Raw genomic sequence first — 40,992 nt, 5'->3', positions numbered from 1 at the left:
TTGCGCGCTGCATCGGCGAAGAGGTCGAACTTGATGGCGCTGCGGGCCTGGGGTGTGCTCATCGGGTGATTGTCGCGTTGGCTGGGGCGGGGTTGGTCAGGAGGCGGGGGTATTTAGAGGTTCCCGTTAGTACACAGGTGAGCGGTGCTCAGGGGGGCATGCTTACTGCCTGACAAACAACTGCATCGTGCCGCCTTTGAGCCGGCCCCTGGAAGCTGTATCACTTTACATTAAGTGTAAGAATCTCTGGGAGTGGCGAACGCTTGCCTCGGACGTGTCGGCGCAATGCGCCGCCCGGCTTTCGGGCTGCGCCCCGTGCCGCCTCTATGTCGTCACGGCCATGCGGCTTCAATCCCTTCCGCCTTCGCGCCTGCGGCGCTGCGCGCTTCGCTTGCCTCCAGGGGATCGGCGCAAGGCCCATCCCCGCCGCGCATGGCTTGGCGCCCTTGCAAGAGTGCCGAACCGGCTTGCGCCGGATCGGCCAAGCCAGCGCCCAGGCGCCCTACGATTCGTCGATTGTTTTCAACACCGCCTCCAACTCCTGCCGCACCTGCGCCAGAAGCCGGTCGGCTTGCTGCGGGTTCTTGCCCGCATAGGCCAATGCCAGCAGCGTGACGGGATGCACCTGCATGACCTCGCACAACTCGGCCAGCTTGTTCAGGGTCGGGCTTTTGAGATCGCGTTCCAGCGAACTCATGTACGTGCGGCTGGATACGTCGGAAAATGCTTCCTGGCTCAGACCACGCGCCTTGCGGACTGTTTTCAATGCTGTTGCTAATGAGTGTTTTGCCTCCACCTCAGGTTTCTCCCCAAAACCTAAGATGACATTCGATTGCGCCCTATAGGACTACAATCTATAGGGCTCGTTTTGTGCTTTTACGGAAATCAGTAAATCCGCATCTGTGTCTTCCGGCAGAACCGCAGAAGCACATTCGTGTTTTTCCTGACTTCCACGATGCGGTTTTGCGCCTTCACGCTTTGGCGGATTCGTGCATCGACGAAGGGATCGCCCGCCATGAACCCACTCATCACCGAGGACGAGCGCGTGCTACTACTGGCCAACGGCAAGGCCCGCGCTGCCGGTCAGGACGTTGACCCGTTGCCCGTGGTGCGCCTGTTCACGCCAGATGCTCACGCGACGTGGCTGCTGACCTCGCTCGATCCAGCGGACCGGGACACCGCCCATGGCTTGGTCGACTTGGGGCTGGGCATGCCCGAGCTCGGCCATATCAAGCTGTCCGACCTGGCCTCCATCGTCGGCCCGAACAAGTTGCCGGTCATGCGGGATCGGTATTTCCAGGCGGTGCGGCCGCTGTCGGAGTACCTGCGGCTGGCGCAGGAGAACGGCTCCATCTTGGATTGAGCCGCTCGCGCCCCGGCCAAGCCGGGCGCATTGAGACTATTTCCGTCTGCCTCAAGACCTGTTGGGTCTCAATCCGCATTGTTGCAGCGCACTGGTGTGACTCTGGCGAAAACGGTCACGATGACCGGCGCGGCTTGCGGCACGGTGGATATTGCAGGGCGCGGTCATTTCTATTTCGCCATCGTCGCATTCGGACGATTTGCGCAATGTACCGGATTCAAATCGTCTTGACACGAAAGTTACGACTTATCCAAGTTTTTCACGATTTGATGCTGATGCGGTAGCCCTTGTGCGTTGATGTCTGCGGCGGTGTTCCTGCAATTTCACAGGAGCTTGCGTCATGGCGGATCGAGGCACCGAGCCGTGGTATCCCACTGCGGCATATCTTTACGTGTTGCACTTGGACGGCCCCGCGCTGGCCTGGGAGTATCTTCGCCGCCATCCCGAATACCGGCTGGACTGGCTGCGTCGGGGGCGGCGGCCACAACCGGCACATCAAGCGGCGCATCGCTGGGGCTTGCGCCTGCTGGAAGACCCGGAACTGGATGCGCGTGACGCGCACCCAGCCTGGTTCCCCGACCATGATGGCGTGCTCCAGCTCTACCCGGACGCTGATCCGCCAATGGACGCCATCGTCTTCGCGTTCTGGAGTCTGCCCGGTAGCAAGTGCCTGAGCCATGACGGCAAGCGACTGATGCTGGTGCTGCGCTGGCCGGGCTACAGCCTGCGGCTGGCCATCGCGCCCGGCCTGGCCGATGGCATGGCCTTCGCCTATGCCATCCGGGCCTGCGCGCAGTTGCAGGGTCTGAACGCCATGCTGCAAAAGCTCGCGACCGCCGCTGATGCCACGCCTGCGGCGGCGGCATCGGTGCGGCCATCGCTGTCGGCATTGCAGGAACTGCACACCTTGCAGGCGCTCGATGCGGCCCTGGCGGGCGCCTCTTTGCGCGAGATCGCCGACGGTTTGTTTGGTGAGGACGCGGCGGCCGACTGGTACAGCGACGGCGGCCTGCGCTCCAAGGTGCGCCGCCTGGTGCAGCGCGGCGATGCGTTGATGCGCGGCGGCTATCGCCGCCTAGCACAACTTCCGCCGCTTGAGAAGGGTCGTTCTGCATCCAGCGCAGATCGACCCTGAGCAGAACAGCCGCGTTTTCTGAGACTACCTCCATCCGGTTGCGCTTTGTGGCCGGAACCTTTTAACCGATGGAGGTTTTCACCATGCGTCCTACTCCCTTGCGACCTGCTGCCACACCCTCGACGGCTGCTGCGCAGCCCCAACGCTATCTGACCAACGACGAAGCCGCAGATTACCTGCGCCTGTCGCCGCGCACGCTGGAGAAGCAGCGCGTGATCGGAGGCGGTCCGAAGTTTCGCAAGTTCGGGCGGCGCGTCATGTACGCCGTGGCCGACCTCGATGCCTGGGCCGCAGAGCGCAGCTTCGAGAGCACGTCCGATCCCGAGTACGCCGAGCAGCACTCGGCGGACAGCCGTGCGCGCTGACCGCTGGCGCGCGGGTGGCCTTCGCCATGTCCAGCCCATCGCTGCCATCGCGGCAGCGGCCGTCGCAGGAGCGCGAACAGCTCGACCTGTTCCGCGCCTTGCCGGGCGACATAGCGCCGCGCGACAGCCAGGACTTGATGGCGTTTCCGTTCTTCTCGCTGGCGAAGTCGAGGCGCACGGCGCCGATCGACTTCCGCACCAGTGGTGTGACGATCCGCGTGGAGGGCACGGCCGAGCACGGCATCGCTACGATCTGGGATGCGGACGTGCTGATCTGGGCGGCCAGCCAGATCGTGGAGGCACGCGATGCGGGCTTGCGTCCGTCGCGGCTGATGCAGGCCACGCCCTACGAGATCCTGCGCTTCATCGGGCGTGGTACGTCGCTGCGCGACTACCAGCGCCTCAAGGCCGCGCTGGATCGCTTGCAGTCCACGACGGTGGCTACGTCCATCCGGGAGACCACGGGAAGGCGGCTGCACCGCTTCTCGTGGATCAACGAGTGGAAGGAGCTGGCCGATGCCAGCGGCACGCCGCTGGGTATAGAACTGATCCTGCCGGACTGGTTCTATGCGGGCGTGCTGGATGCGGCACTGGTGCTGACCATCGACCCGGCGTATTTCCGGCTCACCGGGGGCATCGAGCGCTGGCTGTACCGGCTGGTGCGCAAGCACGGCGGGCACCAGCCCGGCGGCTGGCAGTTCGACTTCCAGCACCTGTACCGCAAGTCGGGCAGCGTGGCGCGGTACTACGACTTCGCTGCCGACCTGCGGGCACTGGTGGCGCGACAAGCCTTGCCGGGCTACCAGTTGGGCATCGAGCATGTCTGCGGCATTTCCTCGCCGCTGCTCACGTTCCGGCCCGTGCCGCAAACGGCACGGGGATAAACGGTGCGTGGCCTGTGGACGGGCTCGTGCTATCAGGCAACACAGGTATCGTGCTATCAGGCAACAGATCCTCGTGCTATCAGGCAACAAAATCGGCCGCAAAGCCAATAACGGCGCGGGTTTTGGCCTCTCTTAACTTCTCTAACTTAAATACTCTAACTTTTAGTAGAAGCGCCGCGCCCCGGTGGACAACCGCCAAAAGGCAAAAAACGCAGCAAGCCAGAAGCCCGAAACAACCCCGTTTTGCAAGGCGAGCGCAAGCCAGCTTTCCGGCTTGGAGGGCCGCGCCATGATCGTCGCTTTGCTCAACCAGAAAGGCGGCGTAGGCAAGACCACGCTCGCCACGCACATCGCCGGCGAACTCGCGCTGCGCGGCCAGCACGTCATCCTGCTGGATGCCGACCCGCAGGGTTCATCGCTGGACTGGACGCAGCGCAGAAGCCAGCAAGGTTTGCCAAGGCTGTTCAGCGCCGTGGGCCTGGCACGCGAAACCCTGCACCAAGAAGCGCCAGAACTCGCCCGGCGGGCCGATCACGTTGTCATTGATGGGCCGCCCAGGATCGCCGCCTTGGCGCGCTCCGCGCTGCTTGCGGCCGAGCGGGTGCTGATCCCGGTGCAGCCCAGCCCCTACGACCTTTGGGCTTCGGCGGAAATGGTGGCGCTGATCCGAGAGGCGCAGGTGTTCCGGCCTGCGCTGCTCGCAGCCTTTGTCATCAACCGGCGCGTCAGCACCACCGTGATCGGGCGTGAAGCACGCGGCGCACTGGCCGAGCAGCCACTTCCTGCACTGCGCTCGGAAGTGCGCCAGCGCATCGTCTTCGCCGACAGCGTGGCCGCGGGTCGGCTGGCGCGTGAGCTGGCTCCGGATGGCGCAGCCGCGCGCGAAATCACCGCACTGGTGGATGAACTGCTGCGGTGGCCGACATGACAGCGAAGCCGCCACCCAACAGCAAACGCACGGCCAAGCGCGTCGGCATCGGCGCGCGCCCGCCTGCGAATCCGCACGCCGAGGCGTGGATTCGCCAAGGTAGCGCCGAAGACCTCCAGAAAGGCGATCTCTATACCGCTCGCCTGACCCTCGACATCACGCCCGCCATGCGCTCGCGCATCAAGGTATCGGCCTTCACGCAGGGCGTGACGGTGGCCGACCTGCTGCGAGCACTGCTGGAGAGGGAGTTTCCAGAACACCGCAGGGAGAACACACCATGAACGCATCCGCTGCGCCTGCCGCTGACGCGGCCACGGCTGCACTGTCGCCGTCGCTCGCTGCGCTCACTGGTCGGCCTGCCGCAACGCCGCTGACGCGGGTTTCGCTGGCCTTCCTTGAGCACCGCTTCAAGCTCTATCTGCGCTTTGGCGAACCGGCGCGCACTCTTCGGTACGACCGCTGGCGGAGCGTCGCCGTATTCGTGCCCGACGCCATGTTCTGCCGCATCCGCTGGCAGTCCAACGATTACGGCACGATCCGCTGGCAACTCATGGTGATGCAGGCTTGTACGCCCTTGGATGCGGCGCAGCGCATTCCCGGCGTGCAGCCCGGCGCACGCCTGTTGCTGCACGCCGAGGGCGACAGCGCGGTGCGCGCCATGCTGGAGCGCATCGACGCCATCGAGGCGCTGAGCATCGCGCCCGCTGCCGCTTCGCCCGCGTACTGGCGCACGCTGGGCAACCGGCTCGCGGCACGCTTGCCGCTACCCGACTACAGCGCCGAGCGGCACGCCGCCTGGCTGGCCGGGAGGGCGTTGCCATGACGGCTCATTCCACCGCCGTACATTCCGCCGAAGCCGCGTCGCATCCTCGCTCGCGCCTGCGCGCTCGCCTGGTGCTGGCTGCGCTGTCCGCCTGCGGCCTCGCTGCGCTGGCCTGGGCGTCCTTTGGACTGCCGAAGCCGCGCCTGATCTACAACCCGTCCGACAGTGTTCCGGTCGGCTGGTATCGCGTCGATCCATCCAGCAACCGGACCGACTCGCTGCCACGTCCGTTGTCCGTAGGCAGCATCGTGCTGGTTCCGCTCCCGGCCGAGGCTGCCACTCTGGCTGCGCAGCGTGGCTACCTGCCGACGCGCGTTCCGCTGCTCAAGCGCGTGGGCGCGATCGCGCCGCAGGAGGTGTGCATCGCTGGCAGCAGCGTTCGCATCGACGGCGTGCCTTCGGCCGCCGTGCTGCGGGCCGACCGCCTGGGTCGGCCGCTGCCATCCTGGCGCCAATGCCGGCGGCTTCGTCCCGGCGAACTGTTCCTGCTCAGCAGGACCAATCCGGCGTCGTTCGACAGCCGCTATTTCGGCCCGGTCAGCGCATCCGCCGTGATCGGCATTGCGCGTCCGGTCTGGCTGGAGTCTCGCCCATGATGGCCGCCGATTCACTGCACGCAGACGTGCATTGCATCGTGCCATCAGGCGTGTCCATCCGGTGGCTGCTGCCGTGTCGTCGCGCGTGCAGTGCAAATGCGTTCGCATTGCACTTCGCGCTGCCTACGGCGCAGCCGTCCACTGTGCAGGCGTCTTGCCTTGAACGCGCCCGGCCTGCGGCCCTGGCCGGGTTCGCCGGTGGGCTGGCTGCCAGCAGCGCAGCGCCACCCGGCCGCCATTGCCGGGAGCGCAAGCGGGAGGCAAAGGCGGAAGGCAAGACAAAAGGGGGCGGCACCTGCCTGCCCTCAAAGCCAGTCTGCACGTGGGGGTTGGGCGGCACGGCGCGGCTTAGCCGCCGTGCCGCCTGTGGCGCGATGCCCGCGCCGATACGGGCATGTCCGCGTGCTTCGCACGACCGGACACGCCACGACTTCCCAGGGAGACAGCGATGAGCAACCGCCGCGATGACGATTTCCGCATCCGTCCCGGCGCCCCGAAAAACCGGGGCCAGGGTTTTATCTCCAAGGTGCTCAAGCAGGTTGGCAAGACCAGCGGCGGCAAGTCCTCGGTGCGCCGCCCGGCGTCGGCTGGCGGCACCGGAAAGCGCCCCGGCTCGCGCCTGGGGCGTGGGCATACAGCGGCGCGCTTCGCCGGTGCGAAACTCACGCAGCTGTCCCGGCGCGTCACCATCAAGACGCTGCTGGTCAACCAGCGCCAGGCCAGCCCGCAATCGCTTGCCAAGCACCTGCGCTACATCGAGCGCGACGGCGTAGGCCGCGATGGCGAACCAGGCCAGGCCTACGGGCCGCAGACCGACGAAGCCGATCTGGATGCGTTCAAGGAACGCAGCCAGGATGACCGGCACCATTTTCGCTTCATCGTCTCCCCGGAAGACGGGGCCGAGCTGGATAACCTGCGCACCTACACCCGGCACCTGATGAACCGGATGGAAGCCGACCTGGGTACGCGCCTGGACTGGGTGGCCGTCAACCACTGGAACACCGACAACCCTCACACGCACATCGTCGTGCGCGGGCGCGACGACACCGGCAAAGACCTCATCATCGCGGGCGACTACATCGCCGATGGCTTCCGCCATCGGGCCTCTGAACTGGCGACCGAGTGGCTGGGGCCGCGCACCGAGCTGGAGATCCAGCAGACCTTGCAGCGCGAGGTGGAACAGGAGCGGTGGACGAGCTTGGATCGCACTCTGCAACGCGAGGCGAGCGACGATGGCCGAGTGCAGATCGAACGCTTCAACGAACCCCGATTGCAACGCCAGCGGCTACTGCTGATCGGCCGCCTTCAGCGCTTGCAGCGCCTGGGCCTGGCCGACGAGATGCAGCCCGGCACCTGGGCCGTCCATGCCGACGCCGTAAAGACGCTGCGCGCTTTGGGCGAGCGTGGCGACATCATCCGAACCATGCAGCGGGCCATGCGCGACGAGCAGCGCGAGCTGGCGGTGTTCGAGCCGGGCGAGGATGGCCGCACGGTCGTTGGACGTGTCGCCGCGAAAGGACTGGCCGACGAACTGCACGACAGAGGTTATCTGCTCATCGACGGCGTAGACGGCAAGGCGCACTACGTTGCACTCAATGCCCGCGACGAGCTGGTGAACTATCCCGCGGGCGCAGTGGTGGAAGTAAAGGGCTCGGCTGACGTGCGCGCGGCCGACCGCAACATCGCTGCGCTGGCGAGCGATGGCCTGTATCGCACCGACCATCACCTCGCCATCGCGCAGGGCCAGGCCATGCCGGGCCGCGACCCGCAGGAAGTGGTGGCAGCCCACGTCCGGCGCCTGGAAGCTCTGCGCCGGGTGGGCATCGTGGAGCGCGTAGCCGAAGGTCTATGGAAAGTGCCCGCTGACCTGCCCGAGCAGGGCCGCCGCTATGACGCGCAGCGCCTGGGCGGCGTGGCGGTTGAACTGAAATCGCACCTACCCATCGAGCGGCAGGCCCGCATCATCGGCGCCACCTGGCTGGACCAGCAGTTGATCGGCGGCGGCAAGGGGCTGGGCGCCATAGGCTTTGGTGGCGAGGCGAAGCAGGCGATGCAGCAGCGCGCCGACTTCCTGGCCGAACAGGGCCTGGCCGAGCGGCGCGGGCAGCGCGTAATCCTGGCGCGCAACCTGCTGGGCACGCTGCGCAATCGGGAGCTGACCCAGGCCGCCAGGGACATTACCGCCGAAACGGGCCTGGAGCATCGCCCAGTAGCCGACGGGCAGCGCGTGGCCGGCATCTACCGTCGCTCCGTCATACTCGCCAGCGGGCGCTACGCCATGCTCGACGATGGCATGGGATTCAGTCTGGTGCCTTGGAAGCCGGTGATCGAACAGAGGTTGGGGCAGAAAATCGCCGCGACGGTTCGAGGCGGCGGTGTGTCGTGGGATGTGGTGCGGGGGCGTGGGATGTCGATCGGTTGAAACTCTCTCAAGAGAAATGTCATATCGACGTCTCAGTAGAAAATTACCGGGTAGCGCTGTCGACGAACTTCGTGACCGGTACAGCGTTCGCGCGCCCGACTCACGGGTTCAGCAAATCACCTGGATCGCCGGTGCCATCAATGGCTGCGCGCTGTGCGCGGTCGAGCAGCGCCGAGCGATTTCAACCGGTTACGGTCGCTGCTGCATCCACCGCATGCGCCCAGGTGCAGCGATTGGCGAACAGCATGCCGGGCACATTGAAGGTACCGCCGCGGCTGATGTAGCCGAGAGCGTGCGTCCTGGCGGGGCCGCTGTCGATGCGCCGCAGGATGCCGAGCATGGGCTCGGGGCGGGTGTGGGTGAGGATCACGCGCGGCAGGCCCGGCGGGAATAGCGTGTTGACAGTGGCGTCGTCATCGATGAATTCGGCTTCCATGGCGTCGCGCGGGATGCGCAGGCGGCCGGGCTCCAGGATGACGGTGACGCAGGCGCGCTTGCCCAGCTCGGCAAGGTGCTGCTGCGCCTTGATGGCCTCGTCGAGCTGGTAGGCGCCCAGTGCGATGAGCTGAACCTCAGCCTTTGCAGGCTCGCCGATCAGATGGGCTGCGCCGTCACGGATCAGGCGTTGCGCTGATTCGGCGTCGAAGCGGTTCTCGACGTCGCGCTTGGAAACGATCAGGCAGGCCAGTTGGCCGCGTCCGGCATAGACATCACGCAACGCGGCGACGGCGGTGTTGCCATCCACCGGGAACAGCACGCGCGAGGTGTCTGACATTTCGCCGAGCAGGGCTTCACCGATGGTCGGGTCTTGGTGCGACTGTTCGTTCTTGGCGTTTTCCCAGGTGTGCGAGGTGACGATGAGCGGCACCGACAGCCAACCGGCGGGCTGGCCGGCCTGGCGCTGGTGGCGAGCGAAGATGATTTCCTGCCGCATCAGGCCGAGCATCTTCACTGCGAAAGCTTCGTAGCTGACGATCAGGTTCAGTCCGCCCTTGTTGCCGAGTGCGGCGGCGGCCACGGCTTCTTCATTGAGCGCGGTGATGACGGCGCCGTGCAGATCCTCGGGCACGCCCGGTTCGGGCTCGTTGACGCGGTGCTTGAGCAGCGCCAAGGTGCCACCCATCTTGTTGCTGGCCAATTCGTCAGGGTTGCCGATGCGCATCCGCATCTCAGGATTGGCCTTGGAAAATTCGACGAACCACTGGTCCAGTGCCGTCATCGCACTGCCTTCGCTGCCCGGCGTTTCCCAGCACGGTTCGGGCAGCTTGGGCGCAGCGGGATGGCGGTGTGCCATCGGATGCGCGCTTTCCAGTGGACGTTGCTGGGCGGCGTGGGTCGCGAAGGCGGCGAGCGCGGCGTCGAGTTCAGCCGGCGCAACGAACAGCGCAGCCGCACTTTTGTTGAACAGTTCACGCATCGAAGCATCGGTGTGGGGGTTGCCGCCCAGCGGCAGGTTGTGCGCGGCGTTGCTGCCTGCGCCGGGAAAGCCGAAGCCCTTCTCGGTCTCGGCGATCACGTAGGGCAGAGGCGCCGGATAGCGCCGGCCCGGATCGGCGGCGAAGGCGCGCAGCGCGTCCTCGGCGTCGATGATCGCCCAGGCGATCGCGGCCGGGTCGCGACCATCGACGATCATCGGGTTGAAGCCGTTGTGGCGCACATCTTCGGCCAGCCATTGCGCACCGCCTTCCTGCATGATCTGGGTGCGTTGCTCGATGCGGCGGCCATTGAGGATCATCACCGGCACGGCGAAGCCGCTGTCCTGCGCGCGCCACCAGCGCGGCGCCCAGTCCGGGCCGCGCTGTTCCTCGAAGGCACCGTCGCTGAGGAAGGCAACCAGCGATTCGCCGGGCAGCGGCATGTGGATGTACTGCAGTTCGGCAAAGCCGAGGTAACCGCCTTCGGACACGGCGCCGGCGGTGTTGGGGCCGGCATGGCTGCCCAGCGGCACAGCCGGGAGGCCCTGCGCATCGATGGCATAGGAATAGAAATCAACACACAGGCGCGACAGGCCTTCCTCGCTGCGGTCGTAGTGGTCCCGCTGCGCGGACGAGGCGTCGCCGGTCAGCGCGTTGACGGCTTCGATGGCTGCCACGCAGTGACCTTGGCCCATGATCCAGCCGCGCGTGCTGCCGGTGAGCGTGTTGGCGAGCAGGTGCCCGACGAAGGCCTGCACCATGTTCAGCGAGCCGCCGGTATGGCCTTCGGGCGTTGGCTTGAAGTCCTCGGCTGACAGTGCCGCGCCCGAAAGATCGATGCGGCGCGCATAGCTCATGTGCGCGACCACGTTCATGGCCACGCAGCTCAGGCGGTCAGCGGCAGCAAGCAGGGTGTAGGCCGTCGCCTCGTCGGCAACGCGGCCTTTGGCGATCAAACGGGTCACCAGTGTTTCAACCCGTTCGACGGTCTCGTCGCGATGGGCGATGGGGCCGTGGCCGGCCAGCCAGCGCTGGCGGATGGTGGAAGCGGTGGTCATGTGATTTCCCCTCTTTGGTGCCGATGAATCCCTGCGTGGCTACAGAGTCCGTTGCGCTGAGCGTGCTCGGCTGTCCTGTTTGGTTTTGCAATTCGAATTGACGCCGAGCAAGCTCGTCCTGACTGGGACATCACGCGGGAGTCATTAATTCCTGCGTATAGCGTGCTGCGACCCATTCCTCGTTGGTGGGCTCCACCGCGACGCGCACGCGGCTGTCGGTGGTGGAGATGACGGGAGCATCAATGGCGTTGGCATCCACATTGAGCCTGATGCCGAGAAAGGCCAGGTCGCGGCAGACGCGCTCGCGCACGAAGGCGTTGTGCTCACCGACGCCGGCAGTGAACACGAGCAGATCCAGACCGCCAAGGACTGCGGTCAGCGCGCCGATCTCGCGCACGATGCGGCGCACATAGAGCGCCAGCGCGATGCGGGCGCGTTCGCCGGTTTCGCCGGGATCATTCTCGTGCTTCACCACCACGCGCGGTTCGGCCGAAATCCCGGAAACACCGAGCAGGCCGGATTGGTTGTAGAGCATGCAGCCCACTTCATCCAGCGAGAGTTTTTCGATCTCCATCAAGTAGAGCAAGGCGCCCGGATCGAGCGAGCCGGTGCGGGTGCCCATCATCAGGCCGTCGAGCGCGGAAAAGCCCATCGTGGTAGCGATGCTTTGCAGGTTCTTCATAGCGCACAGGCTGGCCCCGCTGCCGAGGTGCGCGACGATGGTGCGGCCACGTGCCAGATCGCCGTGGCGCTCGGGCAGAACGTGGCTCATGTAGTCGTACGAAAGGCCGTGGAAACCGTAGCGGCGCAGACCGCGTTGCCAGGCCGAATACGGTAGCGGCAGGATCTGCTCCACCTTCGGCAGGCTGTGGTGGAAGGCCGTGTCGAAACAGGCCACCTGCACGATGTCCGGGCGCTGCTCCAGCAAAAGGCCCATCGCCTTCAGCGGGAACGGTTGGTGCAGCGGTGCCAGCGGGATGTAGCTGCGCAGGTCGTCCAGTATCTGTGGGGTGACAAGGGTCGGGGCCGAATAGCGGTTGCCACCATGCACTACGCGATGCACCACGGCGGTTACGCGCCGGCCATCGAGGCGTTTAGTGATTCGCTCCTGAATCAACTGCAGGGCGGCGGTGTGCGGATGCTCGGCATCCAGTTCCACCGGAAACGGCTCCACGCCGGTTTCGCCGAAATCCGGTGCAGGCCCACCGATGCCCTGTACCTTGCCGTTCCAGAGCGGGGGGCGCGGCAGCGGGTCGACATCAGCAGGGAACACTGCGAACTTGATGCTTGAGGAGCCGCAATTGAGCACCAAGATGAGACTTGGCTGTGAAATGCTCATCGTGATGTTCCCGATCGTGATGCCTTCCACAATGGGGTCTGGGACAAATGCCGGTCAGCGACTCCCATAAAACTGCTCCACAAACGGTTGACGGAAGCTTTGGTGGCAGGCAAGGCAGCTTTGTTGCGTCTTGGAGAACGTGGCGATCACGGCCTGGCCGTCACCGCGCTTTGCGGCATCCCCCATGGCGGTCGCAGCGTCCTGGACCTGCCCATCGAAACCCCGAAACTTCTTGGCATCAGTGCCAAGCCAGGTAAGGATGCGCATCTTTTCCGCCAAAGGTGGTTCGGCATGCTTGGCAAGCTTTGGCGCCAACTCGGCGACCAGTGCCCATTCCTCCTTAGAAATCGCGCCAGTGACAGCTTGCATGTCACGGCCAAGTTTCTCCATGACGGTGCGAAGCGCCATCGGCTTTGCGGCCTCGACGGACTGCGCACCAAGCCCGGTGGCAGCGGTTGCCAAGGCCATCGATAAAGCAATTGTGAAAAACAGTCGGGGGTTCAAGAGCTGACTCACGAGATTCTCCATTGAGGTCGTTGATGAATGCTTTGCAGGCGAGCGGATGGTTTCGGGCACACTCAAAACTCCAGACTCAGTGCAATCGATCCGAAGGCGTGGTGGCCGATCTGCTGGTCGAACTCGCGGGTTCTCCAGACGCGCATCACGGCAAGCCGCACGCCATGCCCGGCGACAATCCATTGGCTGCTGATGCCGATGGCCGCCTGAGCGACCCCAGGCCGACGGCTGACGTGGTGGCTGTGCCGAAACAGGTTTCCATCGAGCGAGAAATCCCAGGCAACGGCTTTGGCCTCCAGGTTCAGGAATGCATGCGCCCCAGGCCTGGGCGCACGGGCCGATTGCGGCTTCGTCGTGCGCAGATCGGCAACGCCTGAGGGCGGACGGTTTTCCGCGCCGGACCGAATCGGATAGCTGCCGAAGTCGTTCGGAATGTTCCAGCCCGCACGCAATTCCACGCCGGTGCTGGCTGCGGTTTCAATGTTTCCGATCCGCAGGGCATAGCTGCCGATCACGTCGCCGCTCCATCCCGGCCGGACGGCACCCTCCATGTACGGTTTGAACTTGCGCTCCATGGCCATCTGGAACGCGGGTTCGTTGCGCAACTGGTTGTCCCAGCCGCGAAAGCGCTCGATGCCCCGCACCCGATGCACCAGATCCTGCGATTGCTCCGCGAGCGACCAGGGGCCAATCACGCCCAGAGTCAGTTCGCGCACATCAAGCATTTCATAGCTGGCGGCTTCTGGATGGGTACGGCGATTCCACGCCAAGCCCAGGTAGAGCAAACCGGCGTACGGTCGATCGTCGGAGATCAGATCGGTGCGCGTCTTGTCCTCGGGTGTGTACATGGACTGGCCGAAGCGCACGACGATGTTTTGCGACGCCGATCGGGCGCCAGAGTTGCGCCAGAACTCGGGGTCAGCCCAGCCGATGAAGCGCGCATACCAAGCAATTGGCTGGGGCAGACACTCCGGACGAAGTGCGCCTTGGAGGTCGCGCGAAACCACGGTCAACGCCACGCCGTTGGTGTAGTTGCGGTCGGTACCCGTGAACAAGTCGTTCTCCAGGCGCAGGGTGCCTCCTCTCCAATGCAGGGACTGTTCTGGCAGGCAGCGGGGAAAATCGGCTGAGGGTGTGAGTTCCGCGCTACGGGCGGCAGCCGGACCGAGCACCGCGCAGGCAACAAGCAGCGTGACACTGCACATCGGCCGCCGCGCTTTCGCGCTTGGCAGGCGTGCGTGAAGGCTGCCGATGCGCATCATGATGGTGCGCCGTCTGTTGCCTTATCGACGTAAAAGTGTTCAAGGGCGCCAATGATTTCCTCGGCTTCATCCACGCAGGTGAACAAGTCGAGATCGGATGGTGATACGTAGCCTTCGTCGAGCAGAAGGTCGAAATCAACGGCACGGCGCCAGAACGCACGACCGACCAGAACCACTGGAATCCGCTGCATCTTGCCGGTCTGGATCAGGGTCAGCACCTCGAACAGCTCGTCGAGCGTTCCATAGCCGCCCGGGAAGGTCACCAAACCTTTTGCGTGCAGCAAGAAATGCATCTTGCGCAGCGCGAAATAGTGGAACCGGAACGCCAGCTCCGGACACATATAGGGATTCGGGGCTTGTTCGTGTGGCAGTGTGATGTTGAGGCCAATCGAACGTGCACCGGCCTCGAAAGCCCCGCGGTTGGCGGCTTCCATGATGCCCGGCCCGCCGCCGGTAACGACGACGAAGTCACGGCGGTTCTGTTGCTGAAAACGCTCGGAAATCAGCTGGGCGAAGCGTCGTGCCTGTTCGTAGTGACGTGCTTGATCCACCCGGCGGCGGGCTCGGACGATCTCCTGCGCCAGCTTCGTATTCGACGGCGCGGTTCGCGTCTGCCGCTCCAGCGCATCAAGGCGGGCGGCTGCCGTCTCGGCGTCGCTGACGCGTGCGCTGCCGAAGACCACCACCGTCGAATGGATGCCTTGTTCGTGCAGGATGCGCTCCGGCTTGAGCAGTTCAAGCTGCAAGCGCAATGGCCGAAGTTCTTCCTGGCCAAGCAAATCGATGTCTTCGTACGCAAGGCGGTACGTGGGTGAATCGAGGATGGCGCGCACGCGCTGGTCAGGATCAGCGGATGGGGTCATCGTTCGACCGCCAGAAAATCCGGCCAAGGCACCACTTGGCCATGTTCAGGCACCGCGACCTGCCAGCCGAGCTGCTGTTGCAGAAGTTCCGCAAAAGCCTGTGCGGCGGACGCCTCTCCATGCACCACGAAGGTTTGTTCCGGCGCTTGCTTAAAGCCTCGGGCCCAAGCCATCAGGGCCGTTTGGTCGGCGTGCGCCGAGAGTCCATCGACACTGTGGATCGCCGCGCGCACCGGGACGTCATCGCCGAAGATGCGTACACGTTGAGCACCATCCACCAGGTGACGGCCAAGTGTTCCCTGTGCCTGGAAGCCGGAAAACAGAACACTGCATTCCTTGCGCGGTAAATTGTGGCGCAGGTGGTGCCGGATGCGCCCCGCATCGCACATGCCGCTGGCGGAAATAATGATGGCGCCAGAACGAATCTGGTTCAGCGCCATGGACTCCTCGGCACTTTCCGTGAAGTGCAGATACGGCAGGTTTTTGCCGCGTGCGTGCCATCCTGCCAGGCGCTTTGCCTGCTCGTCGAACAGCTCAAAATGCTCGCGCGTGATGCGCGTGGCTTCCGTGGCCATCGGCGAATCGACGAATACCATCGGTTGCCGCAGCCGCCCCTCACTGGTGAGGCGGTGCAGGTGGTAGAGGACTTCCTGGGTTCGACCGACCGCGAAGGCCGGCACGATGACGTTGCCACCGCGCTCGAACAAGGTTTTCTCGACGATGCCGATCATCTCCTCTTCGGTTGCCGAAAAATCCTTGTGCTGGCGGTTGCCGTAGGTGGACTCGATGACGAGGATGTCGGCGTCCTCGATAGGTGTCGGGTCGCGCAATATCGGACGTCCCGGCTGGCCAAGGTCGCCGCTGAATACCAGTTTCGTCGGGTAACCATACTCGGTGATCCAGACTTCGATGATGGCCGATCCGAGGATGTGTCCGGCATCGCGAAAGCGCGCGCGCACCCCGACACGGGGCGCGAACTCCCGATCGTATTCGATGCCTCGCACCTGTTGCAGGCATTCGCGTGCATCCTGCAGCGTATACAGCGGCGGTAGTGCGTCCTTTCCACGGAGCCGCTTGGCATGGCGTTTTGCATCGCTCTCCTGGATATGAGCACTGTCGGGCAGCATCACGCCCAGCAGATCCACCGTCGCGGGAGTGGCATAGATAGCCCCTTTGAACCCGGCGCGCGTGAGTTTGGGCAATAGCCCGCTATGGTCGATATGGGCATGGGTCAGGAGCACGAAGTCGATCGACGCCGGATCGAACGTGAACGGCTCGCGGTTGCGTGCTGCCGCCGCAGATCCCCCCTGAACCATGCCGCAATCCACCAGGAAGCGCAGATTGAGCGCCTCCACCAGAAAGCACGATCCGGTGACTTCGCGCGCAGCGCCCAGAAAATTCAGTTTCATGGGGTGCTCACTCAGGCTTTTTCTTTTGCATCGGGCAGGTGTTCAAACCGAGCAGGCGGTAGCCTGGACAGCGACCAGCCAGACTGGTGATCAGCGGCATGATTCCAACGAGCCCCAGCCAACGCCATGGCGAATCCAGCCACAACGGCAGGCTGAGCAGGATGAGGCCGATGACGAAGCGCGCAATGCGATCGAGGTTTCCTACGTTCGTTTGCATGGTGGAACTCCTTGGTTGTGTTAAATGAAAGGCGGGTGGCAAACGTACGCTGAGCGGCTACATCGCCGCGGAAAAAATGGCACGAATTTCTTCTTGTGAGACCAGCGGCCGAGTTTCTTTTTCGAACGCATCAGTGGGTGACCTGGGAAGGCTTTGGAACTGATCTGGGAACTGTGCTGGCCAGCCAGGAAAGCTGATATCCCCAGACAGCCTGTAAATGGCTGCCAAGCAGAGATCAGCCGGAGCATCGTCGGCCAACTGCGGCTTGCCAGATGGGTCAAGGCCCTCGTCATCCTTGATCGTTCGGCCATTGACAGCGACCAGTGCGATGCCCTTGGCGCAGTCGTGCGGCGAGCCGCCGCCGAGAGAAATGACGAAGTCGCAAGCGTTGTCTCGCAGCAGGCTCAGACCGTCGGTCACGTTCTGCGCCATTGGGTTGGGCTGCAAGTCATCGAAGACCACGGCCTCCACGCCGTGTGCGGCAAGCAGGTCGCAGACCTTCTTGACGATGCCCAAGCGCACCAAGGATGGGGCGGTAACGACCAGGGCTTTCCTGAAGCCACAGGAATGGATGGCTTTGGCAGCATCGCCAAGGCAGCCCGCACCCATCAGGTTCACGGGCGGAATCAAGAAGGCGGTGGTGGTCATGGCTTGGCTCCTTCGATGCGACCGCTTACTGATGAAATGGGTGACGCTTTAGCGTGCTGTGCTGTCGCTTGCGAATCGCTCAGTCACGGTGTCGCTTGGGGGTATGTCCGAGCGACTCGCAAGAGGCGTGGGGGCGACGGCACCTCGGGGCGGATTGACGGTGGTTGGCGTCGTGCTGGATACATCCCAGCCACCCCCGAGCGCCTTGTACAGCGCCACCAATTGCACTGCGGCGCTGGCATGCGCGCGTGCGGCCGTGGTCTCGGCTTCGTGCAAGCTGCGCTGGGCGGCCAGCAGTTCCACCAGTGCGACATCACCTGCGGCGTAGCGTGCCTTGGCGTAGCCGTAGCTGGTTCGTGCCGCCTTCAAGGCCATTGCACGACGCTCCAGCGTGTCCAGCCCGCCGTGATAGTCGCCAAGCGCACGCTCGGCGTCGCCGAGGGCCGTCAGCACCGCTTGTTCGTAGGCGAGCGCAGCCTGCTGCTCGGCTGCCTCGCGTGCCCGGATTTCAGCACGCACGCGGCCACCGTCGAACAGGCGCCAGGAAATCAGCGGCAGGATGGAAAACCGCGAGCTGGATGCATCGAACCAGTCACCCGTACTGAGCGCTTGAAACCCGCCGCCCACACCGATGGAGAGCTTGGGGAACAATTCGGCCGTGGCCACGCCGATGTCGGCCGAACTCGCCGCCAGGCGCCGCTCCGCCGCCAGTACATCAGGGCGTCGGCGCAATAGGTCGGCGCGCTCACCCACCGGCAACGCCCGCAGCGTGCATGGTGTCAATGGGCCGTCGAGCAATGCCAGTTCACGCTCCGGCGGAGCGCCCAAAAGCACGCCCAGGCCAAGCACCGCGGCACGCTGGCGTGCCTGGATGTCCGGAATGAGCGCGTTGACCGCTGCCCATTGGGCGTACGCCGCCTCCACGTCGGCGGCCGACGCATCGCCCAGCGCATGCCGTAGGCGCACCAGCGCCAGGGTCTGCTGCAACGTGGACAGCGTGGCTTGTTGCGCATGCAGCTCGTATCCGGCGCCAACCGCTGTGAACCAGGTGCGCGCGACCTCGGTCACGATGCGCATGCGCACACCCTGTGCTTCGACTTCGGTCGCCTGCAGGCGGGCGCTCGCGCCTTCCAGGGCGCGCCGCTTGGCGCCGAATAGATCGACTTCCCAAGCCGCGTCGAAGCCTGCGTCGTAAATGGTCTGCGTGGCGTCAAGGCCGGGGATGGTGCCAATGGGCAAGGGGCCATTCTCGCTTTGACGGCGCCGGTTGACACTGGCTCCAGCGCCGACGGTAGGAAAACTATCCCCGGCCACGCGATCGCGCAGGGCGCGTGCCTCGTCGATGCGTGCGGCTGCCTGACGCAGGTTCAGGTTCTGTGCCAACGCCGAAGCCATCAGGCGATCGAGTACCGGATCGCCCAACGCGGACCACCATTGGGTCAGATCCGCAGACTGCGACTCAGTTGCCAAAGGCAAAGTCCAACCGCTGCCAGTATCGACCGGCGGCGGTTCGCGGTAGTCCGGCCCGACGGCCGCACAGGCTGTCAACAAGACACAGGACAAGGCCAGCGCAAGCGGGCGCGAACGCCAAGCGGCTGGTGTTATTGCTGCTACGCGAGAGAAAGGAGTGTGAGTCTTTGGTTTCATTGCAGGCGTCCTCGGACAAATACAGTGGCCATCGTCAGCGTGGCCAGGGCAATGACCGCCAGCGGCCATAGGCTGGAAAGAATGTCGCTGGGTGGCATGGCCTTCAGAAAGCTGCCCTCGACGATGATCAGGAAGTGGGTCAGCGGAATGGCCTGAGCCAGCCATTGCAGGACCAGCGGCATGTTCTCTACCGGTGTGGCAAAGCCGGACATCAACACCGCCGGCACGCCAATGGCAAAGGCGCCCAGAATGGCTTGCTGCTGCGTCATGCTGACCGCGGAAATCATCAGGCCGATGCCGACCACCGACAGGATGAACAGCACCAGGCTGGCGAACAAAAGCGCGAACGAACCGGTGAAGGGAATGCCGAACAGGAACACGCCTGCGCTGATCATGAACAAGCCCAGCAACGTTCCGATCGCCAACGCGGGCAATGACTTGGAAATGATGATTTCCGGCGTCGAGGTGGGCGACACCAGCAATTGGTCGAACGTGCCCAGCTCGCGTTCTCGCGCAATCGACAGTGAGGTGATGAGCAGCGAACTGAACAGCGCCAGGATGCCGGTGAGGCCGGGCACGATGAACCAGCGGTAGACCAGGTTCGGGTTGAACCAGTGGCGCACGACTACCGGAGTCGGCGCCTGCACGTCTGGCGCGACCTCTGCACCGACCTCTGCGGCGAGGGTGGACAGATAGGCCACGGTGATCTGGCCCGAGTTGCTGCGCCGACCATCGACCAGCACCTGCGCGCGGCCGCTGCCGCCGGCGGCAATCGTGCGTGAAAAGTCCACCGGGATGGCGAGCGCGGCGATCACCTCTCCCCGGTCGATCAGCTCGTGCAAATGCCGCTGGCTGTCCACGTGCCGGACGTGGGTGATGAAGCGGGCGCTGTCTAGGCGCTGCACCAGTTCGTGCGACCAGCGCCCCGCGTCCTGGTTGTAGACGGCGATGTCGACGTTGCGCACCTCAAGCGTTGCGGCAAAGGCGAATACCAGCAGTTGCAGAATGGGCGGCACGAACACCACCATGCGACTGCGCGGATCGCGCAGGACGCTGAGCACTTCCTTGATGAACTGGGCGCGCAGGCGGGTGAACGAGAATGCGGAGGTCAACATCGCGTTACTCCAGGTTCTTGCGCGTGGCGCGCTTGGCGATCATGAAGAACACCGCCCCGATCGCCGCCATGGCCGCCAGGTTGGGCAGGAACACGGCCCAGATGTCGCCGGCCAGAAACACCGTCTTCAGCGAGTCGACGAAGTAGCGCGCCGGAACCAGGTGTGTGATGACCCGGATCGGGGTCGGCATGGCATCGATCTCGTACAGGAAGCCCGACAGCATGAAAGCCGGCAGAAAGCCCGTGAACAGCGCGATCTGCGCCGCCAGGAACTGGTTGCGTGCCAGTGACGAGATCAGCAGGCCCTGGCCCAGCGCCGGCACCATGAACACCGCCGACAAGAGCAGCAGGGCCGCCAGCGAGCCACGCATCGGGACGCCGAAAACGAACACGGCCAGCGCCGCCGCGCCAAGTGTGGAAAGCATGCCAAGCACGAAGTACGGCAGCAGCTTGCCGATCAGGATTTCGGCCACCGAGGCGGGCGTGGACAGCACCGCCTCCATGGTGCCGCGCTCCCATTCGCGCGCCACCACCAGCGCGGTCAGCATGGTGCCGATGATGGTCATGACGATGGCGATGGCGCCGGGGATCAGCGCGCGGCGGCTCTCCAGCTCGGGGTTGAACCAATAGCGCGGTTCCAGCACGACGGCCTGCGCTGGTGCTGCGACATCCAGCCCGGCGCGCCAGGATTGCACCACGCCACGGGCGTAGTTTTCGACGTAGTTGGCGGTGTTGGGGTAGGAGCCATCGGTGACGATCTGCACCAGCGGCTCACTGCCGCGCTGGGCCAGGCGCTGCTCGAAGTCCTGCGGGATGACGACGTAGCCGCGCAGGGCACCGGAGACGAGCTGGTCGGCCACTTCGCGGCGGTCATGGGCGAAGTGCGTATTCAGGAAACGGGTACCTGAAAAGGCGGCGGCCAGCGACTGTGCTGATGCACCGGGCGACTCCAGCACCACGCCGACACGAACCTCCTTGGCATCCAGCGATACCGCATAGGCAAACAGCAACAGCAATACCACCGGTAGCACGAACGCGATCAAGAGCGTCGATGGGTCGCGCAGCGCCTGGTAACTTTCCTTGGTGACCAAGGCCACCAGGCGCCCTAGATCAAAACGGCGCAAGTCGCCTTGCATCGGGCCGGTGCCATCCTTGTGTTTTGCAGCGGCGTTCATGCAGCGGCCTCCATCTCACGCTCGGCAGACTCCACCAGGTGAATGAAGGCGTCCTCCATGGTCGGGTCGGGGCGCTCGGAATTGGCGGCAATTCGCTTGAGCGCGTCGGGCGTGTCGAGCGCGATCAGGCGCGCACGCGAGAGCATGGCGACCCGGTCGCAGTATTCGGCCTCGTCCATGAAGTGCGTGGTGACCATGATGGTCACGCCCTTGCGCGCCAGGCCGTTGATGTGGGTCCAGAATTCGCGCCGGGTGATCGGGTCCACACCCGAAGTGGGTTCATCCAGGAACAGCACGGGTGGCCGATGCATAAGCGAGCAGGCCAGCGCCAGGCGCTGCTTGTGTCCCAGCGGCAGGGAGTCGGGCGTCGCGGACAACCAGTCGCCGAGATCGAAGGTTGCGATCATTTCGTCGATTCGCTCGCGTCGGACGTTGCCTTCCAGCCCGTAGACGCCGGCCGAAAACTCCAGGTTTTGCCGCACCGAAAGCAGGCCATAGAGCGAGAACTTCTGCGCCATATAGCCGAGCTGGCTCTTGGCTGCGCCGGTGGCGTGGCGCAGATCGTGACCCACCACATGCGCTTCACCAGCCGTAGGTTTCAGTAGGCCGCACAGCATCTTGAAGGTGGTGGACTTGCCGGCGCCGTTGGGGCCGAGCAGACCGAAGATTTCACCTTTCTGCACCTCAAAACTGACCTGGTCGGTGGCGGTGAATTCGCCGAAGCGCTTGGTGAGGTTGCGGCAGGACACAGCAACGTCGGAACCCAGTTCGACCGGTGGCAGGCGCTCGGCGAGGGTCGATGTACCGCCGGGTCCGCCGCCGAGCAAATCGATGAAGGCGTCTTCGAAGCGCGCGGGCACCGGCGCCAGCTGCACTTGGGCTCGATCGGCCAGCGCCTGGATTTGCTGCGCTGGCGCACCCTCGCGCAGTACCACGCGCACCCCGGCGCCTTGGATCACGCCATCGCTCACGCTGGGCAGATCGAGTGCCTCGGTCAGAACCGCCCGGCGCTCGGCGCCGACGTTTTCCAGGCGGAAGCTGCGGCCTTCGAGGTGCGCGGTCAGCTCTTGCGGCGGACCATCAAACAAAAGCCGCCCCTGGTTCAGCAACAGCACGCTCTCGCAGCGCTCGGCCTCGTCGAGGTAGGCGGTGGACCAGACCACCGCCATGCCTTCATCGGTCAGCGCTTGCACCATGCGCCATAAATCCTGGCGGCTGACGGGATCGACGCCCACTCCAGGCTCGTCTAGCAGCAGGACCTTGGGCCGCGCCATGAGCGCACAGGCCAGGCCCAGCTTCTGCTTCATGCCGCCGGAGAGCTTGCCGGCGAGGCGCTTGGTGAAGGGTCCGAGCCGCGTGAAGTCCAGCAGCTCGGCAAACAGATCGGCGTTGCGGTCCGCATCCATGCCGCGCAACTGCGCATACAGGCGCATGTTCTCCATCACCGACAGGTCTTCGTACAGGCCGAAGCGCTGCGGCATGTAGCCACTGGCGACGTGAATGGCGTCGTTGTCTTTGACCACGTCATAGCCGGCCAGGGTGACGCGGCCGGCGTTCGGCACCAGGAGGCCGGTCAGAATCCGCATCAGCGTCGTCTTGCCGGCGCCGTCGGGGCCGACCAGACCCGTCAACCGCCCGTAGTGGATGCGTGCGCTCAAGTTCCGTAAGGCCTGCACCTTGCCGAAATGCTTGTCCACGCCTTCGATGACGGCGGCAGCGGCATCAGCGTTCGGGCTTTCAGCAGTGACGGGAAAGACGGTATTCGCTTGCATCTCAACCTTCCCCGACACGCGCGCTGATGCCTGGTTGGGCATCAACCTCGATCGTCACCGGCATGCCTTGACGCAAGGCGGCATCGCCGTCGGCTTCGTCAATGACGATGCGCAAGCGATACACCAGATCCGTGCGCAAATCCGTCGTCTCCACCGTCTTGGGGGTGAATTCAGCGCGCGGAGAGATGAAGCCGATCTGGCCGCGATACTCCTTTTCCACGGAATCGCTTTTGACACGCACCTTGGTGCCGGGAGCGATGCGCCCCAGATCCTGCTCACCTACGTAGGCCCGCACGTAAACCGGCTTGTCCAGGCTCAGGCTGTAGACCGTGCTCTGGCTCGCAACCATGCTGCCGGGTTCACGCACCCGCGCGATGACGGTCCCGTCGCTCGGTGCGACCAATTCGGTGTCGGCAAGAGACGTGGCCGCTTGCGCTGCGGCCGCTTGCGCTGCGGCCAGGCGCGCCTCTGCCGCCGCGATGTCTTCCTTGCGAAAGCCTTCGGACGCTTGCGACAGGACGGCCTTGGCTGCCTCGACGCCCGCGGCAGCCTGATCCCTTGCGGTGCGGGTGCCATCGACCGTGCGCTGGCTGCTGGCACCCGATGACAGCAGGCTGCTCTGGCGCTGGAAGTTGCGCTCGGCCTCGGTGGCAAGCGCCTGTGCCTGCCTGAGCGCCTCGCGCGCCTGGGTGATTTCCTGCGGCCGCAAACCGCGGCGCAGCTTGGCCAGCTCCGCTTGCGCCACCTGCACCTGGGCTTGTGCTACAGCCAGGGCTTCTCGATACGGCTGCGCGTCAAGCGCGGCCAGGCGCGCACCGGCGCTGACGGCATCGCCCTCATCGAAAGCCATTTGCGTGACGCGCCCAGGCTGCCGAAAAGCCAGTTGAACTTCGCGGATGTCGACGTTGCCGTAGAGGCGCAATGAATCTTGATTTTTATGGTCACGCAATAGCCAGAACGCCAGTGCACCGCCAAGGACGAGTATGGCGACGGTGATCACGATCCAACGAGTTTTTCTGGTGGAGAGGTTCGGAGTTGTCATCGATGGCTTTCCGCTTAAAAGAGATATTCAGTGCTCGCGTGCGACCGGCGCATTCGTCGCCGATCGGTGCCAAGCTATGGTCGCGATGCCAGCCCACACCAGCGTGCGCAGAGTCATGGCGATCACTGTGCGCCGCTCCCACGCGCCACCTAGATACACATGCACTCCGAAGGCCAAGAACACGAGCGCAGTCGCAACCGTGATGACAATCGCCACCCACGCGGCCCAGCGCCTGCGTATCCACAGCCCGATGCCAGCAACGATGTAGACGAACCCGGCCAGAAAATTGAACCAGAGCACGAACGGCACATAGCTTCCGGCCGCGGCACGCGCTGCGCCGTCATAAAACAGGACTGCGCCGCCTTCCCTGATGGTCAGTAGGCCAAAACCGATGGCAATCAGGGAGATCACACGCATCCAGATACCGCGCCCGCTGTGTGCTGTCATGCTCATTGCTCCCGGTTTTTCGAAAGGTTTGCGGATCGTCGTGGCACCTGCGGAGCAGACAGGTGTTTCATGTGCCGCTTTCGATGCCACGGCGATAGATGGCAAACACGGCTGGCGCATCACGGCGGATCCGACTGACGTTGCCTGCCAACAGAGACTGCATGACCAATCCCTGGATCGTGCCGATGAACAGCACGGCGGCGGCATCCACGTCCAGTTCCGCGTCCAGCTCGCCCTGCGTCTTGCCCGCTTCCATCAGGCGGCGCAGGCGCTGTTCGTACTGGCGGATCAGGGTCTGCACCATCCGCTTAACGAGCGTCTCGCCGGAGCGCTGCAACTCTCCGAACAACATGCGTGGCACGCCAGGATGCTTGGCCACGAAGTCGATATGCGTCATGAACATGGCCTCGAGCGCTACGGCAGGGGATGCGGCGCCCTCGGCTGCCTTGTCCACGATGATCAGAAGGCGTTCGCCGACCCAGGACATCGTCGCTTCAAGGATCGCTTCCTTGGAGGGGAAGTGGCGAAACAGTGCGCCCTGCGTCAAACCCATTCGATCGGCAATGGCCGTGGTCGTGATCTCGGCTGGGTTTTGCTCCGCAGCCAAATCGACGACGGCTTGCACTGTGGCTGCGCGTCGATCTTCGGCGGACAGGTACTGGGGGCGTTGATTCACTGTTCAGACTCCATTTAGTAAGCGACTTATTACTATCTTATCACGCAAAATAACCATGATGCAAGATCAGAAATTTTGTCGGATGACACAGGACTGGTGACCTCTTCCCATGGGAAGCGAGTAGGTCAATTTGATGCAGATCAAGAAGCAGGTGCGCCTTATAAATGGACGGAAAGGTGCTCGATCGTTGAGTCTGCAACTTCAGAAAAAGGAGTTGCAGCGTTCGCGGGAGGATGGAAATTTTTGCCGCCTTGAGCAAGGGTTGCGTTTTTTCCTATAAGCAATAAGATAGTAATATGTCACTATCTAAATGAGGGAGTCAGAGATGAGCACAGTCGCAATACATGGCGAGGTCGATCCGACACAGTCCGAAGTCTGCCGCCCTGATACCCTGGATACGCTTGCGAACGCCTGGCGGGCGCGCGGCACTGGCGGGTTGTCACCGGCGGTCGGCCTGTTGGCTTGGTACGACTGGGCGTTGCACCTGAGCCTTTCTCCGGGCAAGCAACGAAGCCTGCTCGAAAAGAGTCTGCAAAAGCAGCAACGCTTCGCGCGTTACGCCATGCGGGCCGCAAGCGCACGCGATTGCCCAGCTTGCATTGAACCGCTGGAACAGGATCGGCGCTTTGCCGACCCGGCCTGGCAACAGTGGCCCTTCAACGTGATTCACCAGGGCTTTCTGCTGCAGCAGCAGTGGTGGCATAACGCCACTACCGGCGTGCGCGGCGTATCGCGCCACCACGAGAACATGGTCACGTTCGCAGGGCGGCAGTGGCTGGACATGTGGTCGCCGGCCAATTTCATCTGGACCAATCCCGAGGTGCTGGATGCCATCAAGGCCAGTGGCGGCGCCAATTTGTGGCGCGGTACCATGAACTTTCTCGACGATGCGCGGCGTCTTGCGCTTGATGATGCTCCCGCCGGGGCCGAAGGGTTCGAGGTCGGCAAGGACGTGGCAGTCACCCCAGGAAAGGTGGTGTTTCGTAACCACCTGATCGAGCTGATCCAGTACACGCCCACGACGCCCGATGTGCATGCCGAGCCGGTACTGATCGTGCCGTCCTGGATCATGAAGTACTACATCCTTGACCTGTCACCGCAGAACTCGATGGTGAAGTATCTGGTCGATCAAGGGCATACGGTGTTCATCCTTTCATGGAAGAACCCCACCGCGGCCGATCGCGACCTCGGCCTGGAGGATTACCGCCGGCTCGGCGTCATGGATGCGCTGGACACCGTCACCACCATCGTGCCCGGGCGCAAGGTGCAGGCGGTCGGCTATTGCCTGGGCGGCACCTTGTTGACGATCGCCGCTGCTGCGATGGCGCGCGATGGCGACGAGCGTCTGCAAAGTTTGACGCTGCTAGCGTCGGAGACCGACTTTCGTGAGTCGGGCGAGATCGCGCTTTTCATCGACGAGAGTCAACTGGCCTGGCTCGAAGCCAGCATGTGGGACAAGGGCTATCTCGACGGCAAGCAGATGGCTGGGGCGTTCCAGATGCTCAACTCGCGCGACCTGATCTGGTCGCGGCGAGTGCGCGAATACCTGTTGGGTGAGCGGCAGACACTCAATGATCTGATGGCATGGAATGCCGACGTGACCCGCATGCCGTATCGCATGCACAGTGAGTACCTGCGGCGTTTATATCTGGGCAACGATCTGGCAGAGGGGCGCTACCGCGTCGGCGGGCGGCCGGTGGCGCTCGCCGACATCGAGGTGCCGATGTTCATCGTCGGCACGGTGCGCGACCACGTCGCCCCCTGGCCATCGGTGTACAAGATGCACCTGCTCACCGATGCGGAGCTGACCTTCGTGCTCACCAGCGGCGGACACAACGCTGGCGTGGTCAGCGAGCCGGGGCATCCTCGGCGCACTTTCCAGATAGGCACCCGCGCCGCCGGCGATCGCTACGTCGATCCGCAACTGTGGCATGCCGAAACCCCTCTGAACGACGGTTCCTGGTGGCCAGCATGGCAGCAATGGCTGGGGCTGCGTTCGACCGGACGCGTCACGCCGCCTGCCATGGGCGGGACGCAAGCACCGCTAGGTGATGCGCCGGGGACCTATGTGGCAATGCGATGACATGACGCCCCGAGGCTGCGACCCAGCCACCCGACTTCGACCGGGACACTCCTCAGGAATGGCCCATACCCGCCCCCATGGGGGCACCTCATGACAGTGGAGTACTCAATGAACAATGAACTGCCCATCCAACTCTACAAGGCCAATGCCGAGTTACAGCTTCAGATCACCCGCTTGCTGCAAGAAAGCGGCCATCACTGGCTAGAAGCCATGCAGCAGCTCAGCGCTGGCAGCATGCTGGAGACCACCTCGCGCATCCAGAACCTCCAGCAAGCGGCCGACTGGCAGGCGCTTGCGACCTTGCCGTCCGAGGTGTTCTGGCGCCTGTGCCAGGGCCGCATGGGCGATACCCAAGCGGTCGGCCAAGCTGCAGCCAAGAGTCAGGCCGCCTTTGCCGATGGCTTGCGCCAATCGCTCTCGGTCTGGCAGGCGTCTGTTTCCGAGGCATTCGGCGCCAGTGGTGACACAGCCTCTTTCGCCCAGCTCTGTCAGCAATGGGCCCAGCCCTGGACCGCGCCATCCGCTGCGCCCCAGAGCAAAACCAAGAAGTGAGGAGGTCGCCATGAGCACCCTTCAACGAACGGCCTTGGTGACCGGAGGCAACCGGGGACTGGGCGCTGCGATCGCCCGCTCCCTGCACGATGCCGGCCACCGCGTGATTGTCACGCATACGCCAGGCAATTCCACGATTGACCAGTGGCAGCAAGCGCAAGCTGCACAAGGCTGCACATTTGCGGCCTACGGTGTGGACGTGTCCGACTACGAATCGGCGCAGGAGCTGGCGCGACGCATCCACACCGATGGCCATCGGATCGACATCCTGGTGAACAACGCCGGTATCACCCGCGACGCGACCTTGCGCAAGATGGACAAATCTGGCTGGGACGCCGTGCTGCGTACTAACCTGGACTCCATGTTCAATGTCACCAAACCGCTCATTGAACCGATGGTGGAGCGCGGCTGGGGGCGTGTCATCAACATCTCGTCAATCAACGGCAGCAAGGGTCAGTTTGGCCAGACCAATTACTCGGCGGCCAAGGCCGGCGTGCACGGATTCACCAAGGCGCTCGCGCAGGAGGTGGCGCGCAAGGGCGTGACGGTCAACACCGTCTCGCCGGGCTACCTGGCCACCGAGATGGTGATGGCGGTACGCGAGGACGTGCGCCAGAAGATCATCGATGCGATTCCGGTTGGCCGCCTCGGCCAGCCGGATGAGATCGCGGCACTGGTGGCCTTCATCGCCAGTGAGGCCGCTGCCTTCATGACTGGCAGCAACGTGGCGATGAACGGCGGCCAGCACATGTCATGAGTCGGAGGAGCCCGCGGCGCCAGCGGGTGGTTTCCGACGCGGCAATCCCCAGTTCCCGGAGGAGTTCCATGTATTCCCGATTTCTGGTGCCGCTGGACGGCAGTCCCACATCTCTCCTGGCTCTCGATTACGCGGCAGACTTGGCGCGCCTGAGCGGCGCCACCGTGATCTTGCTGCATGTCATCGAACCGACCCGGCACAGCACGGGTTTCGAGCGCCCCGAGGTCTACATCAAGGATGTCCGCCCGCGCTTCCTCGCAGCCGGGCAGGCCTTGCTGGATGAGGCCGCAAACCGGTTGCGTCAGGACGGAATTGCCGTAGAGACAGTGCTGCTTGAAAGCGGCACCGAACGCGTGTCGGAACAGATCACCAGGCAGGTCGAGACGAGCGCGTGCGATTTGGTCATCTTGGGCACCCACGGGCGCCGCGGCGTGGACCGACTGCTGCTGGGCAGCGACGCGGAGCAGGTGGCGCGTATCGCGACAGTTCCCGTGATGCTGGTGCGCCAGCCGCGCCGCGATGTTGGCCCAGCGCGTTCAGCGGCGGCCGTGTGAAAACAACAGCGCGGCGCACCAGCGCCGGTACGCAACTCCCAGTCGTGAAGCACGTGCTCCTTGTATTCTTCTGGCGTTGGTTGAGCATGATCGCTGCCGCGTTTGCGCTTGGCGGTTGCGCGGTCGTCAGTGAATTCAGACCTTCTGTCGCTGTACGCGCAATGACGTCGGATGAATACGTCGCCCTACGGCGCGGCGATTTTCTCGGCACGGGCAAACTCAGCGCACTGACCTTGCAGACCATCCGCGTCACCGGACTCGATGAACGTGCATGCGCAACAAGCACCTCGCTCGCTTGTATCGAGGCGCTAGCCATGGTCAAGGACTTAGACGACGAAACCAGGTTATCGGCACTGGCTGAACTCTGGGTGCAGCATGCCGTGTCTATCTCGACGGCAGTCCCCTACAGTGACACCGCTTCTGCTTCCGCTTGGATCGAGACGGCTCGGCACACTTATGCCTATCTTTTTTTCACCAGGCGTTCCCCCGGCGAGCGCGCGTTTGAGGAGCGGCAGACGCAGGTGCGCGATTGGTACAACTATGCGGTGCAAAAAACGGTCACGCAATTGTTTGGCCTACAGCACCGGGCATCGCGTGCGCATGCTGGCGAAGCCAAAGCTGCACTCCGCTTGGGTGACTGGACTTTGCGAGTTGACCTGAACGCTCGGCTGCCCAACGATGCGACCATGCCGCGCGAGTTACTGCCTGCGAACGCTCTGGCATTCCAAGGTCTGCGCGGCATCTATCGCAGGGATGGTCTGGGCGCCGAATTGGTGGCCGTAACGGATGGAGAGTCGAAATCACTGGACGACTCATACGGATCCCCCACCGGTAACGAGCATCCGAGAACGTTTCTCGCCTGGAGCGAAATGCCCACGCCCAACGTGACGGTAGTGCTTCGCTTTGAAGCGCCCACAGTGGATGAGCTGCTTGCCTCGCGTGAACTCGTCGTCGGTGTGTATGACCCGTTGATCCAGGACTATCTGCAGCTCCATGGTCAACGCGTGCCACTGGCTGGTAACTTTACGGCTGGCTACGGCCTGTAGTTGGCACGTTCGGGATTCAACCAGCAATCGCTGCGAGGGCTGTTTGGACGTGAGCGTGGAATCGATCAACCGCATCTGTATCTGATGCAGCCCTTCGACCCGCGGCGGCGCATCATCGTGATGTTGCATGGACTGGCGAGCAGCCCCAAGGCCTGGGTCAACGTCGCTAATGAGCTTCTGGCCGATGAAGAACTGCGATGCGAATTCCAAGTCTGGCAAGTTTATTACCCCACGAATTTGCCTGTGCCAGCCAGTCATGCAGCAATCCGCCAAGTTCTGGCGGCCGCATTGCATCATTTCGATCCTGATGAGGAAACCTTGGCTTCGGATGGGCTGGTGTTGATTGGACACAGCATGGGAGGAATGCTAGCGCGACTGATGGTCTCCACGGCTGATCAGCAACTGTGGAAATGGGCCGTATCGGACCCCAGGATCGATCTGGATCATCTTGGCAGCACCCGCTCCCAACTTGACCCTCTTCTGCACTTTCAGCCATTTCCAGGTGCTGAGCGTGTGATATTCATTGCCACGCCGCACCGTGGAACCGTGGTTGCCGGCCAGGGACTTGGGCGTTGGGTGGCCGGATTGATCCGCTTGCCGCTGACGCTGCTGACAACCCTCGGCGACGCCTTCCCGGCTCGCGCCGACACCACGGCCATGGCACAGGCCACGATCCTGGAGAACATCCCCAACAGCATCGATCAACTCGACGAAAACGACCCCTTCGTCAAAGCTACGAGCGAGCTTCCGATCTCGGGTCAGGTGTCTTATCACTCGATCATTGCCACGCAGCATGCTAGCGGCCCTCTTGCGGACTCGGACGATGGCCTGGTCCCCTATCGAAGTGCCCATCTGGATGGTGCCATGTCGGAAAAAATTATCGTGTCCGGACACAGCGCGCAGGAAGCCGCTGCGTCAATCGTCGAAATCAGGCGAATCTTGCGTCAAGACATTTCCAAACATCGGTTGACAACCGCGGGTTCCTCTCCCGCCGGGAGGGGGAACTGCCCAGCTGATTAATTAACTTAACCATTGTTTTTTACTTAATTAGCAAGTAACATATCACTCACTAACTAAGTTTAGATTGGGTCGCTTACATCGAACCCTGGACATTTTCGGTTCGGAAGGACAGCGTCCTTGGTTTCTCATATGAATGAAGTACAGGCTGCGTCCCACAGAACGTGGACGATCTGACACGCTAGTAAGGGCATAAGTGGAATTACGCCACCTTCGATGTTTTATCGCTGTCGCGGAGGAGCTTCATTTCGCTCGGGCCGCTGAACGGCTGCACATTGACCAATCGCCACTGTCCCGCACCATCAAGGAACTGGAGGAAGAACTCGGCGCCCGCCTTTTTATTCGCACCACCCGCAGCACGCAACTGACCCGCGCGGGGCGGTTGTTCCTGGAGCACATTCCACGTGTCTTCGCAGCATTGGATCAGGCCCGCGATAGCGTCAAGTCCGCCGCCAACGGCTTTCACGGCCAGTTGCGCATTGCCTTGTCCGACGGCATCACGCCATCGCGCCTGCCGGCACTGCTGGCGCGTAGCCGCGAAGAAGACCCCGAGGTGGAAATCAGACTATTCGAGGTGCCATTGGATCAGCAGATCAAAGGGCTTCATAGCGACTTGTATGACGCAGGCTTCTCGATGGCCGAAGACGCAGATGATGGCATCGTGCTCACTCCCGCGTGGGAGGATGAATTGATGGTGGCGGTGCCAACCCGTCATCCCGTGCTTGCCTTCAAGCAGGTTCCGCTGAAGGAAGTGCTGCGTTATCCCCTGGCCCTGGGCGACCCGGCCATCTGCGAGGGCCATGCGCGCCAGGTCGATCGTTTCCTTCGCACGTGCGAGCAAGAACCGCTGATCGCGCAACGCGTGGCGACCTTCGACGTGATGATGACCCTTGTTTCCGCCGGGCTGGCCTTGGGCCTGGCGGGCGAGGCGCACATCACCTCCAGCCGCGAGTCGGGCGTCGTGGCCCGGCGCTTGGCGGGCAAGCCGCTCATGCTCACGACCTATCTGCTGCGCCGTGATGCAGAGCCTTCTGAGATGCTGGCCCGATTCATCGAACGAGTGGCCTTCATTGATTCAGCGGATGACCTTAGCACCGCCGAAGACTCCTGACCCACCCGATGAAAGGATTGAATCATGAACAAAGTGATGCTGCTGACGCTGGCCGCCGCGCTGACTGCATGCGGCCCCTCCTCTCAACCTTCGGAAACCGTGGACTCGCTGGTGGCGAATCCCGAACGCATCAAAGAGATTCAACGGCAATGCAAGGAAGATCGCGCGAAGATCGGCGACGAACTCTGTGTGCGTGCCGCCGAGGCCGCCAAACGGCGTTTCTTCGGTGATCAGCCAGAGAAGAAATCCAATTAGCCTCTTCGCAGTCGCTTCGCAGCGACAAAGTTCTCGCTGTTACCTCACTACGCCGCAACGCGCTCGCGTCTGCGGCGTTTTTATTGTCTTCGCCACTGCAAGAAGTCTGGCTTTTTCGGCCTGAATCCCCGCCATAACGGCCTTTGACTGACCTGTGCGCTTGCCTTGATCCTGATTGCCTGCGGCACGTCTCTGTGCCGTGATCGGAGGCTGGGAGATGCAAGGAACGAACGTGCTGTTCGGTCAGATCGCTGTGGTATTCGGCATCGTGATCGCCGGAGTGTGGAGCGCCACACAATGGACAGCAGCGGCCCTAGGCTATCAGCTACGCCTGGGTTCGCCGTGGTTCGATTTCCTCGGCACGCCGGTCTATCACCCTTGGCGGCTGTTCGAGTGGTGGTTCTTCTTTGACGCCTACGCGCCGCGCGTCTTCGACATCGGTGGCGCGATTGCCGGGGGCAGCGGCCTCGTCGCTGTGCTGGTCGCCATCGGCATGTCTATCTGGCGCTCGCGCCAGTCGCGCCTGGTTACGACCTACGGTTCGGCACGCTGGGCCGACGCCAGCGACATTCGCAAGGCAGGGCTGACCCAGCCCGCTGGTGTGTTCCTCGGTCGGCATGGTGATGAGTACCTGCGCCACGAAGGTCCGGAACACGTCCTGACCTTCGCGCCCACACGCTCGGGCAAGGGCGTTGGCCTGGTGGTGCCCACACTGCTGTCCTGGCCCGCATCCGCCGTCATCCATGACATCAAGGGCGAGAACTGGAGCATCACCGCCGGCTGGCGCGCGCGCTTTTCGCACTGCCTGCTGTTCAACCCGACTGATGCGAAGTCGGCCGCCTACAACCCACTGCTGGAAGTTCGGCGCGGCGCACATGAAGTGCGCGACGTGCAGAACATTGCAGACATCCTGGTCGATCCTGAAGGCGCGCTGGAGAAGCGAAACCACTGGGAGAAGACTTCGCACGCGCTGCTGGTCGGCGCCATCCTGCATGTGCTCTATGCGGGAGAAGACAAGACGCTGCGGGGCGTTGCCAACTTCCTCAGTGATCCGGCGTGTCCGTTCGAGCTGACGCTGCACCGGATGATGAGCACGCGGCATCTGGGCAACGACCCGCATCCGGTCGTTGCCTCCGCTGCCCGCGAAGTGCTCAACAAGAGCGACAACGAACGCTCCGGCGTTCTCTCCACGGCCATGTCGTTCCTCGGCCTGTACCGTGACCCCACGGTGGCCGAAGTCACCTCGCGCTGCGACTGGCGCATTGCGGACCTGATTTCCGCCGAGCATCCGGTATCGCTGTACCTCGTGGTGCCGCCCTCGGACATCAGTCGCACCAAGCCGCTGATCCGCTTGATCCTCAACCAGATCGGTCGGCGGCTCACGGAATCACTAGACGGCAGCGACGGCATCCCACGTCGCCATAAGCTGCTGCTGATGCTCGATGAATTCCCCGCGCTGGGGCGCCTGGACTTCTTCGAGACGGCCCTGGCCTTCATGGCGGGCTATGGCATCCGCAGCTTCCTGATTGCGCAGTCGCTCAACCAGATCGACAAGGCGTATGGGCAGAACCATTCGATCTTGGACAACTGCCATGTGCGCGTGACGTTCGCCACCAACGACGAGCGCACCGCCAAGCGGATTTCTGAAACTCTGGGCACAGCCACCGAACTGCGCTCGCAGCGCAACTATGCGGGCCACCGGCTCGCGCCGTGGCTGGGTCACCTGATGGTGTCTCGCCAGGAAACGGCCCGCCCGCTGTTGACACCGGGCGAAGTCATGCAGCTTCCGCCCGATGAGGCGGTGGTGATGGTCTCCAGCCTGGCGCCGATCAAAGCCAAGAAGTTGCGCTACTACGCGGACGCCAATTTCAAGCGGCGCGTGCTGCCGCCGCCGGCGCTCGCTGGTGGGCGCTATGCCGACGTTCCGCCGGCCCGCGCCGATGAGTGGACTGGCTGGGCGATTTCTGACGTTCCAGCGGCACCGGCCATCGAAGCTGTCGATGACATCGGTAGTGCCGACGACGGCGGCCCGCGCCGCCAGCCCGAGTTTTCCGAAGTCACCGAGTACCGACCCGAACAAGCATTCGCAGCCAACGACCTCGCGCTGCTGGATGACGACGACGCGCCGCTTCCCCTCCCGCGCCAGCTTGACCCGGCGCTGCAGCGCACGGCCCGGCTGGCATCCCTCGACCCTGACGACGGAATCCAGCTATGACGCAATACCGATTGAACCTGTTCATCCAGCCCGAGCATGCCAAGCGGCTCGACGAGTTGGCCGCCAAGAAAGGCGTGTCCAAGTCCAGCATCGTCGCCGCTGCTCTGGCGTCCTGGCTGTCGCCCGACGCCGCCGACCAGCGCGAGGCGGCCATCGCAAAGCGGCTCGATCGCCTGTCGCGCCAGGCCGAGCGCATGGAGCGCGACCAGAACATCCAGATCGAGACGCTGGCGCTGTTCATCCGCTATTTTCTGACCGTGAGCACTCCCGTGCCCGAGGCCCATCAGGACGCAGCCCGCGCGCAGGGCAAGGTGCGCTTCGAGCAGTTTGTGGAGCAGTTGGGCCGCCACCTGTTGCGCGGGCGCAGCCTGGTGCGCGACGTGGTGGAGGAACTGCATCCAGACCCCACGCGCATGGATGAAGCACCGGAGCGTGCGTCATGAGTGTCGTTCCTTCCTTCACCGCCACCTCACTGGATCGCCGCATCCAGATGCTGCGTACTGCGATGGGGCCGCTGATCGCCGCCGCGCTTGAAGACCCTGACGTGGTGGAGATCATGCTCAACCCGGATCGCACCTTGTGGATCGACCGGCTTTCATCGGGGCGCGCGCCGATGGGCGCGGAGCTGTCCGAAGCGGATAGCGAACGCATCATCCGGCTGGTGGCCGCCCACGTCGGCGCGGAAGTCCATCGCGGCCAGCCGCTGCTGTCGGCCGAGCTGCCCGAAACCGGAGAACGTTTCGAGGGCATCCTGCCGCCGGCAGCGCCGGGGCCGGCCTTCGCACTGCGCAAGCGCGCCATCGGCGTGATTCCGCTGGAGCGGTACGTCATCGACGGAATGATGACCAGCGACCAGGCGGACTTTCTCATCCGCGCGGTGCACGAGCGGCAGAACCTCCTGATCGCGGGGGCCACGAGCAGCGGCAAGACGACGCTGGCCAATGCGTTGCTGGCGGAGATCGCCGCCACGGGCGACCGCGTGCTGGTGCTCGAAGACACGGTGGAGCTGCAATGCGCGGCCCGCGACCACGTGCCGCTGCGCACGCGCCAAGGCGTGGTGTCCATGCAGGAGCTGGTGCGCTCTTCCATGCGCCTGCGGCCTGACCGCGTGGTGGTCGGCGAGGTGCGCGGCGCCGAGGCGCTGGATCTCATCAAGGTCTGGGGCACAGGCCATCCGGGCGGCATTGCCACCATCCATGCTGGCTCTGCCTTGGGCGCGCTGCTGCGCCTGGAGCAACTGATCCTCGAAGTGGCTGTGAATCCGCCCCGCGCGCTGATCGCGGAGGCGGTCAACGTGGTTATCTACATCGCCGGGCGCGGACGCAAGCGCCGCATCGAGAGCATCGCCCGCGTCGTCGGCTTCGATGGCGTGGGCTATGGCTTGGCGGACGCGCTGGAGGCGCCGTTTCCCGAGCTGCAGCCGCAGTCCGACCTTTCCTCCCTGTCCCCTACCACTTTGGAGAACTGCCATGACGCACGTTGATGCTTTCCGTATTTCCGCAAATCCGTTTTCTCGCCGTTCCAGCCCTCCGCGGTTGGATGGCCTGGCGCGTCCGGCGATACAGGGCCTGCTGCTCGCCGCCTTCATGCTGTTGCTCGCGGGCACTGCACAGGCCGCTGGCTCCAGCATGCCCTGGGAAGGCCCGCTGCAATCCATCCTCGAATCCATCCAGGGGCCGGTAGCGCGCATCGTGGCGGTCATCATCATCATCGCCACGGGCCTGGCGCTGGCCTTTGGCGACACGTCGGGGGGCTTTCGCAAGCTGATCCAGATCGTTTTCGGTCTGTCCATCGCCTTCGCCGCGTCCTCGTTCTTCCTGTCGTTCTTTAGCTTCTCGGGCGGGGCCGTCGTATGAGTGCCCCGGACACCTTCGCGGTCGGGTTCGAGGTGCCGCTGCATCGCTCGCTCACCGAGCCGATCTTGCTGGGCGGTGCGCCACGTACCGTGGCCATCGCCAACGGCACGCTGGCCGCCGCCGTCGGGCTAGGCCTGCAACTGTGGATTTCCGGCGTGGTGCTGTGGATCGCCGGCCACTCGCTGGCCGTCTGGGGTGCCCGCGTCGATCCGCAGTTCATGGCCGTGTTCGCTCGGCACATCAAGCACAAGCCGCTGCTGGACGTGTGAGGGGAATGCCATGCTGAACCTTGCCGAATACCGTCAGCGGCCCGCGCTGCTCGCCGACTGGCTGCCTTGGGCCGGGCTGGTGGCACCGGGTGTGGTGCTGAACAAGGATGGTTCGTTCCAGCGCACGGCGCGCTTTCGTGGGCCTGACCTCGACAGCGCCACGCAGGGCGAGCTGATCGCCACGTCGGCGCGGCTGAACAACGCGCTGCGCCGGCTGGGTTCGGGCTGGGCGCTGTTCGTGGAAGCCGAGCGCCGTCCAGCGGCGGACTACCCACACTCCGAGTTTCCCGAGCCGTTGTCGTGGCTGGTGGACGAGGAACGCCGCGCTGCCTTCGAGGAATCGGGCAGCCACTTCGAGAGTGGTTACCACCTGACGCTGGTGTACCTGCCGCCCGAGGAATCACGCGCACGCGCAGTGGGGATGCTGTACGAGAACCGTCCCACCGAAGGCGTGGACTGGCGCGAGCGGCTGCAATCCTTCATCTCAGAAACGAATCGCATCTTCGATCTGCTGGATGGCGTGATGCCGGAGATTGCCTGGCTGGATGACGGCCAGACGCTGACTTACCTGCACTCAACCATCTCCACGCGGCGCTATTCGCTGGCGGTGCCCGAGGTGCCATTCCACCTCGATGCGTTGCTGCCCGATTCCGCACTGGTCGGCGGCCTGGCTCCGATGCTGGGCGACCAGCACCTGCGCGTGGCGACGGTGCGAGGTTTTCCGACCTCGACCTGGCCGGGGATTCTGGACGACCTCAACCGCCTCGGATTTGCGTATCGCTGGAGTACGCGTTTTCTCTGCCTGGACAAATCCGAGGCGGAACGGGAATTGGGGCGCCTGCGCCGCCAGTGGTTCGCCAAGCGCAAGAACGTCATCGCGCTACTGCGCGAAACCATCTTCCAGCAGGAAAGCCCGCTGGTGGATACAGATGCCAGCAACAAATCGGCCGATGCGGATGCTGCCTTGCAGGAGCTGGGCAGCGATCAGGTGGCCTTTGGCTATGTCACCGCCACGGTGACGGTGCTCGATGCCGATCCCGCCGTGGCCGATGAAAAGCTGCGCATGGTGGAGCGGGTAATTCAGGGCCGGGGCTTCGTGACGATCCTCGAGACCTTGAACGCAGTGGATGCCTGGCTGTCATCCATCCCAGGGCACGCCTACGCGAACGTGCGCCAGCCCATCGTCTCGACGTTGAACCTGGCGCACCTGATGCCCGTGTCCGCTGTCTGGGCTGGCCCTGAGCGCAATGCCCACCTGGACGGCCCGCCGCTGATCGTGACCCGCACCGAAGGGGCGACGCCGTTCCGGCTGGTCACGCACATCGGCGATGTGGGGCACACACTGGTGGCCGGGCCGACTGGCATGGGCAAGTCCGTTCTGCTCGCCACGCTGGTGATGCAGTTCCGCCGTTATCCCGGCTCGCGCATTCTCGCTTTCGACATGGGGCGCTCAATGCGCGCCACCATCCTGGGCCTGGGCGGCGAGCATTACGACCTGGGCATGGATGGCGAGATCGCGTTCCAGCCCTTGGCCCGCATCGACCGCGAGGGCTACCGCACCTGGGCCGCCGAATGGATCGAAGGCCGGTTGCTGCACGAAGGGGTAGCCGTTGGCCCCGACGAGAAGGCGGCCATCTGGTCGGCGCTGGGAAGCCTCGCCGGTGCGCCCGTGGAGCAGCGCACCATGACCGGCCTGTCAGTGCTACTGCAATCCAATGCGCTGCGCCAGGCGCTCGCGCCCTATGTGCTGGGTGGCGCGCACGGCAAGCTGCTGGACGCGGATTCGGATCGCCTGGGCTCCGGCTCCGTGCAGTGCTTCGAAATGGAGGAGCTGATGCACAGCAAGGCCGCCGTCATGGCCGTGCTGCACTACCTCTTTGCGCGCTTCGATGAGCGCTTTGACGGCGCCCCCACGCTATTGATCCTCGATGAAGCCTGGTTGTTCTTGGATGACCCAGTGTTCGCGGCCCGCATCCGCCAATGGCTCAAGACGCTGCGCAAGAAAAACGTCGCGGTGATCTTCGCCACGCAGAGCTTGGCAGACATCAAGGATTCGAGCATCGCGCCCGCAATCATCGAGAGCTGCGCCAGCCGCATCTTCCTGCCCAACCCGCAGGCGACGGAGCCGCAGATCAAGACGATCTACCAGGGCTTCGGCCTCAACAACCGGCAGATCGAGATCGTCGCCACTGCGCAGCCCAAGCGCGACTACTACTACCAATCCCGTCTCGGCAACCGCCTGTTCGACCTCGACCTGGGGCCAGCCACCCTGGCCTTCGCGGGTGCATCGACGCCGCAGGACCAGCGCGACATGGACGCGGTGCTCGCTGCGGCTTCATCCGCTTCCACCCCATTCGCAGCCACGTGGCTGCGCCATCGCGGCCTGCAGTGGGCCGCAGACCTGCTGTCTTCGTTCCCGCCCATCCACCCACAGGAGAACCCATCATGAATAAGCGTCTTCTCGCCGCCGCCGTCGCGGCCATGCTTTGCACGGTGCCCACCGTGCAGGCGCAATGGGTCGTGATCGACCCCACGAACCTCGTGCAGAACACGCTGACCGCGATCCGCACGCTGGAGCAGATCAACAACCAGATCCAGCAGCTCCAGAACGAAGCTCAGATGCTGATGAACCAGGCGCGCAACCTGGCGAGCCTGCCGTCCAGCGTGGTCGGCCAGTTGCGCGCCAACCTGGCGACGACCGAGCGGCTGATCGCCCAGGCCCGGGGCTTGGCCTACGACGTGACGAACCTGGATCAGGAGTTCGCGCGCCTGTACCCCGAGCAGTACGCCGCCACCGTCAGCGGCGACCAGATGTACCGCGACGCCCAGGAACGTTGGAAGAACACGCTCAACGGCTTGCAGACCACCATGCGGATGCAGGCCCAGGTGTCGCAGAACCTGGGCGAAGACGAAAGCGTGCTGGCCGACCTCGTAGGCAAGAGCCAATCGGCCCAGGGCGCGCTGCAAGCGATGCAGGCCATGAACCAGTTGCTGGCCCTGCAGGCCAAGCAGTCCATCCAGTCGCAGCGCCTGCAGATCACGCAGGACCGGGCCGCCTCGCTGGAACTGGCGCGGCAGGCTGCGGCCACAGAGCGCGGGCGCGAAGTAACGCGCCGCTTCCTGGGCGAAGGCACGCCGTACACGCCGCAGTCCGTCAATTTCTACAACCGCTGACGGAGGCTGCTATGCCACACACGCCGGTCCTGTTCGCCCTCGCGATTCATGCGTTTCTGCTGGCCGACCTGCCGCCGATTCCGTCCAGCTTTGATGAACCCGCCGATGGCAATGCGCCTGCGCAGGAGGACTCGCCATGAATGACGTCACCGTGATTGACCGCTTCCTCGATACCTTTTCGCGCTACATCGACTCGGGCTTTGGGCTGCTGCAAGGCGAAGTGGCATTCCTGACCGCCACGCTGATCGTCATCGACATGACGCTCGCCGGATTGTTCTGGGCGATGGGCCATGCCACCGGCCAGGGCGAAGACGTGATCGCCAAGCTGATCCGAAAGGTGCTGTACGTCGGTGCCTTCGCCTACATCATCGGCAACTTCAACATGCTGGCGGGCGTCCTGTTCCGTTCCTTCGCTGGCCTGGGCCTGACGGCCAGCGGCTCGACCTTGAGCATGGAGAACTTCCTGCAACCGGGTCGGTTGGCAAAGGTCGGCATCGACGCCGGCGGGCCGATCCTTGAGCAGATCGGCAACATGGCGGGGTTTCCCGAGGTGTTCGTGAACATCACGCCCATCGTCGTGATGTTCCTGGCGTGGCTGATCGTCATCCTGTGCTTCTTCGTGCTGGCGATCCAGCTTTTCATCACGTTAATCGAGTTCAAGCTGACCACGCTCGCGGGCTTCGTGTTGGTGCCGTTCGCTCTTTGGAACAAGACCGCATTCCTCGCCGAGAAGGTGCTGGGCAACGTGGTGTCCTCGGGCATCAAGGTACTGGTGCTGGCGGTGATCGTGGGCATCGGCTCGGGCCTGTTCGCCGAGTTTCAGGTGCATCCCGCCGAGCCATCCATCGACCACGCGTTGGTCATCATGCTGGCCTCGCTGACCCTGCTGGCGCTGGGCATCTTCGGCCCCGGCATCGCAACCGGGCTGGTCTCCGGCGGGCCGCAGCTCGGTGCGGGCGCGATGGCGGGTGCAGCGCTGGGTGCGGC

The 40,992-nt window shown here is 63.9% G+C and carries 42 protein-coding genes and 1 pseudogene; 26 read left to right on the top strand and 17 right to left on the bottom strand.

The window, feature by feature from the left end:
- Positions 1 to 502 precede the first annotated feature (502 nt).
- A complete protein-coding gene (locus WBB14_RS12570) occupies positions 503 to 796 on the bottom strand; it encodes a helix-turn-helix domain-containing protein (protein ID WP_424240112.1) in 294 nt (97 codons plus the stop codon).
- Positions 797 to 885: 89 nt separating this feature from the next.
- Entirely contained in the window at positions 886 to 1,017 is a 132-nt protein-coding gene (locus WBB14_RS12565) for a hypothetical protein (RefSeq protein WP_424240111.1), read from the bottom strand.
- Between WBB14_RS12565 and WBB14_RS12560 the strand changes: the two genes are divergently transcribed.
- The 9 genes from WBB14_RS12560 (at position 1,016) to WBB14_RS12520 (ending at position 8,516) form a co-directional block, all read left to right on the top strand.
- A complete protein-coding gene (locus tag WBB14_RS12560) occupies positions 1,016 to 1,363 on the top strand; it encodes a DUF2958 domain-containing protein (RefSeq protein WP_424240110.1) in 348 nt (115 codons plus the stop codon). The two genes, WBB14_RS12565 and WBB14_RS12560, sit on opposite strands and share 2 nt — an antisense overlap.
- Before the next feature lie 340 nt (positions 1,364 to 1,703).
- Entirely contained in the window at positions 1,704 to 2,498 is a 795-nt protein-coding gene (locus WBB14_RS12555) for a DUF2285 domain-containing protein (RefSeq protein ID WP_424240109.1), read from the top strand.
- An 83-nt stretch (positions 2,499 to 2,581) separates the two neighbouring features.
- The gene (locus WBB14_RS12550) at positions 2,582 to 2,863 is read left to right on the top strand and encodes a helix-turn-helix transcriptional regulator (protein WP_406558643.1); all 282 of its coding nucleotides are present in this window, start codon (positions 2,582 to 2,584) and stop codon (positions 2,861 to 2,863) included.
- A gap of 26 nt (positions 2,864 to 2,889) precedes the next feature.
- Complete coding sequence (locus WBB14_RS12545) at positions 2,890 to 3,747, top strand: replication initiator protein A (RefSeq protein WP_424240108.1); 858 nt, start codon at positions 2,890 to 2,892, stop codon at positions 3,745 to 3,747.
- Positions 3,748 to 4,036: 289 nt separating this feature from the next.
- Positions 4,037 to 4,675, top strand: a complete 639-nt coding sequence (parA, locus tag WBB14_RS12540; RefSeq protein WP_424240114.1) for a ParA family partition ATPase — start codon at positions 4,037 to 4,039, stop codon at positions 4,673 to 4,675.
- Positions 4,672 to 4,956 (top strand): chromosome partitioning protein ParB, encoded by a 285-nt coding sequence (locus WBB14_RS12535; RefSeq protein WP_424240107.1) that lies wholly within the window; start codon positions 4,672 to 4,674, stop codon positions 4,954 to 4,956. Before parA ends, WBB14_RS12535 begins: the two co-directional genes overlap by 4 nt.
- Complete coding sequence (locus WBB14_RS12530; RefSeq protein ID WP_424240106.1) at positions 4,953 to 5,498, top strand: DUF2840 domain-containing protein; 546 nt, start codon at positions 4,953 to 4,955, stop codon at positions 5,496 to 5,498. The genes WBB14_RS12535 and WBB14_RS12530 overlap by 4 nt, the downstream gene beginning before the upstream one ends.
- Positions 5,495 to 6,094: a S26 family signal peptidase gene (locus WBB14_RS12525; protein WP_305335371.1), complete on the top strand. Its 600-nt coding sequence runs from the start codon at positions 5,495 to 5,497 to the stop codon at positions 6,092 to 6,094. Before WBB14_RS12530 ends, WBB14_RS12525 begins: the two co-directional genes overlap by 4 nt.
- Positions 6,095 to 6,542: 448 nt before the next feature.
- Positions 6,543 to 8,516, top strand: coding sequence for a relaxase/mobilization nuclease domain-containing protein (locus WBB14_RS12520; protein ID WP_424240105.1), 1,974 nt, complete (start codon positions 6,543 to 6,545; stop codon positions 8,514 to 8,516).
- A gap of 184 nt (positions 8,517 to 8,700) precedes the next feature.
- Here the strand turns inward: WBB14_RS12520 and WBB14_RS12515 are convergent.
- From WBB14_RS12515 to WBB14_RS12445, 15 genes and pseudogenes are all read right to left on the bottom strand, one after another.
- Positions 8,701 to 10,989, bottom strand: a pseudogene (locus tag WBB14_RS12515) (xylulose 5-phosphate 3-epimerase); the annotation flags it as partial.
- Between the two features lie 130 nt (positions 10,990 to 11,119).
- Positions 11,120 to 12,328 carry an acetate/propionate family kinase gene (locus tag WBB14_RS12510; RefSeq protein WP_424240104.1) on the bottom strand — a complete coding sequence of 403 codons (1,209 nt, stop codon included), beginning with the start codon at positions 12,326 to 12,328 and terminating at the stop codon, positions 11,120 to 11,122.
- A gap of 54 nt (positions 12,329 to 12,382) precedes the next feature.
- The gene (locus WBB14_RS12505; protein ID WP_424240113.1) at positions 12,383 to 12,856 is read right to left on the bottom strand and encodes a cytochrome c; all 474 of its coding nucleotides are present in this window, start codon (positions 12,854 to 12,856) and stop codon (positions 12,383 to 12,385) included.
- A 50-nt stretch (positions 12,857 to 12,906) separates the two neighbouring features.
- Positions 12,907 to 14,106, bottom strand: coding sequence for a lipid A deacylase LpxR family protein (locus WBB14_RS12500; RefSeq protein ID WP_424240103.1), 1,200 nt, complete (start codon positions 14,104 to 14,106; stop codon positions 12,907 to 12,909).
- Positions 14,103 to 14,969 (bottom strand): TIGR00730 family Rossman fold protein, encoded by an 867-nt coding sequence (locus WBB14_RS12495; RefSeq protein WP_424240102.1) that lies wholly within the window; start codon positions 14,967 to 14,969, stop codon positions 14,103 to 14,105. The genes WBB14_RS12500 and WBB14_RS12495 overlap by 4 nt, the downstream gene beginning before the upstream one ends.
- Complete coding sequence (locus tag WBB14_RS12490; protein ID WP_424240101.1) at positions 14,966 to 16,378, bottom strand: MBL fold metallo-hydrolase RNA specificity domain-containing protein; 1,413 nt, start codon at positions 16,376 to 16,378, stop codon at positions 14,966 to 14,968. The genes WBB14_RS12495 and WBB14_RS12490 overlap by 4 nt, the downstream gene beginning before the upstream one ends.
- 7 nt (positions 16,379 to 16,385) lie before the next feature.
- Positions 16,386 to 16,595 carry a YgaP family membrane protein gene (locus tag WBB14_RS12485; RefSeq protein ID WP_424240100.1) on the bottom strand — a complete coding sequence of 70 codons (210 nt, stop codon included), beginning with the start codon at positions 16,593 to 16,595 and terminating at the stop codon, positions 16,386 to 16,388.
- 57 nt (positions 16,596 to 16,652) lie between these two features.
- Positions 16,653 to 17,243 (bottom strand): iron-containing alcohol dehydrogenase, encoded by a 591-nt coding sequence (locus WBB14_RS12480; RefSeq protein WP_424240099.1) that lies wholly within the window; start codon positions 17,241 to 17,243, stop codon positions 16,653 to 16,655.
- 48 nt (positions 17,244 to 17,291) lie between these two features.
- Entirely contained in the window at positions 17,292 to 18,890 is a 1,599-nt protein-coding gene (locus WBB14_RS12475; RefSeq protein WP_424240098.1) for an efflux transporter outer membrane subunit, read from the bottom strand.
- Positions 18,887 to 20,005, bottom strand: a complete 1,119-nt coding sequence (locus tag WBB14_RS12470; protein WP_424240097.1) for an ABC transporter permease — start codon at positions 20,003 to 20,005, stop codon at positions 18,887 to 18,889. Before WBB14_RS12470 ends, WBB14_RS12475 begins: the two co-directional genes overlap by 4 nt.
- A 4-nt stretch (positions 20,006 to 20,009) precedes the next feature.
- Positions 20,010 to 21,179: an ABC transporter permease gene (locus WBB14_RS12465; RefSeq protein WP_424240096.1), complete on the bottom strand. Its 1,170-nt coding sequence runs from the start codon at positions 21,177 to 21,179 to the stop codon at positions 20,010 to 20,012.
- A complete protein-coding gene (locus WBB14_RS12460) occupies positions 21,176 to 22,951 on the bottom strand; it encodes an ATP-binding cassette domain-containing protein (RefSeq protein WP_424240095.1) in 1,776 nt (591 codons plus the stop codon). The genes WBB14_RS12465 and WBB14_RS12460 overlap by 4 nt, the downstream gene beginning before the upstream one ends.
- 1 nt (position 22,952) lies before the next feature.
- Positions 22,953 to 23,993, bottom strand: a complete 1,041-nt coding sequence (hlyD, locus tag WBB14_RS12455; protein WP_424240094.1) for a secretion protein HlyD — start codon at positions 23,991 to 23,993, stop codon at positions 22,953 to 22,955.
- A 27-nt stretch (positions 23,994 to 24,020) separates the two neighbouring features.
- Complete coding sequence (locus WBB14_RS12450) at positions 24,021 to 24,440, bottom strand: hypothetical protein (protein ID WP_424240093.1); 420 nt, start codon at positions 24,438 to 24,440, stop codon at positions 24,021 to 24,023.
- A 67-nt stretch (positions 24,441 to 24,507) separates the two neighbouring features.
- Positions 24,508 to 25,116: a TetR/AcrR family transcriptional regulator gene (locus tag WBB14_RS12445; RefSeq protein WP_424240092.1), complete on the bottom strand. Its 609-nt coding sequence runs from the start codon at positions 25,114 to 25,116 to the stop codon at positions 24,508 to 24,510.
- Between the two features lie 325 nt (positions 25,117 to 25,441).
- Between WBB14_RS12445 and WBB14_RS12440 the strand changes: the two genes are divergently transcribed.
- From WBB14_RS12440 to trbL, 17 genes are all read left to right on the top strand, one after another.
- Entirely contained in the window at positions 25,442 to 27,199 is a 1,758-nt protein-coding gene (locus tag WBB14_RS12440; RefSeq protein ID WP_424240091.1) for a PHA/PHB synthase family protein, read from the top strand.
- 108 nt (positions 27,200 to 27,307) lie between these two features.
- Positions 27,308 to 27,751 carry a phasin family protein gene (locus WBB14_RS12435; RefSeq protein WP_424240090.1) on the top strand — a complete coding sequence of 148 codons (444 nt, stop codon included), beginning with the start codon at positions 27,308 to 27,310 and terminating at the stop codon, positions 27,749 to 27,751.
- 10 nt (positions 27,752 to 27,761) lie between these two features.
- Entirely contained in the window at positions 27,762 to 28,508 is a 747-nt protein-coding gene (gene phbB / locus WBB14_RS12430) for an acetoacetyl-CoA reductase (protein WP_424240089.1), read from the top strand.
- A gap of 68 nt (positions 28,509 to 28,576) precedes the next feature.
- Positions 28,577 to 29,062: a universal stress protein gene (locus WBB14_RS12425; RefSeq protein ID WP_424240088.1), complete on the top strand. Its 486-nt coding sequence runs from the start codon at positions 28,577 to 28,579 to the stop codon at positions 29,060 to 29,062.
- 44 nt (positions 29,063 to 29,106) lie between these two features.
- Entirely contained in the window at positions 29,107 to 30,108 is a 1,002-nt protein-coding gene (locus tag WBB14_RS12420; protein ID WP_424240087.1) for a hypothetical protein, read from the top strand.
- An 84-nt stretch (positions 30,109 to 30,192) separates the two neighbouring features.
- Positions 30,193 to 31,128: an esterase/lipase family protein gene (locus tag WBB14_RS12415; protein ID WP_424240086.1), complete on the top strand. Its 936-nt coding sequence runs from the start codon at positions 30,193 to 30,195 to the stop codon at positions 31,126 to 31,128.
- Positions 31,129 to 31,321: 193 nt separating this feature from the next.
- A complete protein-coding gene (locus WBB14_RS12410) occupies positions 31,322 to 32,236 on the top strand; it encodes a LysR family transcriptional regulator (protein WP_424240085.1) in 915 nt (304 codons plus the stop codon).
- Positions 32,237 to 32,260: 24 nt separating this feature from the next.
- Positions 32,261 to 32,491, top strand: a complete 231-nt coding sequence (locus WBB14_RS12405) for an EexN family lipoprotein (RefSeq protein ID WP_424240084.1) — start codon at positions 32,261 to 32,263, stop codon at positions 32,489 to 32,491.
- A 217-nt stretch (positions 32,492 to 32,708) separates the two neighbouring features.
- On the top strand, positions 32,709 to 34,706 hold the full coding sequence (locus WBB14_RS12400; protein ID WP_424240083.1) for a conjugal transfer protein TraG: 1,998 nt from the start codon (positions 32,709 to 32,711) through the stop codon (positions 34,704 to 34,706).
- Positions 34,703 to 35,149, top strand: a complete 447-nt coding sequence (locus WBB14_RS12395) for a CopG family transcriptional regulator (RefSeq protein WP_424240082.1) — start codon at positions 34,703 to 34,705, stop codon at positions 35,147 to 35,149. The genes WBB14_RS12400 and WBB14_RS12395 overlap by 4 nt, the downstream gene beginning before the upstream one ends.
- A complete protein-coding gene (gene trbB, locus WBB14_RS12390) occupies positions 35,146 to 36,189 on the top strand; it encodes a P-type conjugative transfer ATPase TrbB (RefSeq protein ID WP_424240081.1) in 1,044 nt (347 codons plus the stop codon). The genes WBB14_RS12395 and trbB overlap by 4 nt, the downstream gene beginning before the upstream one ends.
- Positions 36,176 to 36,562: a TrbC/VirB2 family protein gene (locus tag WBB14_RS12385; protein WP_424240080.1), complete on the top strand. Its 387-nt coding sequence runs from the start codon at positions 36,176 to 36,178 to the stop codon at positions 36,560 to 36,562. The genes trbB and WBB14_RS12385 overlap by 14 nt, the downstream gene beginning before the upstream one ends.
- On the top strand, positions 36,559 to 36,831 hold the full coding sequence (locus tag WBB14_RS12380) for a VirB3 family type IV secretion system protein (protein WP_424240079.1): 273 nt from the start codon (positions 36,559 to 36,561) through the stop codon (positions 36,829 to 36,831). Before WBB14_RS12385 ends, WBB14_RS12380 begins: the two co-directional genes overlap by 4 nt.
- Positions 36,832 to 36,841: 10 nt before the next feature.
- Positions 36,842 to 39,280 carry a conjugal transfer protein TrbE gene (gene trbE / locus WBB14_RS12375; protein WP_424240078.1) on the top strand — a complete coding sequence of 813 codons (2,439 nt, stop codon included), beginning with the start codon at positions 36,842 to 36,844 and terminating at the stop codon, positions 39,278 to 39,280.
- On the top strand, positions 39,277 to 40,005 hold the full coding sequence (gene trbJ, locus WBB14_RS12370; RefSeq protein WP_424240077.1) for a P-type conjugative transfer protein TrbJ: 729 nt from the start codon (positions 39,277 to 39,279) through the stop codon (positions 40,003 to 40,005). The genes trbE and trbJ overlap by 4 nt, the downstream gene beginning before the upstream one ends.
- Before the next feature lie 11 nt (positions 40,006 to 40,016).
- Positions 40,017 to 40,145 (top strand): hypothetical protein, encoded by a 129-nt coding sequence (locus tag WBB14_RS12365; RefSeq protein ID WP_424240076.1) that lies wholly within the window; start codon positions 40,017 to 40,019, stop codon positions 40,143 to 40,145.
- Positions 40,142 to 40,992: P-type conjugative transfer protein TrbL (gene trbL, locus WBB14_RS12360; RefSeq protein ID WP_424240075.1), on the top strand; the 851-nt coding region annotated here is incomplete at its 3' end. The genes WBB14_RS12365 and trbL, both read left to right, overlap by 4 nt.

It is taken from the genome of Achromobacter sp. (assembly GCF_049647645.1).
GTDB lineage: Bacteria > Pseudomonadota > Gammaproteobacteria > Burkholderiales > Burkholderiaceae_B > Achromobacter.
The sequence above is the reverse complement of the archived record's forward strand: the minus strand, read 5'-3'. Positions and strand labels throughout refer to the sequence as shown.

Coding starts and splice junctions, on each gene's coding strand:
- WBB14_RS12560 (WP_424240110.1), top strand. CDS start 1,016: ATGAACCCACTCATCACCGAGGACGAGCGCGTGCTACTACTGGCCAAC.
- WBB14_RS12565 (WP_424240111.1), bottom strand. CDS start 1,017: ATGGCGGGCGATCCCTTCGTCGATGCACGAATCCGCCAAAGCGTGAAG.
- WBB14_RS12555 (WP_424240109.1), top strand. CDS start 1,704: ATGGCGGATCGAGGCACCGAGCCGTGGTATCCCACTGCGGCATATCTT.
- WBB14_RS12550 (WP_406558643.1), top strand. CDS start 2,582: ATGCGTCCTACTCCCTTGCGACCTGCTGCCACACCCTCGACGGCTGCT.
- WBB14_RS12545 (WP_424240108.1), top strand. CDS start 2,890: ATGTCCAGCCCATCGCTGCCATCGCGGCAGCGGCCGTCGCAGGAGCGC.
- parA (WP_424240114.1), top strand. CDS start 4,037: ATGATCGTCGCTTTGCTCAACCAGAAAGGCGGCGTAGGCAAGACCACG.
- WBB14_RS12535 (WP_424240107.1), top strand. CDS start 4,672: ATGACAGCGAAGCCGCCACCCAACAGCAAACGCACGGCCAAGCGCGTC.
- WBB14_RS12530 (WP_424240106.1), top strand. CDS start 4,953: ATGAACGCATCCGCTGCGCCTGCCGCTGACGCGGCCACGGCTGCACTG.
- WBB14_RS12525 (WP_305335371.1), top strand. CDS start 5,495: ATGACGGCTCATTCCACCGCCGTACATTCCGCCGAAGCCGCGTCGCAT.
- WBB14_RS12520 (WP_424240105.1), top strand. CDS start 6,543: ATGAGCAACCGCCGCGATGACGATTTCCGCATCCGTCCCGGCGCCCCG.
- WBB14_RS12510 (WP_424240104.1), bottom strand. CDS start 12,328: ATGAGCATTTCACAGCCAAGTCTCATCTTGGTGCTCAATTGCGGCTCC.
- WBB14_RS12505 (WP_424240113.1), bottom strand. CDS start 12,856: ATGGAGAATCTCGTGAGTCAGCTCTTGAACCCCCGACTGTTTTTCACA.
- WBB14_RS12500 (WP_424240103.1), bottom strand. CDS start 14,106: ATGATGCGCATCGGCAGCCTTCACGCACGCCTGCCAAGCGCGAAAGCG.
- WBB14_RS12495 (WP_424240102.1), bottom strand. CDS start 14,969: ATGACCCCATCCGCTGATCCTGACCAGCGCGTGCGCGCCATCCTCGAT.
- WBB14_RS12490 (WP_424240101.1), bottom strand. CDS start 16,378: ATGAAACTGAATTTTCTGGGCGCTGCGCGCGAAGTCACCGGATCGTGC.
- WBB14_RS12485 (WP_424240100.1), bottom strand. CDS start 16,595: ATGCAAACGAACGTAGGAAACCTCGATCGCATTGCGCGCTTCGTCATC.
- WBB14_RS12480 (WP_424240099.1), bottom strand. CDS start 17,243: ATGACCACCACCGCCTTCTTGATTCCGCCCGTGAACCTGATGGGTGCG.
- WBB14_RS12475 (WP_424240098.1), bottom strand. CDS start 18,890: ATGAAACCAAAGACTCACACTCCTTTCTCTCGCGTAGCAGCAATAACA.
- WBB14_RS12470 (WP_424240097.1), bottom strand. CDS start 20,005: ATGTTGACCTCCGCATTCTCGTTCACCCGCCTGCGCGCCCAGTTCATC.
- WBB14_RS12465 (WP_424240096.1), bottom strand. CDS start 21,179: ATGAACGCCGCTGCAAAACACAAGGATGGCACCGGCCCGATGCAAGGC.
- WBB14_RS12460 (WP_424240095.1), bottom strand. CDS start 22,951: ATGCAAGCGAATACCGTCTTTCCCGTCACTGCTGAAAGCCCGAACGCT.
- hlyD (WP_424240094.1), bottom strand. CDS start 23,993: ATGACAACTCCGAACCTCTCCACCAGAAAAACTCGTTGGATCGTGATC.
- WBB14_RS12450 (WP_424240093.1), bottom strand. CDS start 24,440: ATGACAGCACACAGCGGGCGCGGTATCTGGATGCGTGTGATCTCCCTG.
- WBB14_RS12440 (WP_424240091.1), top strand. CDS start 25,442: ATGAGCACAGTCGCAATACATGGCGAGGTCGATCCGACACAGTCCGAA.
- WBB14_RS12435 (WP_424240090.1), top strand. CDS start 27,308: ATGAACAATGAACTGCCCATCCAACTCTACAAGGCCAATGCCGAGTTA.
- phbB (WP_424240089.1), top strand. CDS start 27,762: ATGAGCACCCTTCAACGAACGGCCTTGGTGACCGGAGGCAACCGGGGA.
- WBB14_RS12425 (WP_424240088.1), top strand. CDS start 28,577: ATGTATTCCCGATTTCTGGTGCCGCTGGACGGCAGTCCCACATCTCTC.
- WBB14_RS12415 (WP_424240086.1), top strand. CDS start 30,193: ATGCAGCCCTTCGACCCGCGGCGGCGCATCATCGTGATGTTGCATGGA.
- WBB14_RS12405 (WP_424240084.1), top strand. CDS start 32,261: ATGAACAAAGTGATGCTGCTGACGCTGGCCGCCGCGCTGACTGCATGC.
- WBB14_RS12400 (WP_424240083.1), top strand. CDS start 32,709: ATGCAAGGAACGAACGTGCTGTTCGGTCAGATCGCTGTGGTATTCGGC.
- WBB14_RS12395 (WP_424240082.1), top strand. CDS start 34,703: ATGACGCAATACCGATTGAACCTGTTCATCCAGCCCGAGCATGCCAAG.
- trbB (WP_424240081.1), top strand. CDS start 35,146: ATGAGTGTCGTTCCTTCCTTCACCGCCACCTCACTGGATCGCCGCATC.
- WBB14_RS12385 (WP_424240080.1), top strand. CDS start 36,176: ATGACGCACGTTGATGCTTTCCGTATTTCCGCAAATCCGTTTTCTCGC.
- WBB14_RS12380 (WP_424240079.1), top strand. CDS start 36,559: ATGAGTGCCCCGGACACCTTCGCGGTCGGGTTCGAGGTGCCGCTGCAT.
- trbE (WP_424240078.1), top strand. CDS start 36,842: ATGCTGAACCTTGCCGAATACCGTCAGCGGCCCGCGCTGCTCGCCGAC.
- trbJ (WP_424240077.1), top strand. CDS start 39,277: ATGAATAAGCGTCTTCTCGCCGCCGCCGTCGCGGCCATGCTTTGCACG.
- WBB14_RS12365 (WP_424240076.1), top strand. CDS start 40,017: ATGCCACACACGCCGGTCCTGTTCGCCCTCGCGATTCATGCGTTTCTG.